This is a genomic window from Niallia sp. HCP3S3_B10 (genome assembly GCF_052064465.1).
GTDB lineage: Bacteria > Bacillota > Bacilli > Bacillales > Cytobacillaceae > Niallia > Niallia hominis.
Genome location: NZ_JBQHVO010000009.1, coordinates 57,672 through 99,088, shown reverse-complemented (window position 1 = coordinate 99,088; position 41,417 = coordinate 57,672). Strand labels below are relative to the sequence as shown.

Genomic DNA, 41,417 nt, shown 5'->3' with positions numbered 1-41,417 from the left:
TACTTTTTGCCCATTCCTTTTTTGTTACAAATTTTGAAATAGCTTCTCCAAAAGACATCGTACGAGCTTATCAAAAAAGAGGAACGATGGAGAACTATATCAAGGAATCAAAGAATGGCTTTTATTTGGATCACATGAATAGTCATTCTTTTCAAGTCAACACGGTAAAAATGATGCTAAGCCTGCTTGCTTATAATTTAACGAATTGGTTACGAACCATTTGCTTTCCACAAGGTCAAAAGATGATGCAAATTGATACCATACGTACAAGGCTTATTAAAGTTGCCAGTAAACTAGTGAAATCAGGTAGATCTTATTACTTTAAATTGTCATCAAGTTTTGTCTATCAGAAATTCTTTTGGAACGTATTGGGTCAAATACAAAAACTCCAGATTGAGTAGCTTAACTTGGTTTTACCAACTGAAAAAATTTTAAATTTCAGTTAAGGGGAGAAGTCTGCCTAAAAATAGGACATTTCCAATGGGAAATAAATTAATTAGATTTTAAAGGTTAGAAAATGTTCAATCTTATAAAAAGATAGAAAACTCTCACCTGCATTTTAGAAAAACGTGCATCTTTTAAAGTGCTATGAATATTTCAGGTATAGTTATCTGGGCGGAAATCTTCATTTCCAAAACTGTTAATAAACTCAAGTTGGTCGGTAATTTTATTAATCCCTATAGGAACTCCACCCATATACTTTCCGCTACCAGATATAAAAGGAGCAAAAGTAGATAAAGAGCGTCTATCTATATTTCTAAGAGCATCGTGAATTTGGTTCTTTCCAAATGGTAAAATACTTTTAAAGCCTTTTCGGATTCTTCCCCAGGTACTAGTTAGTCCAAAGAAACTACTACTTAATTCATCTTCTAAAGACTCACTAAAGTAGTTTAATTGCTTCTCGTTTTCTGCATATAACATCGCTAATGTTGCAACGTTAAACATATCATTTTCACCAAATTGTATTTCGGTCATTAATAAGTCTGTATCTCTTATTTTTGCCGTTAAATCGTTAACTTGATCAATATTCCCCCTTTTTGTTTGAAAAGAGAGGTTAGATTCCAACATTGTAATTTGCTTCTGAAGAGTTCGGATTGCGTCAGATTTACCAACTTTATGAATATCAAGAAAAACATCTACTTCCCCACTAGACTTCAATGAATTTATCCAGTTAGTTTGCATTTTCCTTGGATATCCATCTCTAGGAATATACATAGGTCTAAAGTATGTTTTCGTCCCTAGAGAAGTCTTAATAACACCATAGTCTTCCGATTCAATTTTTAGTCCTTCCGGAGAAATGATTTCCCACATTGTAGGTTTCGTATCAAGTTGAAAATCAATATCTTCCAATTCATTGCTCTTTATATTATTTTTTCTTCTTCCTTTTTTAGCTTGCTTTATTTTCTCTTTCTCTTTCTTCTTCATTATTTTCATACTCTTGAATTGTCTCCTTTACTAATTCAATATGAGAGTCTGTTTGATCTGCTGTTGCATATAACGCATTTTTTTCCTGATTAACCAGATCTTTAAAACGGTTTTTCACAGCTTTTCGACGATTAAATGTATAGTAAAGTAACTCATAAATTCCTTCTGTTGGTAAAAGGGAAATTTGAATTTCAGCTTTTCTTAATTGGTTTCTTGCAGAATTGACCCTTCTCATTAATTCAGCAAAAGCTTTGTCAACAATTTTCTCTTCTAACTCTTCCTCAGAATCCGCGGTAATAGAATTTAAATTAATTTTATGAGTGAAGATTAGATAAATTTTAGTTTCGAATCTTGGAGTGGATTTTTGCCATTCCACGATATCCGCTATCATTGCTTGTCCAAAAGATAGAGCTGCTTCATTTAAATCTTTTGATTCTTCCATTACTTTATTCATCGCTTCAATAGGTTCAGAAACATCAACAAAACGATTTTGAAGGTAAACACCTACCGGATAATTAAGTGTTGCTGTCCAACTCTCAAATGTAACATCAATAGCCTCTTGTTCAAATTGGCTCTTAAGAAAGTAGTTAACTGGATCTACTTCCGCGATTATTGAAAAGGAGTAATCATTATAGTGAATAAGGTGATTAGAAATGTCTTTTACTTCCGAAAATAGCTCCTCGAAAATTTCTGGATTTTCTTCTGCATTAAGAGGATTATTCTTCCCTTTTCCATTTTCTTTCTTGTTAAGCTTTATTGGTGTTGCTTTCTTTTCTCTACCAGGAATAATCGGTTCCTTTAACATGATTTTCATAAAGACATATGCCCCCACCGCAAACAGCAGCATAATTAAGAGAGTACTCATTAACGATTCACCATCCATTTCTTTGGATATGTGCCCTTTCGCCAAATCCCATTTTGTTTTTTCATATTCATCTTTATTAAAAAGTATTGATCAAAATTTAAATGGAGGTTTTTCTTTTTAAAAAATCCAAATACTATCACAAAAATAGCTGTTGGAAATACACTGAAAACACATGCTATCAATGCGACGATAACACCTGCAGCCGAGAAAATTTTGTAAACCATAGGGATATAGGCATAAACTACTGCTCCAGCTGATAACAGATAAATCAGCTGTCTACTTGAAATAAAACCCAAAATAGTTTTTTGCTCAGAAGCCATGTCTATTGGAACTTCAGCTCGTCGGCTCATTGCATACCTTCCTTTCTTAGAAATGAACCCCTCTATAAATAAAAATTCAAGAGGGGTTTTCATCATATTTTTAAATACCAAATCCAGCAAAGTAACCGGCAATTGTTTTAGCTTGAACAATTACAAAAACTCCAACACCCGCCATTGCAAGACCAACAAACCCCTGTGTTCTTGATTGTGGATTTCCTTGAGAACCAGAAAGTTTCATTCCTGCGAATACAATACAAGCAAGTGCCCATATTGCTCCAATACCAGTGATAAGATATACGACGTTGTTTAATTGAGTGTAAATTTTACTGTTTTCCACATTTCCTTGGCTTGTGATACCAGCCTTTTTCCATGCTGCTAATGCAGAATCTGGAATAATTAAGTACAGATAAGTAAGTAAAAGTGCTCCTAGATAAAAAGGAATATCCATCAGCCCGTTTACTCTTTTGAATGCCTCTGTCTTCATTCTTTAAATCCCTCCTTTTAAATCAAGGAAAAAAACAATAAAAAAAATCCCCGAAAAGACTATGGAAGATTGTACAATGTACAATGCCATAGAATTCTCGGGGACTTCCCGTTGTTTTTTCACTTGTAACCTTATCATAATAAAAAGTTTAACTATGGTCAAGACATTTTTAACCATAAGTAATGGTGTGCTTGGAAATAAAAGATTAAGTAATAGCCATAAAGTAGTTTGTAACAGTATGAAAAATCATACTGTTAGCTTTCATTTTTTTGGTTTATTTTCATTTACTCCTTTTGGCAACCTTCTATTTTGAAGGCTGCCGAAGAATGGATTAGAAGTAAACCTATTCCTGATAAATTTAGTAGAATTTTAAAGGGAGTTTTAATAAGCTTATTTATCGAGCTAATGTATTTATTTTACATAATATAAGAGAACTTCTTTAGAATATTAATTAATATTTAGTATATAAAGAAATCCATTGATAAAAAAAGGGTTGATTTACAATTTTAATAATCGAGTTATAGCCATAATAATCTTTATGTTTTAGCTAAAGTCAGTGCTATATATGGACTTGTATCAGTAACAAATTATTCAACATTGTGCATCTTTTCTCTGCGAAATATAAAAGTCGATTGTATGCTATTCCCTAATTAAACAACCATCTTTATAAGAAAAAAAATATTGAAACTCTAATTTACATTTTAATTTCTTGAGATATAAAAGTGATGTAGAAGCGAGGTAACGAAATAATTACCTTATTTTTATTAAGACTTTCTTTCTACATGGTACAAAAAATTATAAAGGAGGTTTGTGAGAGGTATAGTTGTTTGAAGTAATATTTAATTATAATAAATTTATAAAAGAAAGAAGGCAAAATTGATGTCAGATGCTATGGTATTAGCAACACAAAATTGGTTGAACGAAAACTATTCAAATGTTAATGGATTCGATCCAGTACCTACTAATGGAAAAACTGGATGGTCTACTGTTTATGGCTTAACTAAAGCTTTGCAACATGAATTAGGAATTACAACTTTAGTAGATAGTTTTGGTCCTTCTACAGCACAAAAATACAAAGAATTTGGTGAGCTATCACCGGGTTTTATTGGTCAATCAAGAAAGGAAATCGCAATCATAACTATTTTACAAGGTGCTATGTACTGTAAAGGTTATGATCCAGGAGCTTTTCGAGACGGAGTCTTTTCCAATTATATGGGACAAAGTGTGGCTAAATTACAAAATGATGCGGGACTTTCAGTTCAAGATGGCAAAGTTTACGACTATATATTTAAAGCTTTTCTTACAATGGATGCGTATAAATTAACTTTAAATGGGGATCCGGGTACTAGAACTATTCAGCAGGAATTAAATAGAAAATATTATAAAACATCAGGAGTCCAACCTTGTGATGGTCACTATCAAAGGGGAACGAATAGAGCATTAATTTATGGGATTCAGACTGAAATAGGGATCGCTCCTTCCAGTCAAACGGGTGCGATAGGTCCTGCTACCAAAGCTGGATTACCAACTTTGAAAGTGGGACAAACAAGTCCTTTCGTAAAACTATTCCAATTTGCACTTCACTTTAACGGATTTAAGAATACTAGTTTTACAGATTATTTTAATAGTGCCTTACAAAGTAAAACAGAAGAATTTCAACGTTTCTCCATGTTAACTATAAATGGACAAGCGGATAAACAAACATGGTTATCATCTTTAGTAAGTACAGGTGATGCTGATCGAAGAGGGACAGCATGCGATTGTGTTACTATGATTACTCCTAAAAAAGCCCAAGCTCTTAAATTGGCAGGATATGAAACAGTAGGGAGATATCTTACAAATGCTTCTGCTTCTGGGTTAAATAAAAAAATACAACCGGGAGAATTAAAAAATATATTTGAGGCAGGCCTCACTGTTTTTCCTATATATCAAACTCTAGGGAGTTCGTTATCTTATTTTAATTATGAACAAGGAAAAAAAGATGCAGGAGCCGCTTATTCAGCAGCAAAAGAATATGGATTCAAAAAAGGAACGACTATATATTTCTCAGTTGATTTTGATGCATTAGGAGAAGATATTGTTGGATCTATCATTCCACATTTCCAAGCAATTAAAGAAGTGTTTGATTCGCAGGGAATCTATAATGTAGGAGTATATGGAGCAAGAAATGTTTGTATTCAGGTTTCAGAAGCAGGGTATGCCAAATATAGTTTTGTTAGTGGCATGTCCGCTGGATTTAGTGGAAACTTAGGATTTCCCCTTCCATCCAATTGGGCATTCGACCAAATATCAACTATTAGTGTCGGTTCAGGTGAAGGGTATATTCAGATTGATAATAATATTAAATCTGGAAGAGATCATGGACAAAATTCAGTAGATATTATTGTAACAGCAAATCAGCTAGAACAAATTGGTTGGTATAGTGAATATCTAACACCTTCTATGTTAAAAAGTTTGAATGATACCTTACAAACATATGATATTACATCTAAATTAAGAGTTTGTCATTTTATTAGCCAAGCATCTGTCGAGTCTTTATATGGATATTATACAGAAGAGGAAGATCCTGGGGTTCGCTATGAAGGGAGAGAAGATTTGGGGAATATTTATCCTGGTGATGGGCCAAAATATAAGGGTGCGGGCTATATACAAATGACTGGACGCTATAACTATACAAAACTAGCCGAGGAAGTAAATGACCCTAAAGTTCTAAGTGAAGGATCTTCTTATGTTGCTGAAAATTATCCATGGATTGCATCTGGATTTTGGTGGGAGTTAAATAACATGAATGATTTATGTGATACAAATCCAACAGTTCGAACAGTTTCAATAAGGGTTAATGGTACCATTACAGAAGAGACTCATTTACCAGAACGCGAAAGCGCTTATGCAATAGCTATTCAAGTGTTTTAAGAATTTTTAAATTAAGTAAGAAGCTTTCCATTTTATGAGAAGCTTCTTACTTTCACTTAACGATTAATATTCTAAAAAAGAAAAAAATGCCTATTTATTAATTGAAAAAATCTGGATTAGCGGTAACATCCACTAACTCCCCGCTATGTAGATTTACTGCGTATCTTCCATTTGTAGAAGTGTGACCTGATACTAAAGTTGAATATCTTACGATGATATAGCTATTTATCTCACCATCATAACCAACAAAGTTATTTTCGTCCTCAATTAATGCACCTTTATCACGCAAATAGTCTTTAACTAAAGAAATGGCTTTTTCTTGATCTTTTTTATCCGTGTTTGTTTTAATTCGAGTATTCTGTTTTTCGTTTTGACCTTTTGGATTATCTATATTATTCTGAGAGTCATTTTTATCAATATCGGATTTTTCATTAAAAGTATCTTTATCCGCTCCATTTTGAGTGCCCTTTTTATTGGCATCATCTTTATCCTCAGAGCTATTATTCTCATCTGGTGTATTTTCTGATGAAGGATTTTTATAATCGTCCGATTTTGTAGCAGGTTTGGATTCTGATGTTGAGCTATTCTTTAAATTTTCTGTTGGTGATTTCTTGTTTATATCATCTGCACATCCAGCGAGTAATAAGAGTAGTAATAACAGGGGGACGTATCTATAAAAAATCTTTGATATTTTCTTAATTTGAATCATTCCTTTCTATTAAACACACACCTGTTGACTTTTTCTATTTCTAGTTAACTAATATTTACGTGGTTTTACCATTATTATGTAAATAGTGGAAATTACACAATAATATTATTATAAACCATCCTAATCAACTTGTAAAATAATGAATTTTAGAATCTATTGTATTTATTGTAAGAAATATACATTAAAATATTGGGAAATATTAATACAGACAAAAAATCTTCGACATATTCGACTAGTGGTTATAAAGGGAAATGAAGATATTCAAGAAAAATACACCTACAGAAATGTGCAAAAAAAGGAAAGGGGTTTTAGATAATATCCAAAAAGAACTTACTACCTTGCTAAACAAGATGGAGGGAAATAGAAAAGAAGTCTTAGAAAGACTAGATAACATGCATAGAGAACTTAATTCCGTACCAGATTAAGAAGTATTCAGAAACAGGTACAACTGATTCATACAGAAACTAGAGCGATTGTTTATTTGAAAAACGATTCTAGTCCCATTATGAGATGAAAAACAGATTAAAAGGTTCACTTTCTATAATCTCATTCATATGGTCAAAGTGGATTTGCAAATCTTTTTATCGGATGAAGTAAGGAGAGTGAGCTTTCTTCTAAACTGATTTTGATATAAAGAGCATCCGAATATAAACCTTCAAACTTGTTCTCTTTATATTGGCTTTTTACAATGGTATTCCTTTCTTCTGTTAGCTTCAGTAAGGAAGTTTTCTAATTGGTTTTTTCTAAGCGAGTTAGACATCGACTTTTCCCCCTTTTTAATATAATTGGTGTTATAAGTAACTGGATTACTTAATAGCTTCATTGAAGATATCTACTTTTAATTTATAACCAATAGATGTTCGAGTAATGACTACTTTCTTTACAATTATGTACTTGCAGAATAAACAACATTTAGGACAAAATAATAGAAAATACTTACTATGTGGAAAGAATTTTTACTTACAAAGCTTGTAGTGGAATGAAAAAGAAGTGTATACAAAGAATGAGAATGCTAACCATTTTCTATAATAAAAAATGTCTAGATTATATCGGTTTGAATATTCAGTTATCTACATTGAGGTGTACCATACACTTTTATGAGAGGGTTTTGAACCGTATGATATATGGAAATGAAAAATTGAGTTTGCAAATTTAAAAGCTTTTGATAGAGGTGTCAAGACAAAAGATATACCCACCCTTTTTCCTGTTTCCTTAGATCCGGTAAAACGTTTAAGCCGATACAATTCAATAAAAAAAATCTTATGGATATCTACCACTTATCTAACAATTAAAGTTCACATGCTTGGATTAAAAGCTCTATATTTGTACCCTCTGTGTAAAAATAATGATTGGGAGGGCCTTATAGGAGTATTAACTTGTGTTGACCCAAAAACAACACGGAAGAAACTCCCGCTATTAAAAAGCATTAGAAGAAAAAAGAGAATGGTTTTTATCTTTTAATTTGGAAATTAGTACAAGACTGGCACAACTGGAGAATGGCTATTAATGTTTTTCTGTAACAAAAAGCCGAACCTTATCATCTTTAAATAAAGTAAATGCTTGTTTAAATAGAAACAGACAACCAATAAAAAATAATTTAAGTTGGTTGTCTAATTAAAATAAAATAATTATTATATAGAGCTTTCTAAGAGATTTCTATTTTCCCTACTATATTAGTCGTCATAATCAATTCCAAAAATACATTTATTGTATAAAAAATGGATAATGTGATTATAATCGTTTGTCTCGTAAAATTTAGAAAGTCTTTCATTAAATTCTCCTAAATTTTTCTCTTCAATCGTTACAATACCTTTACCATGTTCTAATAAAATCTTATTAGCGGAAATGATACTTGTACATTTATTACCATCCCAGAATAATTGACTTCTCATAGCCCACAACATATAAGTCAATGCTCTTTCTGTCACACTAGAAATGTTTAAGATTCTTTCCATTTCAGTTATAACTTCATTTTCAACTGGAATAGTTGGTCGGTATTCTCCCCCTGAAATTCCAACATTTCCTTTTCTTAAAACTCCCCATTCTAAACTTTCGTTATAGGCAACAAATTCATTTATTTTCTTTGCATAATCTAAATTAAAAGGTTTGTCTATATTATTTATGGTATATCTCAAGCATTCCTTAGATTTAAAATTTTTTGTACGTCATCAATATCTAAGTTGCTAACGGATACTCCATCTAGAATGGTTTTGGTTTGTGGAAACGTTACATTAAGTCCCTCTATTTTTGCAGTGTAATAGATATTTGCTATCAAATATTTCTTTGCTAAAAATAAATTTTCGCGCTTTGATGAATTAACTTTATCATTCATTATTAATCACCGCTCGCATGAGATTACTTGCTCTTATCTTATCATATAATCACTCTTATTAAGTATATCTACTCCGTATAAAACAATGAACTCATGTCTAAATTTGTTTATTTATACGGATTTTGCATCTTAATATAGTTAGGAAAGTAAAAAGTAGTTAACTCAATATGCGCTAATGCAACATCAAACGTAGCTCTCCAAACTCCTTTATTTAGGGAATAACTCAGGTTTATTTTGGTAGTATTCCGGGGAATTATGGCAAATCCCATTAATGTTTTTTTCATAATTAACCGGATTCTAACCTTTCTATAACAACTATTTTTTTATTGTTTTTTCATAATTAACCAAAAAAATTAAATTTTTTATGCTCTTTAAACTATAAGTTAATTGCTAATAAATACATTAAATATAGGGTATTCTTTTAACCACAAATGTTCCTTTTTTAATTATAATAAGGAAGTTTTTCTAAGGTATAGTGATTGGTAATAGTTCGACCATAATTATTACTATAATCTACTAGTGATTTAAGAGTCCTTATTAAAGATTCTACATTAAAGTTATAATAGTTACATTCAAAAGAGTGTAAAGACTGCCCGTTAGCGAATGCTGGTCTTTGTCAGAGAGTATAGTAAAAATCACAACCAATCTTAGAAGATACACCGCACCAGCTCGTGGGTCAAAAACTTGGAAAACCATCTTTAAATGACGTACTGCGGTAGAGTAGAAATGCCTATCTTAAAGGTTATTTCCAGCTTAATAATGTTCGTTATCGTGCTGGAAAAAGAGCGAATGTCCATTTTGATCTCGTGACGCTTGTTTACAATGCTTCCAAGTTAGGCGGAGATAGAATTAACCGTCATTTAAGTAAGCAACAAGCAACTTGAAAATTTTACAGGAGATAAAATTCTATAAGTCTGTGTTTCTTTAAAAGCTGGAATTATGAAATTAACTCAGTTAGTTCATATAAAAAATAGTTATTGTCAAACAATCAAAAATATTGTAAAATACAGTAAGGACTTTAGATCTATTCATTTTATTAAGAATGATAGGTTTTTAGTCTTTTAGTTACAATTAAAGAACAATATTGTTTCATTTAAAATAAATTATTAATATAGTTAGTAATAAAAGAAGTTTTATTACTTTAAATTTCATTAATAAATGGTTCTAAATATTCAACTTTACCACAATGCGTGCAAAAATTTAATGAATTGCTAACACAGTTACAAAATTCACATTTTGCTTTCCCTATTCGCTGATCATCAATTATTTGCTCCACATATTCCTCAGGTATTCGTATTCCCTTCTTGGTAACCCCAAAAATTTCTTTTGTATTAAATTCAGATTTAAAAAGTTGTTCTGTATCTACTTCAAGTGTTTTTCCAGCTATTTTTTCTATTATCACTTCCCAGTAATCATCTCCGATAAAGTGCCCGTGATAATCTGTATTTTGTCTAATATATAATTCTAGAGCGTCCTTTCGAATAATTATTTTCATAATCCCCCTCCCTTCAAAGTATTGCTATTATAATTATAATAAAGGCTATACCAAAAAGATATAAAAACAAAAAATCTTATTACATATTGAAGACTACGAGAGCCTAATTGATTTTTAAAAGGAGGAAAAAGTATAAAAAGATTGTTTCAATTAATAGAGAAGAGGGTTTATTTAATAATGGGATTAACAGTATAAAAAATTACTGACATTTATTGAAATGATAATTTCGCAACTATGTACTATAAGAATTTTATACTACATTATGAAATCCCTAAGTACTCATTAGCAATAATTTTTTGCAACTTTTTTTTAAACTTTATTACTCTTTGATTTGCCGCTTGACGTGTTATACCATGCTTTTTTGCATAACTATTAACAGTGAACGTTTGTTTGTCTAGAAGAATGGAGAGAAGTTCTTTTTCATGATCTGATGTATTCTGTATAATAAGGTAGGACAGTTCGTTAGTTTCTAAATTATTCATAGATGCATCATTATCAGCAAGTATATCTTCCAGCTTAAAATCTTCTTTATTTATAGAAGTATTCATTGACACAATAATCCCTTGATTTTTTAATGAGTATTTATGGTATGTTGCATTTCGAACACCTTTTTGAAGTTTATAAAATAAATATGTAGAAAAACAAGTCCCATTTTCAGAAGAATATTGTTCATAAGCTCTCCACAATTCAATTTCTAAAATTTGTTGAAAATCATCCTCTTCTATAGCGTTAAAGATAAATCTTTGATTTGCTATTTTCATAGTTTTTACGAGCATTGGTAAAAATCTATTTCTTACTTCCTCAAATGTCATAGTAATCGCTGGTTTTTTAGAAAATAAGATTGTTTTTTTCATTTTTTACCCTCCAAAGCAATTTTGATTATTATATCTTATCTATTGAAAACGTAAACCAAAAAAAGAACGTACGTTCTGTTAGAAGCCAAAAAAAAACAAAAAATGTAAATCTTTTTTTAATCATAATCGGAGATTTAGAAGCATCCTACGCTTTTGTACCAATAACTTACAATATAACATATATCTCCTAAAAAGAACATTTGTTCTTTATTTTCTATTTTTTCAAATAAACCAATTTCATCCCAAACTAAAAACTCTTCCTCATCCTTTATCCAAGAATAATAGACTTTATATAGGTCTCCCACGTACTCCATCTGATAAAATACTATTCAGAAAAGGGCTTCTGAGAATTTTAGGCTTCTATCATACTGTCATCATTTAAGTCTTCAAAGGATATAACAAGTATCTTAGGAAATTTAGACGATTGTTTTTAGATCATTATCTTAAGATAATCGAATTATACAAAAGTAGGTCTAATTATAAGAATATAATGGCAATTATTCTATTTGAAAATCAATCAATTATTTCTTGAAAATCTAGCCTTATCCGTCTATTACTTACTTTTTTGATTTGCTGATGTTTAAATATTAGAAAAAATATAAAAAATTGATTCCTTTTATGCATTTTTAGTCAAAGACACCCTACAAACTATTTAATATATTTAAGATAAAAAATTACATAAACAAGTCAAAATAAATTATCTGATTCATGATTATTGTTACAATACTCTAAAAGCTTCCTCCTTTCTATTAAAAAATTTAGCTTCAAAATTAATCTCCGAAGTACCAGGAGTAATTTGTAGAAGAAATATTAACTATTAGGATTTAAAAACAAACTAAAAAATGGGTAATTATTAAGAAAAAAGATATGATTCTCATTAAAATTTTTAAATCAGAAACTGGAAGTTTACTTCATCTACATACATATTGAATATTTAGCAATCGCTTATACACAAAAATTTTAATAATTCATGAATTTCCATATATATAGTTTTATGCATTTTACATTTATAAATCCTTAGATATAAAGGAATAAGAGTCTTTGGATAAGGAGGTGAAGTTATGAATTATTTACAAGAATTTGGAACTTGGATTGTAGCAGGAGTAGGTTCCACCTATGCATTTGTAACTGGTCATACTGATCAAGCATTTCAAATTTTATTAGCTATGATGGCTCTTGATATTTCAAGTGGAATTATGAAGGGAATTCAAAGGAAAAAACTAAAATCTTCAATTATGGGTTTAGGGATCATAAAAAAAGGTGCAATTTTATTATCAATATTTTTTGCTTATCTTTTAGATATTCTTGTTAATGCTGAACCTGTATTTGTAACAATGATGACTTGGTTAGCTATTGGTAATGAAGGACTATCTATTATAGAAAATTTAACAGCAATAGGAATTAAAATTCCTACTATCATAAAAGACACATTACAAGAATTTATTAAGCATGCACAATCACATCAAGCTGATAAAGACAAAATAAAGACCGAAAAAAAAGATAGTAAATTATAAGAAAATAAATGAACTTAAATCAAGCTTACTGACTGTAAATAATACAGTCTGAGGGACCGCCTAATTGGGCAGTCTCTTTCTTGGTGTAACAAATTTTCCAAAACCTTGAATAGCTCTTTCATAATATATTTCGCATTGTGGCAAATGAGTTGTTTCTCTAATTGCACCATTAACCCTTATTGTTACTACTCTCACAGTTGGATTATTATCACATAGGAATGTTATAGTTATAGCCATAAATTAATTATAACCACTCTTTCTAAGAATAGTTTTTTGGGCTAATCTATTTACTGACAACTCCCTTTTTATTCTAATCTTCATAAGAATTATATTTATATTAATCAGTAATTAGTTATAAAAGTATAATAACGTATGGATTGCCAGGACAAAGAATTTGATTGATACACAACAGAAAAACTATTAATATGGTCAATTTCTCCTATAAATGCTCGAATACTTAGAAGCTTTGATAGTATTAATATAATATTAATACTTAGTTAAGGACTATCTTATTAAAGCAAACGTAGATTCTTACCTAAATATTTACATAGGAACAGTGTTATTAAATTCCTAATTTTTAATGTAGTATTTTATCTCTCTAGATACTTAATTCTTCCCTTGATATTTTCTTCTTTTAGATTCTTAATCATCTTTAAATAAAGTAAATGCTTGTTTAAATAGAAAATCGAGTAGGAGGGAGTCATTAACTCCCGACCTCTCAGTCAAGTAGCCAATGGGAGTTTCACCCAAGGGCTCTCACAGAACCGTACGTGAACCTCTCGATTCAACGGCTTTTATATCATTCAGTCATTAAGGAATCATTCCAAGAGCCCAATGTGAAAACATTTTGGGCTCTTTTCTTGCGAGTTCTTTGAGCCATGCTTCAGCACGCTTCCGATGACCTCTAAACCTCTTGTATTTGCTCATTGCCCACTTTACTAATCTTCGATTTACGCAATCAATGGAATATTTCACTGCTGATGGATTATATCTTGTGAAATAATTCAACCAGCCTCTAACGGTTGGATTAATAACCTCAGCTATAATTTCAATTTTACTTCCAGTGAATCTATGAATCCTCATCGCTTTTATTTTGTCTCGAAAACCTTTAGTAGACTTCTTACTTACTGATGGTAGAAAATTGAATTGAAGTCTTCCTAAGCTGTCTTTAATGAAAATTCTTCGGAAAGTGTATCCCAAGAAGTCAAACTCCGTAATAGGGTATTCCTTCGTCCTATCCTTATCTTTACAATAGATGATCTTGGTTTTCTTTGGATGTAGTTCAAGCTTACACTCTTTCATTCTCTGATTCAGCTTGCCTAATATTGCATAGGCTTCAGATTCCGTTTTACAGTGAATTATGACATCATCAGAATATCGTTCAAATGGTGAATCAGGATTTGTTCGTGCCATCCAAGTATCAAACGCATAGTGCATAAATAAGTTCGCAAGAACAGGACTAATCACGCCACCTTGCGATGTTCCGCTATTTCGGTATATCTTGTAACTTTCCGAGTTGATAAATGGTGTTTTGAGTCATCTTTCAATATACATCATAATCCACGGCTCTCTTGTGTGCTTTTTAACAGCTCTCATTAGTAGTTCGTGGTCAATATTGTCGAACAATCCTTTAATATCGAATTCAATGACATAATCATATTTCCAACACATTATCCTTGCTTGTCCAATTGCATCCAGTGCAGATTTATTTGATCTATAACCATAGGAGTTTTCATGAAATATAGACTCTACTTCAGGTTCAAAATACATCTTGACTACCATCTGTGCTACTCTGTCTCCAACAGTAGGAATTCCTAGTCCCCATATTCCACCGGTTTTCTTAGGTATTTCAACAAGCTTTACCGGAGGTGGAAAATAGCTTCCAGAACTCATTCTGTTCCATATTATGTCCTGTCCATCAATTCCCGAGCTTCCTCTGTTCGCTTTAACTCTTTTGAAAGCGGACATCACAATATGTTTAGAAATCTTATATGACTTACTCTCCTTCATCAAATCCTCCTGTTTTCTCCACAGTTGTTCTAAGTATTCGAGTTGAATGATGGTGCCCCTTCGCTCCGTTACCATTACAGTAACTTCGTTACTACTACGAGCACCTCCGCCCCTACATTTCGCATTGCTATTTCTACCTCACCTTTCTGTGGCTTGGTCTTTTCGCTTATCATCGATTTGTAGAGGTTTCCTTTGAGGTCATCCTCAAATTCTTTAATGCAGGTTCCTGTGTTTCACACCAAAGCCTGACATGCACTCATGCCGCCTTAATACCGTTTGCCAAGTAGTCAGCTTTCCAGGTTATCTTCTCCTCTTGTCCCTATCTAGCGGTGAACGATAGGTTTTGGCAAAGTTTTACGTTATCGATACTTCTTCAGCGGTTCACTTTCGTTCATCTTTGTATATCCTACATAATTGTTTTACTACAACCTTTTCCCTAGACGCTTACTACCGTAACTCTTTATTACAGCAGCTTAGGTTTGTTTGATGGATTTACCTGAATCAATCTCCATCGAGGGGCCTTCCCTCATCTCTGATGTGCCTTTCACAGCACACCACCACCATACGTACTTTACTTTAATTAAGATGAACACTGCAAAGTTTCGTAACGAACTTGCAGACTCTTCAGCTCTTGGCTAACCTCTACTTCTGTCTTCGGGGTTCGGGACTTGCACCCTATAGGTTTTGTGCATGCCGGGCGCACTAGAAAAAGACACCCAATTAAAAATAATTTAAATTGGGTGTCTTATTAAAATAAAATAATTACTATTTAGAGCTTTTTAAGAGATCTCTATTTTTACTACTATATTAGTTGTCACTCTATCCAAAGCCGGAAAAACACTTTATAAATTCAGAAAAGGAAACTTCGCAGATTTAATAGAACTGCATGGGCTTCGCTACTGCTGGTTACGCGGTATACAAAAGGTAGCTGAACAAGTATTAATGAAAGCCGCCTGCCAAAATGTAAAGACTCTCGTGCATCTATCCATGAATGGATAGATGCACGAGAGTCTTCTTTAAATGAAATGGAAAAATAAAAGATGCAATTTAGTCCATTAAAGTCTATTTAAATAAAAAATATTATTATCAATTTTAATCTATATATGACATACTATTTCCCTTAATATCTTGGAAGAAAAGTTATATCTTCTTGTCCATCTAAATCTAACGTTCTTTACTACTAAAATTTCCAGTTACCAAACAACCTTATACTCAACAGTATCTCCATATCCCTACTAAAGTGCTACCCTTGTAAGCAACTTTACCTATTTTTTCTATCATTTTTAAAAGGTTATCTAAATAATAACTAATCTGCTCTCTAAATTAATAGGTGTGAGCTAGTTACCCCTTACCTCTCCTAGAGATTAACGAAAAGCTAAAATAGTTGAACATTTTAGCTTTTAATCTGTCATATACTCTGTAACAAATTCATACCATCTTTCTTTGGTTGACCCATAAACCGATATATAATAAGCAAACCATTCATGCGTTTTTTCAGTATATTTTTTTCTCTCATTCTCTGCCTTTACTTCTTTCTGTTCAATCAATTTAATTTGTTCCGTTTTATATCCTTCATTGTCTCAAGAGGTGAGGTTACTCTTTTTTTAGTAAATCATAAATTTTATTTAATGCAATGTCATACTTTTTATCTGGTAAGGAATCAAGTTCTCTTTGGATGTCATCTAATCTTTCTAAAAACTCTTTTCTACTTCCTTCTATCTCGGTTGGAAAGGCATTAAGTTTTTTTTGATATTATCAAAAACTTCGTCCCATTCTTCAGGATTTTTTTATTTACGTCAACAATCATTTTTTCTGAAGATTCTTTGGATATCACTATTGAACTTATAGTATCTCATCCATATTCTTTTCACTTATATTACATATTCCCCCTATAATTTCTTGTATTATTTATCTACTAACAGTTGATCAACCATAACATCCAGTTTATTCAGTAATATTGTTCTCTTTTCATTTTCTTTTTCTTTCTCAATTTGATTAGATATTTCTGCGATTTTCTCTAACTGTTCTTTGACAGAAGCTCTTTCATCTAACGCTGCAAAATGCTTAGCATATGCTTTAGTATACCGACCTAAATCCATTTCGTAATCTTCACGTTCACGAAATGGTTCATATGAATCTGTATGAATATCTTTTTTTAAACTATTTAACCAACTATCTAAGTTGTTATATTCAGACTTTTCTATAATATTATTTCTTTCATCTATAATTCCATTAGATTCTGCAATCACTATCAATTGGTTAACTACTCTTTCTAGTTCAAAAATATTGTCCAATCTTTTTTCATCATTATCTTCCTTTTGTTGTAGATTTTTACCTAGTGAACCTATTTCCATCAATTTATCTGAAATCTTTTCCTCTTTCAGTTTTGATGTAAATTCAGCTGAAATATATTCAGCAAATTCTCCCACTTCCATTGCAGTATCCTCTCCAACCGGATAATTACTAGACGCATCACCTAGCTTAAGGTTAAGTTCATATAAAAAACTTGCTAAATTCGAAGAAGTTATACTGTTTTGTTCTTCATCTTTACTAGTTGTTTTGCCTTCATATTCCTCTTGATTGTTAATCAAACCCAGTTCATTTTGCTGATTTTCTGTATTTTCTATTTGCTTATATACAAAACTACCAATTAATAGAGTAAAACAAGCAATAGCAGCAATTGATAATACAGGTGCAAAAGAAAAATGTTTGTTTGAGCCTTTATGATTAATAACAGTTTGATACAGTTTATCCTTTTCAGCAATACTCATTTTCCCATGCTTTAGAACAGTACTATTCAAACTCTTTCTTAAAAACTTCAAATCTTCACGCATTCCCATTACCCCTTTCTACATTTTTTTGAAGCAATTGTTTTCCTCGTCTTAACCTAGTTTTAATAGTATCAACATTCAAATTTGTTAAAGTTTGTATTTCTTTCATTTTTAACTCTTCATAATAAAACATTATAATGATTTCTCGATACTTAGTCGGCAGAGCTAATACCTTTTTTGATAATTCTATGTCTTCAAACTTACTTATTACTTGTTCTTCCATAGAAAGTTCTTCCGTTTTTTCAAACTTTTCTCTCATAAAATCTGTAGGGATAAACGATCGATACCATTTACTTTTCAAATAATCTATACATTTATTTCTAGTAATCTTATAAAGCCATGTTTTATATGTACTATCCCCTCTGAAATCTTCCATTTTTTCATAACACTTTATAAAAACATCTTGTGTAATATCCTCTGCAGTTGACCAGTTTTGCACATATGTAAATGCTAACATTTTAATACTTTCTGCATAGAGATCAATAAGTTCTCTTAATATATCTTCGCGTTGCTTGGAATGGAATTCCTCTTTGCTTAATATCATGATGCAATAAAGCACCTCCTTCCGGTTGGTTTATCTATTGACGGCTCAAAATAAGAAAATGTTTCATTTTCTTCAAAAATAAAACACAAATTAAATTAGACACCTTTTTTCTTCTTTGTCTGATATCATTATACTTTTTAATTGAGAAAAATAATTACAAACCATCCTGAAAAATCCAATAATAGTTCCCCTTTTAAATAATTTAATTACCTTCCTGTTTAAACAAATGAATTTTTTAATTAACTGAATCAATTTCATAAATTTAACACTTAGAGCCTCAAGGTCTCAGATACACAAAAAAAGGAGTACCTCCCCAAAATGTCGAATTTAGTAAGCACCACACAAACTAATAAGACTGGAGAAAGACTTCCTATGACTATCATACGATAAGGAATCCTATTTGATCTACAAGAATTATATCATTTAGAACCTACCCAACGGTTTGAAACTGTTTTTTCTACCATTGACATGGAACCGATCTTCTCTGTGGTAACGAAAAAATCGCGTTTTGTAAGGCTGGTTGAGTGAAACAGTTTCAACATGACATGTCTCGACTGTGGGTTTTTAGTTTCAGACTCTATCCCCTCTGAAGTAGCTTATTCTAAAATGATTTATTATTCTTTGTGAATTCCGATGTTCTGAAATTGTGCAAGGAATACTGCGCCATCAAGCCATTTCAGAAGGCTTTGTGGAGGATGACACGGTTTCCATTGATGCCACTCATGTACTAGCCAAAGATGCAGCACCTCCAAAGGAAGAACAGCTAAAAGCGGAACAGGAAGACAACCTTCCACTTTATGACAATAAAATAGAAGAAAATGTTTTTTGGTATGGCTATAAAGCTTATTTAGCTGTAGGGAAAAGGAGCCAGTATATCTTTCACTCTCTTCTATCCTCCGCTAATTTAAATGATGGAAAAGCTACAATCCCTTTATTAAAAGGACTTCACGAACACGTTTAGTTTCCTTCCATACGTTATCAAATAATGGATGCAGGCTATGATTTTGAAGCGATTTATACCCAAATTAATCGAATGGGGCAGCAATCTGTGATTGCTTATAATAAGCGGAATGATGAACCCGAACCTATTGGATTTGATAAGCACTTCGCCCCTACATGTGTCCGAGAGTATATAAAGTAAAAATTACAACCAATCTTAGAAGATACACCGCACCAGCTCGTGGGTAAAAACTTGGAAAACCATCTTTAAACGACGTACAGCGGTAGAGTAGAAATACCTATCTTAAAGGTTATTTCCAGCTCAATAATGTTGGTTATCGTACTGGGAAAAGAGCGAATGTCCATTTTGATCTCGTGACGCTTGGTTACAATGCTTCCAAGCTAGGCGGGAGATAGAATTAACGTCAGTTAAGTAAGAAAAAAGCAGCTAAAAAATTTTACAGGAGATAAAATTCTGTAAGTCTGTGTTTCTTTAAAAGCTGGAATTATGAAATTATCTCAACTATATAAAAAGACATAATGAAAAGGCATGAGTCCAGTTTAATGTCGAACCCATGCCACAGTAATTAACAATTATTACAAATAGTTTATATTAAAAATTGTATTTTCGGTAAAAATTTAAATACATTATACCCATAGACCATCAATAGTAACAGTGTTGTACATTGTTTTACCAATTTCAAGGTCTGTATCGCACCAACCATTTGTTACTGGTACAAACTTCGAAGAATTTGCATGAATATATCCCTTAATACTTAATCTGTAGAATTTTTTTTCTCCACCACTAGACTCTCCATCTGTTACAATGTAACCTCCTGGTTGTACGGCTGCAACTACGTTTTCTCCTGAGAAAATGCGAGATTGGCGATGTAAAACTTTAAATTTATACCCTTGAGAAATCTTTCCATATGCGTATGATGAAGCGTAAGCTTTCACCATTGAATTGGAAGGCATAACATATTCCTCATCAGTATAACCATTTTTCCAACCATTTGGGGTATATAAAGAGATAGGTCTAGAGCCACCTCCAGTTTGTCCAGTCTCTACATATAATTCATTGGGCATAATTGTTCCAATCTGTTTTGATTTAACAAATGCCTCTTGGTAAATTGGAATAGATTTTCCTGATCTATTAATAAAAATTTTGATTGTTGTGAGTGCCATACTAATTTTCCTCCTAATATTAGGACTTAGAATCCTATTAAGTTTGTTTTAATGTACTTTTTTATAAAAGATGTAAATCCTTTCTAATAACAACTCTCTGAAAAACTTTTAAAAAAATTCAAGTTATACATTTCTACTTTCTGTCCTTTTAAAGGAAACAGTAATAAATCTTAGAAAACTTTAATAATGATTAGGAAATACAATTCTATTATTCTAATTAATCATCTCCTTATTTACGTATTTAATCTTCATGAGGACTATATATATATAATAACTCAGGGGAAAGTTTTAAAAGTATTCATTAAGTAAGCTAAAAGTTTCAAAAATATTTATTTCTATTGTGAGTTTTACCTGTACAGGAGAGCCTATTAAAACCACATTCTGTTGCTGCTTAATGAAATCAAGGCTCATAAGAGCTTCTTTATCTATTTGTGCAGGAAATCTAATCCTCTCATTCCACTCATAACTACTTAGACTTTTAGAATCAAGAAATTTGGCATTTTTTAATTAGTCGCTGTACTTTAGCTTTTTCCCGTAAACTAAATTCCTCATTAAATATAGCCTCCAAAAATTGAGATGGTGATTCAAAAGGTATTGTTTTATAGATCTCAGCTACATAAGCAAGTCTTAAAGATTTACACATACTACGGATTGGATCACTCATGAATCATCCCTCCCATTTGAGGGTGCTAAGGAATCGTAAAGCGACCAATCAATCCCAAAGGGATTTTCATTCTAACCAGATATCAAATCATAAAATTCTTCATTTATTCTTTTCATATCATGAGTAACTAGTAAACTTACTAACTCTGTTAAGCGAGCTTTTCGAACGATTAAATCATCAACCATTAAATAATCGTTAATTCTTCCTGGTAAGTAGTTTTGATATCTTGAATAAGGGACAACTCTTGGTTTTCTAATCCAATCTTTAAAAACAGATAACCAAGGAATAGCCCATTTTTTATTCATGTACGGTCTAAAATCTTCTAATAGAATTTCACCATCAGGAGAAACAGCTTTGAATTTATCCCAAGACAAAATAAAATATATACTAGAGTAATTTGAAGCCTTTGGAATATGGATTAACACATTATCTAACTTGGACTCATTAAATTTATTTACCTTAGCTTCAATCTCTTTGAAGATAAGATAATCTTCTACTGGCAATGCTAGTAAATGTTTCATTTCCTCATTCCAAAGATCTTCAATCATTACTTCCTTTTCGTAGTGAAGCCTTTGTCTATCTTTTTCAAACTTAACACGAAGTGTTTCGGTCAACTCCTCATAAATAACTGGAGAGGTAGGGAAGAAATTATATCTAACATAACCAACTTTATTTTCTACGTTTCCTTTCTTGTGTCCACTACGCGGATTACTAACTTGGACTTCAAATCCATAATGATTTTGAAATTGAATGAATGCATCGGTCAATTTCACTTCTTCAAACTTTGACCTTACTTTCTTACGGCAAGCGTTAAATTATCAATTCTTATTTTCCTAGGAATACCTTTTGCTTGGTGAAACAGCAATTTAAGCCCTTGAAGAAAACACTCTTGGTGTTCTAAACGATCATGGCCTTTATCTTGGTGATCATTATGGCTATTTTCCCAATCAGATACAAAATAACAAACAGTTCTGTTATGAACCTTGAAATCCATGACTTTGAAGTTCTTCAAAAATTGCTTTCTTCATACGACGTGACTTTTTCTTTAACTTACTGTCCTCAAAGAGCCAATCGGAAACCATCTCGCCTAGTTACCTTCAGTCATCATTCCTTTCTTATGCTTTATTTTAGATTGGCAATTGTTCACCATCCCCATACTTCTTAGCTGTTCTCCAGTTAATACCAGGTGTTTTTTGGATCTTAGATATAGATAAACCCTTGTTGTTTCTCAAGTTTTTGATACAATGAATATCAGACATTGCTAGCATCCTTTCATATTCCTCCACTCTGTAAATGATTCGACACCATTACAGTAGAGGGACTTGGGGTGACTGGCAAGTCTTTTTTTATGCACTTATAAAATAAAGTGCAGGACCCTGCAATTTAACCTTTGCAAAGCTCTGCACTTTTATTTTGCAATAAACACCATGACTGATCTAGTAAATTGAAGCACGATGAATAGAAGAGTTTCAATTTACTTTTATCGGTATTAAAAAGTTTAAAATTAAGTTTTGTAGAAAAGTATAACTAATACAATGAGAGAGAGTTATAGGAAACAGTTTTCTGCTGTAAAGATACTTCTCTTACTTTACAGAGTCTCACCTATAGTGCATTTCTTAAAGCAAAGTAAAAACCACAAGCAATCTATCGCTTGCAGTTTCCTTGCTGAATTTAGTTCATTAATTAATATAAATAATACCTCCAAATCTAATTAATAATTTATCCATTATTTGATTACGAATAGGAAATATTGCTTTATCACTGTAACCTATTTCTAATGCACATTTATCAACGGACCATTTCTTAAAATATCTACATTCTACAAAACGTCTCTCAATATCTGATAATCCCTGTAACGCCTGTTCTATGGTATTAGTTAGTGTTTTCATTAAATTCAAATCTGAATGTAGTATATGTTTAGAAGGGATATCTTTAAAATAATTGGATGTTGAGGTTGGACTTACCATTGTTAATTGGCTTTCAAGGTTTTTAATTGCAACTAGATAGCTTTGATAAGCTTTTAGATGTTTTTCAATATTTTTTATATATTTTGTTCGTTCCTGTTTACTAATAGTAGACGCAATCACATGTTTTCTCCTCTTTCTCATTTTTTTTAAAGATACAAGGAAGAATATTTTTAAAACAGTCTATTGCTCCCTTTTTTCTTTCTCTCTCTCCTTTTTTTATCTAAAGAATTGGAAATGTAAAGTGATATGAGAAGATTTCTTTTTAATATAATTTTGTTGAATTCTTGGTTGAAGCATAGATAAAGAGGAATGTTATAGATAATTCCCACTAATTCTTACTGTTTTGATTCGGTCAGAAAATATTAGGGATAGTATCCTACTTATAGGAGCTTGGCACTCTACACGTAAACTTAGAACTATTACAGCTGAATTAATAAAGCTTATCTGCAAAAGATAATATTACAACAGATGCGAAAAAGGATTATTAAAATTACCTAATTTAATCACAGCTTTATGATGGAGAACGACATTTTAAATCCCGCTGCACTGATCAATGGGGCAAATAGTAGTATCGAATGGTTTTACAACGCAAATGGGGCTAAACGATACCTATTAAAATGTTAATCGTTTCGATTTAGTGCCAACAACCAGGAAAACTGGCTGGTCAACTGTTTATGGATTAATGAAAGCTACGGAAACTGGATTGCCAGCCTTAAATCATCCACAATAAAGTTATTTTACTTATAAGTTTAAAAAATCGATGGAACAAAAGTGGAAGCAAACGATAATAAATTCACATTTATATGGAAGAAAGCCGTAGAAAAAATATCATGAAAACGTGGTAGGAAAGTCTAACCATTTATACAAGGAACTACTTGAAAATCAAATTATCCCTGAAATAAAAAGAGAAAATGAAGAGCAGCTATCCATGGAGGAATTAACACAAATCGTTGAAAATTTAGAGGAAGTAGTTGATGAGTATACGCAAAAGGTTGACAACTCGAACGATGTTAACGAGCGAAACAACTTCGGAGTGAAAGAAAATCACCGAAACAAATGGTAAACAAATATATATGTGGATTACGGGTAAACAGAAGTATGAAAAGGATTTTAGATTATCGATGCACGCAATAGTTATTCAAAAACGGATCAAGAAACAACCTTTATGCGAATGAAAAATGGACAACTAAAAGCCGGATATAATGTTCAAATAGCGACAGAGGGTCAATTTGCACTAGTTTAGGGAGTTTTCCCTAACCCAACGGATACGAAAACACTTATCCCATTCCTAGATTAGATTGAATAAAAGTTTTTTTAACCTAAATATTTATTCGCAGATGTTGGTTATGGAAGTGAACAAAATTACGATGATATTTTAACCAACAGGGAAAGTACTTCCCTCATCACCTATAATCATTACTTAAACGAACAAAAGAAAAAGTTCAAAGCAGACTCTTTGGGTATATGATGAAGGAAGAGAAACGTGATATGCTCCCCTTTAGGTAGACAGATTAAAAAATAAAAATCTGGTTACTTGTAGGGGAGTATTTTTATGCCTAGAAAATCTTATTCTGTAGAAGAGAAATATCAAATAGTGAAAGCTTTAGGGGAAGTAAATTCGTCACTCCAAGTTTCATCGATTTATAAGGTGCACTTTTCTACCGTTTTGGAATGGAAATATAAATTTGATACATTCGGTTTAGAAGGACTAAAAGAGACTTCTTCCTGGAAAAAGTATTCTAAAGAACTAAAGTTATCCGCTATTCAAGATTATACCTCTGGAAATTACTCGATTCGTGAAATTACGAGAATGTATGAAATATCAGATCCATCTGTCCTTAGAGGGTGGATTAAGAAGTATAATAGTCATAGTGAAATAAAAGATACGTCACAAAGAAGGACGAGCTCTATGACTAAGGGAAGAAAAACGACTTGGGAAGAACGAATACAAATTGTGCTAGATTGTTTAGGAAACAAAAAAGACTATCAAGAAGCAGCTAATACTCATCAGGTTTCTTATCAACAAATCTATCAATGGGTTAAGAAGTATGAAGATGGCGGAGTAGATGCATTGAAAGATAGGCGTGGTTCTACGAAAGAGGAATCCGAGCTAACTCCAGAGGAGAAAATGACTCTTCAAATGAAAAAGTTAGAAAGAGAAAATGAGCGATTACGTGCAGAAAACTTATTTTTAAAAAAGTTAGAGGAGATCGAAAGGAGGCAAAAATAAGTCAAATCCAATCGGAGGATAAGTATATCGCTATTCAAGAGATCCATCAGGAAGAGAATATAAGCATTCGTTTACTGAGTGAAATAGCGGGAATTGCACGATCCGCCTATTATAAGTGGCTTCATCGCGTTCCTTCTTCTCAAGAGCTATTGAATGAGAAAATCATGAAAGAGATGAAAATTCTCCATGAAAAAGTGGAGGGCATCTTCGGTTACCGCCAAATGACCCTTCACATGAATAGACAGTTTAAAGAAAGATTGAATCATAAAAGAATTTATCGACTAATGAAAGTGGTTGGCTTACGCTCGGTCATTCGTATCAAGAAAAAACGTTATAAACGCTCCGTTCCCCAACAAGTGGCAGAGAATATCTTAAATCGGGAATTTACCGCAACAAAACCAAATGAAAAGTGGGTGACGGATGTGACAGAATTTAAGTATGGTTCATCAAAGAAGGCATATTTAAGTGCCATTCGGGATCTTTATGATGGATCCATTGTTAGCTATGTTTTAGGACATTCGAATAATAATGAACTTGTATTCCAAACGCTTGATCAAGCAACCGTACTTTTATTGGAGGAAGAACATCCAATGATCCATAGTGATCGAGGGTATCAGTATACTTCAAAAGGTTTTAAGCTTAAAGTAGACGAGGCAGAGATAACACACAGTATGTCACGAGTTGGAAAGTGTATTGATAATGGTCCAATGGAGTCTTTTTGGGGGACACTGAAATGCGAAAAGTATTATTTACACAAATATAAGACCTTTGAGGAACTTTCTCTTGCGATAGATGACTATATCCAATTTTATAATAACAATAGATATCAAAAACGATTAAACGGCCTTAGCCCTATGGAATATAGAGTTAAAGCCGCTTAGATCTTTTTTATTATTTCCACTGTCTACTTGACAGGGGGCAGTTCAACGTTCCTTTGTCCGAATGGGAAAGAGCTTACGTACCAATAGCATTCAACCCGTAAGGATAGATTAGGATTCAAACTTCAATTCAAAATTTATGAATGGGAAGACTGTACCCTTGCCCACTTCGTTCTTTATGTACCAAAGAGAAAGAAGGTACGAATCTCAAGCTCATGGTCAATAAGAAATGGGAAAAACAAAAAGAATACATAAAAACGAAGCTTTCGGAAGAAGAACCGCTAAAATTTACTGTCAACGTAAGATTGATGTGGAGACATTTTTTGGATTCTTAAAGTCTAATTTAGGTTTCACCTATTTTCTGTTTGTGGGAAATCTAAAGTCGAAAACGAAATTGGCCTCGCATTAATAATTGTCGTAAATATACGAGAATATGCGGCAGGGGGGTGAAACCATGCCTACATATCTCTAAAATAATTGAAAAAAGGTGAAGTCACCGATGCGACTTCACCTTTTTTCAATTATAGAGACCTTTTGTCCAAGCCTCATTCCGAATAATTAAGAAAAATTACTTAATTATTATTATTCATTGTTTTTTGGAATCATATATATTAAAATTCCTTTATAATCTATATTTTTTCCAACTTACTCGGAAAAAACATTTCACAGAATTTACTTTAAATCTTAATACATCAACATTTTATAACATTCATACAACTCTATTTACGATCAATTCCGAAAATATTTCGGGGAATTATGAGTTATCACATTAATAGATCCTTTTAATGTTAGGGATTTTATCTTTCAGCATTAAATCATCAATACCCTTACCATCCGATTCTTTCCAGACAATTAAATTTGCATGGAAGTTTTGTTTTTTTAATTCTTTTGCACATTCTAATAAGTGTTTTTTTACATAGACATTTTCAATAGCATCTGCATCGAAACATATATTTACGGTCTGTACCCCCATCTCTTTTAGTACTGGGATTGCTAACCTCCATGCTCCTGCACCAGGAAGATTAATGAAAGTATCTCCAAGTTGATCTATCTCTAATGAATCATATAGATTTGCCATTAGATCAACTGCTATATCTCCTTTTAAAGCTCCTTCACCAAGCCATACAGTTTTAGCTTTATAAAGAGTACCAGGAACCCAATTTTTTAACTTTTTACTAGGAATTGATACGTGAATAGGTGCTGGGTTTCCAGAACCTGTCCCATTAGGTTTATTGGCAGAACTTAACCAGTAATATCTATTCCCTTTTTTAACTCTAATCCATCCCAATATCTCATTATTGTCTGTAATAGTACTCCAATCCTTTTGTAAAGGAACTTTACCTTGAAAAATTATATTCCCCTTATATTTTACTTCTACAACATTTGGCTGCTTGATTACTTTAGCTTGAAATTCTTTCCCATTAAGTTTAACTTCCACTATATTCGGTGGGTTATCAATTCTATATTGAAAACCTTCGATTTGATTATATTGGTTTCTGTAAGGAATAAGAATTCCTTTCATTCCAGCTATACTCCAATAACCATTTTGAAAATAGAATCCTGGTATTCCTTGAAAATCATTTATCCCTATATCATTGCTAATGGCTTTAACAATAGTCCAAGGCTTATCAGGGAATGATTTATAATTTCTGATAGTAATTTGTTCATCACTCAATTTCCGTTCATTCGAAGTTAAATGATTATAATGAAAATCATCTAAAACTAGATTATCCAAAAGCGTATGATAGATGGTATCTAATGTGATACTGTCCTTTTTAGGAAATCCTTTTACTTCTTCAGCCATTTCCTTTACATTCACTTTATTTCTATTATCTTCTTTTAATACATGCAAGTAACTAATTAACGCAGAGTTTTTTGAAAACTGAATATCGCTTTCAACTCGAATGCATACTACTTTGCTATTATCTTCATTGGTCATGCATGCTCCTGTTTTACCACAAATTGGACAAGGAGTACGATAATATTCATAAAAACCTTTAACTTTAGTTTTTCTATATAATGAATTCATAATTAGCCTCCTCTTTCGCTCTTATTAAATACAATATCTAAATCTACTTCTATCAATTGGTGGCATGGTTGTAACAATCTTAAACTGTTGATTTGAAACTTTTGCAATTACTACAACCACTGGATTATCGTCAGTATCTCTTCCAAGTACTGCAACTTTTGAAATGGATTGCCTTTCGACTATTTCTCCATTTAATATTGCGGTTACTATATCTCCTTTGGTATAACCTCTTTGCTCTAATCGCTGCATAGTATGAATGCTAATAATTATTCTTCCTTTTCGACTAAATAGTACTTTTTTTACTTCTTGTAATTTCATCTCCTTCACCTCCAAAAAAAAAGACTTTGGTATGTAGTTAAAGGACAGAAATACTCCTCAAAACTACGAACCAAAGTCCGCTAATATTAATTATTAAACCGCTTATCAAAAAGAAAGCAACAAAATACTAAAATATATACAATTTATGTATTTATCATAGCACTTTATTTAAGATCTATTCAACCTCTTCATTAGAAAAGTTTTTTGATAAGAGTTTTGAGAGGGAATTTTTTGGAATTTGAAATGGAATCCAATTGAAATCCAGCCTTAATAAGATGTTCATAATTCTCTTTTACTTTTTCCCTTACTTCATCAAATGAGATAAGAGGCTTCTTTTTATATTGTAATCGAATATATTCTTCTGTTAGATCAGGAATAGTCCCCATCAACGGGAGTTCAAGACTTGTCACCAATGAGTTAATCTTACTAAATGGAAAACTACGGTTATAGATTAACCTCATTGATATCCCGTGTTCTTCTCTTAATTGGTGAATATATTTTTTCCACATTAAAATATCTACAATTGAATTGTCTACCATTACCCAAAGTTCATCTATATTTTGAAGTACTTTTTCTGTTTCTTCTGTCATCTTCCCACTTGGCAAATCTGTTAAAATTACATCATGATATCGAAAAAATTGAAAATACACTTCTAAAAAGTCCTCATTCCAATTATAAATATAATCTTTTTCTCCAATAGGCAGCCATAATACACCTTTATATTGCCAATTTGTTTTATGATAATCTAATTCCATGAGTTCATGTTCTTCTAAATGAAATACTTCAATAAAAGAGCGGAAATTAACAGGCATAGGTTCATATCTGGACAAAACACTGGACAATTTTGGAGGTTGCATTGCTTCTATGACTGCAGTTTGTATTTTTTGTTCTTGAAGGTATATTGCAAAGTTTAAGATAAAACTCGATACGCCCATACGATGAAGTGGAGACCATACTGCAATAGTCTTGTTATGTGGGTACTGTTTCCCTTTATATACATATTGCTTTCTCATAGCTTCAATTTTGTTTGTACTAAAATGACTAATATTAATAGGGTATTCCGTTGATGGGAAATCATCGTCAATACTCACCGGTGGCGCGTTATTACAATCAACGGATTCAATGGAGTCTGTTATTTTATTTTCTTTACCCTCACCTCTAATTGTATGTAAAGTTTCCTGGTTCACTTGAACCGTCATATTGATTATATTCTCTGAAGCACTTTTATCTTTATCCAGATTAGTATTCGCTTTCCTAGGCCAAATGAATAGAGCCTTTCTGAGCGTATCTTCATTCTCAAAGAAATACTCGTTTTTGCCTTTTGATTTATTTTCATTTCTGTTACCCAAAATATAGATATCATCTACTTTAAGGGTCGAAAGGAACTGATTATGAAATTCATCCGAAGTAATAATTAACAAATTAAATAATTGGTTTTCTTCTGCATGGTTATCGAAGTTTGGATCATATAATACAATTTCTACATCATTTGATTGTATTGCTCCGATAATCTGTTCATCACTTATAGAGGTTAGAACCTTTTTCATAGATTAGTTGCTCCTGTTTTAAGTATTCATCAACTTTTTTTCGGAAATTAATTGGAATGGGAATTCTTCTACTTTCTACTTTTCTTAAATAGCTACTACTTACGCCAATTTCTTTTGCGAACTGAAACTGATTTAACCTTAAACGTTTCCTTAAAATTATTAGTCTCTCAACGTCATCTTCCAGACAAATTTGCTTTAAACTAGTCGGCATTTTTTCCCTTCTCTCCTAAAAAATAAAAAAACCGCTAATGTCCCCTTTTATAAGAGGATATTAGCGGTTATCGCTTTAACGTTTAGTATTAATATAAATAAAGTATAACATAGTGTTTAAAAAATATATAGAAATAGTTGTTACAGTTGTAGACAAAATGTATAATTTAAATATAACTTTTTTATAGTTTTTAATTTTTTTGCAATCCTTAAGGATTAGCGGTCGAATAAATAAACATACAGCCTTTGGGTTGATAGATTTAAAGAATAGCATTTTGCTATTCTTTCCCTATCTCTCCAAAGGCTTTTTTATGTTTATAGATGTAAAAGAGTTATAAATAATTAGCTAAGAAAGGGAGAGAAAAATGACGATGCAATCTACAGAAGAAGTAATTAACAAATTAAGACAACCATTCTCACAAAATGATATAGAATGGAAAGTTCAAACAAGTAACAAAGGTAACAACGGAGATTATGCTTTTGTAGTAGCCTATGTAAATAACAGAGCTATTCAGAATAGGCTAGATGAAGTATTTGGTATTGGTGGTTGGAAAAACTCATACGTAGAATTTTCTGGTGGAATAATTTGTGAACTTAGTTGTTATATTAATGGCCAATGGATTACCAAATCGGATGGTTCTGAACCTTCAAATATCGAAGCCTTTAAGGGTAGTTTATCGAATGCGATGAAGAGAGCTGCTGTACAGTTTGGTATTGGGCGCTATTTATACAAATTAGAGCCAATATATGTTCAAGTTTCAGAAACTAAAAGTAATAATTCTATCTACTTGAATGATAAAAAAAATAAAGTAGTGGGATATTTTGAACCACCACGTTTACCTGATTGGGCTTTACCTCCTAATGAGCAAAAACAAGAAAAAAACAAAGAAACAAATAGTACTAGTGATAATAACAATAAAAAAAGAGAAATTGATAAGAAGACTGGTAATAACAATTTCAATAGGAATTCTTATTTTATTTCTATTACAGAATTTATAAATAAAATCAAGCTTAAACCAAGAGCAGCAATGGAGTTATTTCACCATATAAATTCTGATACTAAATCTGATTGTGTTGAGATAAAAGATATTAAGGAAAAGGCTACTGACAAAGAGTTAATTAAATTCTACGATACCTTAAAACCCGTAAGTGACTTAGTTAAAATGAGTATTCATTATAAAATACCTATTGAAAATGTATTAAATTATGTGAGAATTTTAAAACCACAAGAGAAAATTGATAATCTTCATTCTTGTTTAATACGTTTGAACAGAGACGACATTAAAGAAATCAATGGATTTATTGAAGGTGATATAAAAAATAATATGTTTGAACATCAAACAGCGTAAACAAACACAAATATATTTTTGTGTTATTTTTTTAACCTTTTTTAGGAGGAATTTACATGGAATTTATTATTAATAAAGAGAGTTTATTAGAGGTGCTTTCAAAAGTAGAGAAATTAGTAAAAACTAAAACAACAAATCCAATACTACAAGGTTTTTATTTAGAAGTTAAGTCAGATAAGATAATCGTTATTGGATCTGATTTAAACACTACTATTCGTTATGAATTACCAGTTTTATTCGAAGATGAGTCAATACTTATTAATAAAGAAGGTAAGGTAGTTGTTCCCTATCAGTTATATGAAATTGCTAAGAAAGTTAAAACCGAATTAAGCATTTCGTTAGTTGATACGCAATTAGTAATAAAACATGGAAAGAAAAAAAAGAGTGAATTTAAACTATCAGTTTTTAAGGCAGAAGAATATCCTAAATTACCTAGATTTGATGGTATAGAGCCAACTCTGTCTATTAAAGGGACCGAATTTAATTCATTTATCAAAAAAACAGGGTATGCAGCTTCAAGTTCTGATGCTAGACCAGTTCTACAAGGAATTTGTTTCGAAACAACAGAAGAAAAGCTACGCATTGTCTGTACGGATTCTCACCGTTTAGGCGTAATTGACGTCACAGAATCTCATAAGGAATCCAAGAAGATTATTATCCCAGCAAAATCAATAATGGAAAGTTTGAAATCATTTGATTTAAGTGAGAAAGTTACAGTGTTTTGTGAAAATGATCGAATGCTTATTTTACAAAATAATAATCTCACTTTTTATTGCCGTCTATTAGAAGGAACTTATCCAGATGTAAGCCGCTTAATTCCAAAAGAGCATCTTGCTGAAATGAAAATAAGCAGAAAAGAATTTTTGGAAGGCTTTGAAATGATTAGTGGTTTGACTAATGCAGCAGATAATGAGACTAAAGGAATCGTTAAACTCCATGTAAATGGAGTTGCGACTTTATCAACATATCAAGCGCAAACTGGAAGCGGAAAAATTGAAATCGATTATGAAAGTTTAGAAGGTGAAGATAATTTTGATATTGCCTTTAATAATAATTATATGATCGATACATTAAAAGCAATGGAATCAGAGTATGTGACCTTTAAATACCAAGGTTCTTTGCGTCCATTTTTATTAACACCATGTGATTCTTCTAATGAAGAAATACAATTGATTCTTCCGGTGAGAAATAAATAACAAAATGTAAGAAGAAGAAAGGCTCTCCTTTCTTCTTTTTTCTATGGAGGATTTATGAAAATAAATATGAGGAAACTCTCACAGGAAATTAAAAATAAAAATACTATTGTTAAACCAAATTCATCGGAAGCTGGGATAGCCTACTTTATGGATATAGTAATTAGCCAATCTGAAACAAATAGTATTAATTTTAATTCGTTTACTTTAAATGAAGCAATTCTTGCCTTTAATGAATTTTATTTTTTACCGTCGGATGATTATATGGATGATTTTTCTGAAGAAGACCATGACAATATAAAAAATAATATGTGGTCCTCTTATTTGCAAACCCAAGAATTTTTTGTCCGTTGGAGTCAAGAAAGCAAAAAAATGTATTGTTATGAGGATGATTTTATTTAGAGAGGTGTAAAAAAATGACATCAATTTTGATGGATGCAGAGTCAAAGGCAAGTTATGAATATTCAATTTCTAACTTATTAATGTTAAAGATTCTACATGACGCTAATGTGGATGTAAGTGGATACGGCAATTATCGAGTAGAGGTAGGTTTTATGTCTAATCCTGGATACGATTTTTTAATGCGAGGTATGAATGATTTGGGTTTCGTTACAAAACACGCAACAATTTATACGGATGATCCAGAAGAAATCTCACTTGCTAAACAAATCGAGAGTGTAATTAACCCAAAAGCAGAATGGTATATAGTGTTGAATAGCTTTAAAGTGGAAAAAATACTACGTTCTAGTAGTCAAAAAGATGAGTATATAGCCTTTGTTAAGTCAACTTTGAATCACATTGATTTAGAATGTGAAGCATTTGTAGAGGAGTCTTTGGGTATTATAATTGGGTTCATTTTTGATGGATTTTATCATGAATTATTATCAGCTCTAATAGAGGTGGCTGATGAGACTAATAATATTTACGAAAAACTGGAGGAACAGCAAAATGGACATTATCTTTCGGCTTAGTGATGAACCACAGCACTTAAATGCACAAGTCGAAGTGTTACAAATCACTTCTGATTTCAATAATACTTTAGAGTCATTGGATCAAATGATTAAGTTAAATGGAAGAATGGTAGAGGGATTATATAACATTACCCTCCCTAATCTTTTTAGTATTCTTCAAGAAAGTATAGAGGATAACATAATTGATTCTCAAACTCCAATTCTTCCAAAAAATTGCGTGAAACATGTTTGGATTAATGAATTAGCAAAGCATCAACTAGTATATATAGAGGTACCAAAACAACAACTTGATATGCGGTATGGAAAAACTCTATTTAAACAGGTTGGACTTCCAAGACTAATCTTCTTATATGAAGTAATGGAGAAAAAAGTAACATTGAAAAACATTGTTGCTGTTAAAGGCTCCAAATTTTTGACAAAAGATACGGAAGTATTTCTTTTCCCCTTTTCACATGTATCTTTAGGCGGTCATGTCTGCATGGGAGGAAATACTTTTCCTGAAATAGATGACATCTATCAACTAAACAGTTTGCATTTATTATTTTTACAGGCACCTTTTGGAGAAGATTATGGAGCAAAAACAACTACTAATTTAAGTGTGGCAGCATTATTTGAAAAATATGAAAATAAACAATTTGATGATGAAATCTTATTACCACATTCGAAAATTCAAATTTTAGAGAATCTATAATAAAAATACAATATGGAGGAATTCAAAATGACAATAAAACAGGATGATATCTTTTCACTATTTGATATTGAAGTGGAGACTAAAAAAGTGGACCTTAATAAAATGAATGATATAAAGGAAAATAAACCAAAGCTAAAGACTGATACTAATGATAGTTCTACAAAGAGTTCAACAAATAAGAAAGATAGCTTTAAATTAACAAGTAAAACCATTATTCGTTTTGGGATGAATGAATATCCAGTTACTAATTATTTTTCCAAGGACGAAATTGAAAGAGGACTTCCATCTAAAAAAACTTCTGAGGATGGAGAAATTGAATATAAACCTATTAGTGAGGAACAACTTAGAAAGAAATTAGAAAAAGACTTTCCAATCTTAGTACCTAAATATACCACCTTGGTATATGTAGAAAAACAAGATGTGGTTATTCCTATTATGCAAGCAAAGAAAAATGGCAGCATGGATAATAAAGAGTTCTCTTTCGAGGGCTCTTCTTTAAAACAACAAAAAAAGAAGATTCCATTTCAAATCTTATTAGATTTTATCCATATTGCTAAGCACTTTTCAGATAATCACGGTACTGAAGTATTCGCTAATATTTACTTTGATCATGAAACCGAGGAATTTTTTATGGATATTCCTTCCCAAAGAGTTAGCAGATATTTAGTCACTATTACAGAAGAGGCACAAGAGACCGCTCTTAAGCTCATAGAGAGAAGATATTCAAAGGTAATGGAAATACATTCACATCATATTTTAAGCACCACACCGTCAAAAATAGACGATGACAACCAGCGTGCTCCTATTTTATATGCCATTATTGGTAATATTAATGGATTATTCCCTGATGTGTTAGTTCGTACATTCAATAAAGAATTAAATGAACATATTATTATTGATAGTAGCAAAGTATTTGAATTTACTTTGACATCTAAACAAAAGGTAAATGGCTATGACCTTACTGTAGTGGAGGTTGAATAGATGCAACCTCTTTCTATAGATTTAAGCCGTTCTTATCAAAGTGAAGTATATTATCAGATTCTAGTTATAGGTGCAGGAGGTACTGGAGGAATTGTTATTCAGCAATTGTGCCAAATGTTAAGTATGTTTGAGATATCGGCAAAGCTAATAATTGCTGAACCAGATATTTATGAAGAAAAAAATAGAAATAACCAACTATGCTTAGCAAAAGATGTAGGTAAAAATAAAGCAGATGTCTTAGCAAAAAGGTATCGTGCTGCTTATCAACTAGACATATCCACTTTCACTGGAGGTTATGTAGAAGACACTAAAACAATAGACACATTGTTCCAACTCAATTATGAAAGAATTCCATATAACTATAGAATAGTCCCTATTCTTATTTCTTGTGTTGATAATAACTGTGTGACCCGTTCTTAACCGAAAGAATACAAGGTTAGGCACATATTCTATTAAAATAACTGAATATGGAGAACTGTAATACCAAGAAGTGGAATGATGGAGTAACGACCTGAAACGCTTCCTCTGATACTCCGACGTGCAATTACTAGTCACAGTGATTCGCACTCTATGTACGAAGCTCGGTGAAGTCGGCAGAGAGTAGCCCTACCAAGACCTTAATTAAGGAACAGGAAAGTTGTCTGGAGGCAGATAATGCTACCTATATGCCGGGAGTCCACAAAATACTCATGGTGAGAATGTGTAAACCCAAAAGGTTTAGACTGACGAAATCCCGAATGTACGCATCTAAATATCGATATGGTAGAAATGCCATACCTACCTAAGTTGTAGGGCTTGTGAGGTAAAGTAAGATTAGTTGTTATGAAATACCTTAATTCGTTACAGGCGAATTCAAGCAAGCAGGTGTAAAGGGAAGCCTAAAAGTATATGTACGGATAGGTATTACGGAACGGGGAAAGCTGGATGCGGGGAGATGTGACTGTCAATGAAGCGTACATTATGGAAAAGCAAAACGCTATAACATAATGGTATCCAGTGAGAGCGGTGGCACGAACCAATGATGTTTCCCGCGAAAAAGAAGGAAACTAGGAATAGCCACTAGTCAAACTTACTATTAGAATATGAAAAATCCGAATACAAACACCTGTCTAATGTTTTAATCGAGGTTCGAGTAAGACTAAGAGAGGTGAAAATAGATCATGAGTAACCGACTTGATAATAAACAAAAGACGATAACAAATCATGAAACCATTAAGAAAAAGCAAAAACTTAGAAACAATGAATATTACAATACTCAGGATATATTCGACGAATTATACAGACAGAGTAGTAAAGGTAGAATTTTTAAAAACCTTTACAATCTAATAGTTTCAAAGGAAAACATTAAACTTGCCTATCGTAATGTCAAGAAAAATAAGGGCAGCAATACCAAAGGAACAAATGACACTACAATAAAGGAATTAGCGGATAGAAACATAATTGAATTTGTTGAACTTATACAAAATTCACTAGCAAACTATCAACCCCAACCAGTAAGACGGGTAATGATTCCAAAAAGCAATGGCAAAGATCGACCTTTAGGTATACCAACGTTAGAAGATAGGATAATTCAACAATGTATTAAGCAAATACTTGAACCTATATGTGAAGCGAAATTTCACCCTTTTAGTTATGGATTTAGACCCAATAGGAATGCCAAACATGCCATTGTACGTGCAATGTCTATTATGAATCTACAGAAAATGCACTACGTTGTAGATATTGACATCAAAAGCTTCTTTGATAATGTTAATCACTCTAAACTATTAAAACAACTCTGGACAATTGGCATTAGAGATAAGAAAGTAATATCCATTATCTCTAAAATCCTTAAAAGTGAAATAGAAGGTACTGGGGTTCAAACAAAAGGTACACCTCAAGGTGGAATACTTTCTCCCCTACTCTCTAACATTGTAATGAACGAATTTGACCAGTGGATCAGTTCACAGTGGCAAAACTTTCCCACAAGGAAGGATTACACAAAAATCGATACACGAAACAATACGGTCATAAATTCCGATAAATACAAGTCTCTAAGAACCACAACAAAACTTAAAGAGATCGCATATGTTAGATATGCTGATGACTTTAAAATATTTTGCAAAGACTATAAAACTGCTATCAAGATGTTTATAGCAAGCAAAAAGTGGTTGAAAGAAAGACTAAATCTAGACATTAGTAATGAAAAATCCAAGATAACCAATGTAAGAAAGAATTATACTGAATTTCTTGGGTTTAAATTCAAAATGGTAGAAAAGAGAGCTAAGAAAACAAACCTAGTAGTCAAATCACATATAAGCGATAAAGCCAAGAAGAAAATTCTTACTAATTATAAAACGGGTATAGCGAGAGTTGTCAAAAGTCCTAATGCTAAAGAAGTTAATAAATTGAATGCTCAAATAATGGGATATCATAATTACTATGACATAGCCACTAGGGTTAATCTTGATTTCGCTGAAATACACTATAAAACTTTGAAGTTCATGTATAATCGCCTTCATAGAATAGCAAACAAGAAAGCTAGAGTGAATCAAAAGAAGAAAATCGAAAGACCAAAGGATTATCTTCTTAGATATAGGGATTATAATTTCAAAGAATACGCCATTATGGGAAAGCCTATCTACCCTATCGCTGGAGTTAAACATCGCTCTTACAAAGCGTTTAACTCAAAAATAAACAACTATACAGATGAAGGTAGAAAGCTTATCCATAAAAGGCAACAAGCTGTAAGTCAAGAAATAGTAATATATCTTATGAAAAACCCATTAATAAATGCGTCAGTGGAATTAAATGATAATCGTATATCCCTATATATTGCACAAAAAGGCTCATGCGGTATAAGTAAGAAAGCATTGAGTCCTAATGATATGGAAGTTCATCATATACTACCAAAGGAATTTGGGGGAACTGATGAATATAGTAACCTTATTATAGTTACAAAAGCAATCCATAAACTAATTCACGCAACCAAAAAGGACACGATTAATCACTATCTAAGCATAATAGGAAAACTCAGCAAATCTCAAATAAACAAGTTAAACAAACTAAGAACTAAGGCAAAGAACCAACCTATTGATATAGAAATCAATGTATATCTTTAAGTTGTAAACAATGGTGAATGTATTCAATCTAATAGTAAACGTTTGATGGCACGCCGTATGAGCTGAAAGGTTCACGTACGGTGTAGACCGGGGGAAAAGGTCAGTTTGAAATAACTGTTTGCGGAGGAAATTAGCAATAACTATCCAAAGACTTACCTATCGGTATATTCAAGAAAGATATTCCATGAGTATTTTAACGCCGCTCAGACCCTACTATATTTTGATGTAGGCAATGAAAATGTTATCTTACCAAAGGATCACAGAAATAGACCAATTGAGTCCTGGACGAAAGAGGAACTGGAAGAATATAAAGATTCAGGTTTCACTGGACAAATGGTTTGTGGCTTCAAGTCTGATTGGAAAATACTTTCAGAACCAATAGGTACGTTATATCCAGATATTTTAGAGGACAATGATGAAATAGCTCCTTCTCAATTAAGTTGTCAGGAACTAGCTGCATCCAATCCTCAGAGATTAATAACTAATCGTTATAGTGCTATATCTGTAATTACTGTACTGAATGAAATATTTGAAACTAAAAGTCTATCAACTCACAGGATTCTATATCATGCAAAAAGAGGTTATATGAAAAGTGAACCAATTTTAGGGTAAAAAAAGTAGCACAGACATAGATTATGTTTGTGCTACTTTTTTATTTTAAAGTTGCTATGTTTTGAAATAAGATTGATTAACCTATAATGTTTTTGTGAATATAGTTAGGTAATCTTCTAATCCATAACTATTCATAAAACTTTTTGCAATTTGCTTATATTGTTCTCCACATTGATGAAGTTAGGTTTCATATTCATCAAACAATTCTTTGATTTCGGGAAATATTAAAGAATCTTTATGTTGACATAAACCTACTCCTGCAATAGTAGTCTTACTAAATAGGGAAGCTACTTTATGATCTATCTCTGAATTTCTTTTATTTAGGATTCGAATGAATTCATTTAATTTTTCATAACCTCGATTACTAAGCCATCCGTCTATCCCATTATTCATTACTTGATAATCCATATTTTTTTACTTCTATTTCTTTTTCATTTAGCATATTTTTTCCCCTTTACACAGAAGAAAATCATTAAATGGTTTTTATAAAACAATAATTAAAGATTTAATTTTTACTATTATCCAACTTTGCTTTTCCAGCACCTACTAATATATCTATTTTGTCGCCTTCTTTGTATCTATTAAATTCACTTTCTGTAACCAATATATCATAAGGTTTTTCATTAACGAATATTTTAAAGTATAGCTTAATTTCTTCTTTTGATGTTGTTATCGGTACACCAGCTGCAGTCATTACAGGGTCAATTTCCATTGTTGTTTCTTTATTAGCAAATTTACTCGCTAACTCGACTTGATATTTTACACTAGTTGATTCGAATATATATCCTTCATAAAAATAAAAAAATATAGTTATTAGAGAGAGTATCCCTATCACTCAGAAAAACGGAGTTAAGAAGTTTCTAGTATCCGTCATTCATTCCCTCCTTTCAATAATATATAAGAGTATTTTTTGAAGAAAGTTTAGACTACTAAAGATTTTCATGCAGTAATTCCTTTATTAGTCTTCCGAATTTATCGATTCATCAAAATTTTCTTCTCTTATTTCAAAGAACTCTTCTACCACGGCCATAGTCTTAATCAATTTACCTGTTTTATAGTTTTCTTTAAGTAAACCTTCAATTTGATTAAAAATCATGTTTCTTTGAACAAGAGATAATGAATTTTTCATTATCACATTTAAATAGAGATCACCAACTGAATTTTTGGCCACGAATATATCGCCTATCTTGTCGAAAGCATTCCAAAAAGATTGGGTAATTGTCCATACCTCTACATTGTTATTTACAATTGAAATATTCATAAAGACATCAGGAAAAAGGAAGTGTGTATCTTCTATATTAGCTAATATTCCCCCCTCTTTATTTTGATTCGGTAAATTTATCTCTCTTTTATTCCGTTCATCTTGAAAGGCAAGCTGTACACCTAAAACTGTTGTATAAAAAGCATAGTTCATTAATGTTGGAAGAATATTTTCATATTCTGTTACTAGCTTAGCAGTTAATTTTTTATGAGGTTCTGTAATTAACACATCCTCGATATTTCCCCCTAAGACATGACGAAGCATATCAAAAGTTTGTTGTTTAAGGTTAGCATTGCTTTGTTCAAATATTTCATTATCTTTAAATATCTCTTCAAGGTTGTTTAATATTTCCATACCTATAAAATAACCATTGAATAAAAGAGATTTTGATACAGTATAAAGTTGTTCCTCATATTCCTTAATCTTCTCAGTTTCTATAAACTGTTCAAGGTGTATACGAACATATTGGTTCAGAAGGAAAAAGTCTTTGTTAAATTCTCCATTTGTTTGATAGTGATACATTAACATTTCCTCTGTTTTCCCCTGAATTTCTTCTAATGTTATCATTCTTCTTCTCCTCCTTGGGTTTCTTCAAAAAAAGGGTCTGACGGTTCATCAGTAACGTATTTCCAAGCACCATCTTCTTTGAAAATGGAAGTAATAAAATAGTTTATACCTTCAGTACTAAGTACTTTTCGATAAAAATATCCCTGTCTTTTAAATCTATCTAAATTGATTACTGTAATATCATAAGACTCTCCTTTCACATTCGCTTGTATATAAGAATCTTGTATTGTTTTGAAAATATTAATGGCATCTTGTTTTTGTGGTAATTCTTCAACCGTCTGAATACTTCCATAGTTTAAAATAAAGTTGTAAAAGTCTTCAGGTGATATTTGAAGAGATTGGAATTTGTATAATATATCTGCCGCATACCTTGCAAACTCCTCTGGATCTTCATAAGCAGCTTTTACTTCCACTTCTTTTTTATCTAG

41 protein-coding genes and 6 pseudogenes (1 of these 47 only partly in view) are annotated in these 41,417 nt (G+C 31.8%); 18 read left to right on the top strand and 29 right to left on the bottom strand.

The annotated features are described in order from the left end of the window. Window positions 1-401: transposase (locus tag ACTNDN_RS07070; RefSeq protein WP_441130996.1), on the top strand; the 401-nt coding region annotated here is incomplete at its 5' end. Between the two features lie 196 nt (window positions 402-597). Here ACTNDN_RS07070 and ACTNDN_RS07065 read toward each other — a convergent pair. From ACTNDN_RS07065 to ACTNDN_RS07050, 4 genes are read right to left on the bottom strand one after another with little or no spacing between them, the layout of a single operon-like run. Continuing rightward, entirely contained in the window at window positions 598-1,425 is an 828-nt protein-coding gene (locus ACTNDN_RS07065) for a hypothetical protein (RefSeq protein ID WP_441130995.1), read from the bottom strand. Continuing rightward, window positions 1,388-2,290, bottom strand: a complete 903-nt coding sequence (locus ACTNDN_RS07060) for a hypothetical protein (protein ID WP_441130994.1) — start codon at window positions 2,288-2,290, stop codon at window positions 1,388-1,390. The genes ACTNDN_RS07065 and ACTNDN_RS07060 overlap by 38 nt, the downstream gene beginning before the upstream one ends. Beyond that, entirely contained in the window at window positions 2,290-2,760 is a 471-nt protein-coding gene (locus tag ACTNDN_RS07055) for a PrgI family mobile element protein (protein ID WP_441130993.1), read from the bottom strand. Before ACTNDN_RS07055 ends, ACTNDN_RS07060 begins: the two co-directional genes overlap by 1 nt. Next, window positions 2,711-3,094: a pilin gene (locus ACTNDN_RS07050; RefSeq protein ID WP_441130992.1), complete on the bottom strand. Its 384-nt coding sequence runs from the start codon at window positions 3,092-3,094 to the stop codon at window positions 2,711-2,713. Before ACTNDN_RS07050 ends, ACTNDN_RS07055 begins: the two co-directional genes overlap by 50 nt. An 879-nt stretch (window positions 3,095-3,973) precedes the next feature. On the opposite strand from ACTNDN_RS07050, the gene ACTNDN_RS07045 reads away from it, so the two are divergent. After that, a complete protein-coding gene (locus ACTNDN_RS07045; protein WP_441130991.1) occupies window positions 3,974-6,007 on the top strand; it encodes a glycoside hydrolase domain-containing protein in 2,034 nt (677 codons plus the stop codon). A 97-nt stretch (window positions 6,008-6,104) separates the two neighbouring features. Here ACTNDN_RS07045 and ACTNDN_RS07040 read toward each other — a convergent pair whose 3' ends face one another. The 3 genes from ACTNDN_RS07040 to ACTNDN_RS07030 all read right to left on the bottom strand — a co-directional run bounded on the left by ACTNDN_RS07040 (window position 6,105) and on the right by ACTNDN_RS07030 (window position 9,048). Next, on the bottom strand, window positions 6,105-6,716 hold the full coding sequence (locus ACTNDN_RS07040) for a hypothetical protein (RefSeq protein WP_441130990.1): 612 nt from the start codon (window positions 6,714-6,716) through the stop codon (window positions 6,105-6,107). Between the two features lie 1,673 nt (window positions 6,717-8,389). Further along, on the bottom strand, window positions 8,390-8,851 hold the full coding sequence (locus tag ACTNDN_RS07035; RefSeq protein WP_441130989.1) for a hypothetical protein: 462 nt from the start codon (window positions 8,849-8,851) through the stop codon (window positions 8,390-8,392). Then, a complete protein-coding gene (locus ACTNDN_RS07030; protein ID WP_441130988.1) occupies window positions 8,848-9,048 on the bottom strand; it encodes a hypothetical protein in 201 nt (66 codons plus the stop codon). The genes ACTNDN_RS07035 and ACTNDN_RS07030 overlap by 4 nt, the downstream gene beginning before the upstream one ends. A 575-nt stretch (window positions 9,049-9,623) precedes the next feature. On the opposite strand from ACTNDN_RS07030, the pseudogene ACTNDN_RS07025 reads away from it, so the two are divergent. Next, window positions 9,624-9,932: pseudogene (locus ACTNDN_RS07025) on the top strand (transposase); the annotation flags it as partial. A gap of 257 nt (window positions 9,933-10,189) precedes the next feature. Here the strand turns inward: ACTNDN_RS07025 and ACTNDN_RS07020 are convergent. Together ACTNDN_RS07020 and ACTNDN_RS07015 are read right to left on the bottom strand one after the other, a co-directional pair. Next, window positions 10,190-10,543, bottom strand: coding sequence for a hypothetical protein (locus ACTNDN_RS07020; RefSeq protein WP_441130987.1), 354 nt, complete (start codon window positions 10,541-10,543; stop codon window positions 10,190-10,192). Window positions 10,544-10,803: 260 nt separating this feature from the next. Then, entirely contained in the window at window positions 10,804-11,397 is a 594-nt protein-coding gene (locus ACTNDN_RS07015; RefSeq protein ID WP_441130986.1) for a sigma-70 family RNA polymerase sigma factor, read from the bottom strand. A gap of 1,061 nt (window positions 11,398-12,458) precedes the next feature. Here ACTNDN_RS07015 and ACTNDN_RS07010 point away from each other — a divergent pair. After that, window positions 12,459-12,911 (top strand): phage holin family protein, encoded by a 453-nt coding sequence (locus ACTNDN_RS07010; RefSeq protein ID WP_441130985.1) that lies wholly within the window; start codon window positions 12,459-12,461, stop codon window positions 12,909-12,911. A gap of 810 nt (window positions 12,912-13,721) precedes the next feature. Here ACTNDN_RS07010 and ACTNDN_RS07005 read toward each other — a convergent pair. Both ACTNDN_RS07005 and ACTNDN_RS07000 read right to left on the bottom strand, forming a co-directional pair. Beyond that, window positions 13,722-14,111 (bottom strand): group II intron maturase-specific domain-containing protein, encoded by a 390-nt coding sequence (locus ACTNDN_RS07005; RefSeq protein ID WP_441130998.1) that lies wholly within the window; start codon window positions 14,109-14,111, stop codon window positions 13,722-13,724. Further along, window positions 14,109-14,804: pseudogene (locus ACTNDN_RS07000) on the bottom strand (reverse transcriptase domain-containing protein); the annotation flags it as partial. The pseudogene ACTNDN_RS07000 and the gene ACTNDN_RS07005, both read right to left, overlap by 3 nt. A gap of 936 nt (window positions 14,805-15,740) precedes the next feature. On the opposite strand from ACTNDN_RS07000, the pseudogene ACTNDN_RS06995 reads away from it, so the two are divergent. After that, a pseudogene (locus ACTNDN_RS06995) lies at window positions 15,741-15,920 on the top strand (transposase); the annotation flags it as partial. Window positions 15,921-16,321: 401 nt separating this feature from the next. Here ACTNDN_RS06995 and ACTNDN_RS06990 read toward each other — a convergent pair. From ACTNDN_RS06990 to ACTNDN_RS06980, 3 genes are all read right to left on the bottom strand, one after another. After that, window positions 16,322-16,468, bottom strand: a complete 147-nt coding sequence (locus ACTNDN_RS06990; RefSeq protein ID WP_441130984.1) for a hypothetical protein — start codon at window positions 16,466-16,468, stop codon at window positions 16,322-16,324. A gap of 357 nt (window positions 16,469-16,825) precedes the next feature. Further along, a complete protein-coding gene (locus ACTNDN_RS06985) occupies window positions 16,826-17,755 on the bottom strand; it encodes a hypothetical protein (protein ID WP_441130983.1) in 930 nt (309 codons plus the stop codon). Then, entirely contained in the window at window positions 17,748-18,296 is a 549-nt protein-coding gene (locus ACTNDN_RS06980) for a sigma-70 family RNA polymerase sigma factor (RefSeq protein ID WP_441130982.1), read from the bottom strand. Before ACTNDN_RS06980 ends, ACTNDN_RS06985 begins: the two co-directional genes overlap by 8 nt. Before the next feature lie 393 nt (window positions 18,297-18,689). Here ACTNDN_RS06980 and ACTNDN_RS06975 point away from each other — a divergent pair. Continuing rightward, window positions 18,690-19,668, top strand: a pseudogene (locus tag ACTNDN_RS06975) (transposase). Between the two features lie 215 nt (window positions 19,669-19,883). On the opposite strand, the gene ACTNDN_RS06970 reads toward ACTNDN_RS06975, so the two are convergent. From ACTNDN_RS06970 to ACTNDN_RS06940, 7 genes are all read right to left on the bottom strand, one after another. Further along, on the bottom strand, window positions 19,884-20,420 hold the full coding sequence (locus tag ACTNDN_RS06970) for a hypothetical protein (RefSeq protein ID WP_441130981.1): 537 nt from the start codon (window positions 20,418-20,420) through the stop codon (window positions 19,884-19,886). A gap of 288 nt (window positions 20,421-20,708) precedes the next feature. After that, entirely contained in the window at window positions 20,709-20,867 is a 159-nt protein-coding gene (locus ACTNDN_RS06965; RefSeq protein WP_441130997.1) for a hypothetical protein, read from the bottom strand. A 37-nt stretch (window positions 20,868-20,904) separates the two neighbouring features. Then, the gene (locus ACTNDN_RS06960) at window positions 20,905-21,084 is read right to left on the bottom strand and encodes a hypothetical protein (protein WP_441130980.1); all 180 of its coding nucleotides are present in this window, start codon (window positions 21,082-21,084) and stop codon (window positions 20,905-20,907) included. A 71-nt stretch (window positions 21,085-21,155) separates the two neighbouring features. Further along, window positions 21,156-21,851 (bottom strand): hypothetical protein, encoded by a 696-nt coding sequence (locus ACTNDN_RS06955; protein ID WP_441130979.1) that lies wholly within the window; start codon window positions 21,849-21,851, stop codon window positions 21,156-21,158. A gap of 23 nt (window positions 21,852-21,874) precedes the next feature. Continuing rightward, a complete protein-coding gene (locus ACTNDN_RS06950; protein ID WP_441130978.1) occupies window positions 21,875-22,096 on the bottom strand; it encodes a hypothetical protein in 222 nt (73 codons plus the stop codon). A gap of 115 nt (window positions 22,097-22,211) precedes the next feature. Continuing rightward, window positions 22,212-22,352: a hypothetical protein gene (locus ACTNDN_RS06945; RefSeq protein ID WP_441130977.1), complete on the bottom strand. Its 141-nt coding sequence runs from the start codon at window positions 22,350-22,352 to the stop codon at window positions 22,212-22,214. Window positions 22,353-22,763: 411 nt separating this feature from the next. Beyond that, window positions 22,764-23,171 carry a transcriptional regulator gene (locus ACTNDN_RS06940; RefSeq protein WP_441130976.1) on the bottom strand — a complete coding sequence of 136 codons (408 nt, stop codon included), beginning with the start codon at window positions 23,169-23,171 and terminating at the stop codon, window positions 22,764-22,766. 636 nt (window positions 23,172-23,807) lie between these two features. Here ACTNDN_RS06940 and ACTNDN_RS06935 point away from each other — a divergent pair. The 3 genes and pseudogenes from ACTNDN_RS06935 to ACTNDN_RS06925 form a co-directional block, all read left to right on the top strand. Next, window positions 23,808-24,498, top strand: a pseudogene (locus tag ACTNDN_RS06935) (transposase); the annotation flags it as partial. Window positions 24,499-24,603: 105 nt separating this feature from the next. Then, a protein-coding gene (locus ACTNDN_RS06930; protein WP_441130975.1) for an IS3 family transposase occupies window positions 24,604-26,162 on the top strand; the annotation gives its coding sequence in 2 pieces (ribosomal slippage) (window positions 24,604-25,243 and window positions 25,243-26,162; 1,560 coding nt in all). A 39-nt stretch (window positions 26,163-26,201) separates the two neighbouring features. Then, window positions 26,202-26,609, top strand: a pseudogene (locus ACTNDN_RS06925) (transposase); the annotation flags it as partial. 319 nt (window positions 26,610-26,928) lie between these two features. On the opposite strand, the gene ACTNDN_RS06920 reads toward ACTNDN_RS06925, so the two are convergent. The 4 genes from ACTNDN_RS06920 to ACTNDN_RS06905 form a co-directional block, all read right to left on the bottom strand. Then, window positions 26,929-28,188 carry a DUF3854 domain-containing protein gene (locus ACTNDN_RS06920; protein ID WP_441130974.1) on the bottom strand — a complete coding sequence of 420 codons (1,260 nt, stop codon included), beginning with the start codon at window positions 28,186-28,188 and terminating at the stop codon, window positions 26,929-26,931. A gap of 24 nt (window positions 28,189-28,212) precedes the next feature. Then, on the bottom strand, window positions 28,213-28,506 hold the full coding sequence (locus tag ACTNDN_RS06915) for a DUF4258 domain-containing protein (RefSeq protein WP_441130973.1): 294 nt from the start codon (window positions 28,504-28,506) through the stop codon (window positions 28,213-28,215). 191 nt (window positions 28,507-28,697) lie between these two features. Beyond that, on the bottom strand, window positions 28,698-30,053 hold the full coding sequence (locus tag ACTNDN_RS06910; RefSeq protein WP_441130972.1) for a hypothetical protein: 1,356 nt from the start codon (window positions 30,051-30,053) through the stop codon (window positions 28,698-28,700). Next, complete coding sequence (locus tag ACTNDN_RS06905; protein ID WP_441130971.1) at window positions 30,025-30,264, bottom strand: helix-turn-helix domain-containing protein; 240 nt, start codon at window positions 30,262-30,264, stop codon at window positions 30,025-30,027. Before ACTNDN_RS06905 ends, ACTNDN_RS06910 begins: the two co-directional genes overlap by 29 nt. Window positions 30,265-30,628: 364 nt before the next feature. On the opposite strand from ACTNDN_RS06905, the gene ACTNDN_RS06900 reads away from it, so the two are divergent. The 9 genes from ACTNDN_RS06900 to ACTNDN_RS06860 all read left to right on the top strand — a co-directional run bounded on the left by ACTNDN_RS06900 (window position 30,629) and on the right by ACTNDN_RS06860 (window position 39,161). After that, a complete protein-coding gene (locus tag ACTNDN_RS06900; protein ID WP_441130970.1) occupies window positions 30,629-31,612 on the top strand; it encodes a Rad52/Rad22 family DNA repair protein in 984 nt (327 codons plus the stop codon). 56 nt (window positions 31,613-31,668) lie between these two features. After that, window positions 31,669-32,808: a DNA polymerase III subunit beta gene (gene dnaN / locus ACTNDN_RS06895; RefSeq protein WP_441130969.1), complete on the top strand. Its 1,140-nt coding sequence runs from the start codon at window positions 31,669-31,671 to the stop codon at window positions 32,806-32,808. A gap of 54 nt (window positions 32,809-32,862) precedes the next feature. Then, window positions 32,863-33,207 (top strand): hypothetical protein, encoded by a 345-nt coding sequence (locus ACTNDN_RS06890; RefSeq protein WP_441130968.1) that lies wholly within the window; start codon window positions 32,863-32,865, stop codon window positions 33,205-33,207. 14 nt (window positions 33,208-33,221) lie between these two features. Further along, a complete protein-coding gene (locus tag ACTNDN_RS06885; RefSeq protein ID WP_441130967.1) occupies window positions 33,222-33,776 on the top strand; it encodes a hypothetical protein in 555 nt (184 codons plus the stop codon). Continuing rightward, window positions 33,754-34,467, top strand: coding sequence for a hypothetical protein (locus ACTNDN_RS06880; RefSeq protein ID WP_441130966.1), 714 nt, complete (start codon window positions 33,754-33,756; stop codon window positions 34,465-34,467). Before ACTNDN_RS06885 ends, ACTNDN_RS06880 begins: the two co-directional genes overlap by 23 nt. Window positions 34,468-34,494: 27 nt before the next feature. Next, window positions 34,495-35,448: a hypothetical protein gene (locus ACTNDN_RS06875; protein ID WP_441130965.1), complete on the top strand. Its 954-nt coding sequence runs from the start codon at window positions 34,495-34,497 to the stop codon at window positions 35,446-35,448. Then, window positions 35,449-35,868, top strand: coding sequence for a ThiF family adenylyltransferase (locus ACTNDN_RS06870; protein WP_441130964.1), 420 nt, complete (start codon window positions 35,449-35,451; stop codon window positions 35,866-35,868). A 740-nt stretch (window positions 35,869-36,608) separates the two neighbouring features. Next, complete coding sequence (gene ltrA / locus ACTNDN_RS06865) at window positions 36,609-38,549, top strand: group II intron reverse transcriptase/maturase (RefSeq protein WP_441130963.1); 1,941 nt, start codon at window positions 36,609-36,611, stop codon at window positions 38,547-38,549. 333 nt (window positions 38,550-38,882) lie between these two features. Further along, the gene (locus tag ACTNDN_RS06860; RefSeq protein WP_251627555.1) at window positions 38,883-39,161 is read left to right on the top strand and encodes a hypothetical protein; all 279 of its coding nucleotides are present in this window, start codon (window positions 38,883-38,885) and stop codon (window positions 39,159-39,161) included. A gap of 180 nt (window positions 39,162-39,341) precedes the next feature. Here ACTNDN_RS06860 and ACTNDN_RS06855 read toward each other — a convergent pair whose 3' ends face one another. From ACTNDN_RS06855 to ACTNDN_RS06840, 4 genes are all read right to left on the bottom strand, one after another. Continuing rightward, window positions 39,342-39,569 (bottom strand): hypothetical protein, encoded by a 228-nt coding sequence (locus ACTNDN_RS06855; protein WP_441130962.1) that lies wholly within the window; start codon window positions 39,567-39,569, stop codon window positions 39,342-39,344. A 97-nt stretch (window positions 39,570-39,666) separates the two neighbouring features. Next, window positions 39,667-39,873 carry a hypothetical protein gene (locus tag ACTNDN_RS06850; RefSeq protein ID WP_441130961.1) on the bottom strand — a complete coding sequence of 69 codons (207 nt, stop codon included), beginning with the start codon at window positions 39,871-39,873 and terminating at the stop codon, window positions 39,667-39,669. A gap of 246 nt (window positions 39,874-40,119) precedes the next feature. Further along, complete coding sequence (locus ACTNDN_RS06845) at window positions 40,120-40,989, bottom strand: hypothetical protein (RefSeq protein WP_441130960.1); 870 nt, start codon at window positions 40,987-40,989, stop codon at window positions 40,120-40,122. Next, window positions 40,986-41,417: the 3' portion of a hypothetical protein gene (locus ACTNDN_RS06840; RefSeq protein WP_441130959.1), read on the bottom strand. It continues 228 nt past the right edge of the window; 432 of the gene's 660 nt are visible here — the last part of the coding sequence; its start codon lies off the right edge, out of view — the gene reads right to left on this strand; its stop codon occupies window positions 40,986-40,988. The genes ACTNDN_RS06845 and ACTNDN_RS06840 overlap by 4 nt, the downstream gene beginning before the upstream one ends.

What these genes read in the sequence shown, in the direction of transcription:
- ACTNDN_RS07065 (WP_441130995.1), bottom strand. Translation starts at nt 1,425, where the DNA reads ATGAAGAAGAAAGAGAAAGAGAAAATAAAGCAAGCTAAAAAAGGAAGA.
- ACTNDN_RS07060 (WP_441130994.1), bottom strand. Translation starts at nt 2,290, where the DNA reads ATGAGTACTCTCTTAATTATGCTGCTGTTTGCGGTGGGGGCATATGTC.
- ACTNDN_RS07050 (WP_441130992.1), bottom strand. Translation starts at nt 3,094, where the DNA reads ATGAAGACAGAGGCATTCAAAAGAGTAAACGGGCTGATGGATATTCCT.
- ACTNDN_RS07045 (WP_441130991.1), top strand. Translation starts at nt 3,974, where the DNA reads ATGTCAGATGCTATGGTATTAGCAACACAAAATTGGTTGAACGAAAAC.
- ACTNDN_RS07040 (WP_441130990.1), bottom strand. Translation starts at nt 6,716, where the DNA reads ATGATTCAAATTAAGAAAATATCAAAGATTTTTTATAGATACGTCCCC.
- ACTNDN_RS07030 (WP_441130988.1), bottom strand. Translation starts at nt 9,048, where the DNA reads ATGAATGATAAAGTTAATTCATCAAAGCGCGAAAATTTATTTTTAGCA.
- ACTNDN_RS07020 (WP_441130987.1), bottom strand. Translation starts at nt 10,543, where the DNA reads ATGAAAATAATTATTCGAAAGGACGCTCTAGAATTATATATTAGACAA.
- ACTNDN_RS07015 (WP_441130986.1), bottom strand. Translation starts at nt 11,397, where the DNA reads ATGAAAAAAACAATCTTATTTTCTAAAAAACCAGCGATTACTATGACA.
- ACTNDN_RS07010 (WP_441130985.1), top strand. Translation starts at nt 12,459, where the DNA reads ATGAATTATTTACAAGAATTTGGAACTTGGATTGTAGCAGGAGTAGGT.
- ACTNDN_RS06985 (WP_441130983.1), bottom strand. Translation starts at nt 17,755, where the DNA reads ATGCGTGAAGATTTGAAGTTTTTAAGAAAGAGTTTGAATAGTACTGTT.
- ACTNDN_RS06980 (WP_441130982.1), bottom strand. Translation starts at nt 18,296, where the DNA reads ATGATATTAAGCAAAGAGGAATTCCATTCCAAGCAACGCGAAGATATA.
- ACTNDN_RS06970 (WP_441130981.1), bottom strand. Translation starts at nt 20,420, where the DNA reads ATGGCACTCACAACAATCAAAATTTTTATTAATAGATCAGGAAAATCT.
- ACTNDN_RS06960 (WP_441130980.1), bottom strand. Translation starts at nt 21,084, where the DNA reads ATGAGTGATCCAATCCGTAGTATGTGTAAATCTTTAAGACTTGCTTAT.
- ACTNDN_RS06945 (WP_441130977.1), bottom strand. Translation starts at nt 22,352, where the DNA reads ATGCTAGCAATGTCTGATATTCATTGTATCAAAAACTTGAGAAACAAC.
- ACTNDN_RS06920 (WP_441130974.1), bottom strand. Translation starts at nt 28,188, where the DNA reads ATGAATTCATTATATAGAAAAACTAAAGTTAAAGGTTTTTATGAATAT.
- ACTNDN_RS06915 (WP_441130973.1), bottom strand. Translation starts at nt 28,506, where the DNA reads ATGAAATTACAAGAAGTAAAAAAAGTACTATTTAGTCGAAAAGGAAGA.
- ACTNDN_RS06910 (WP_441130972.1), bottom strand. Translation starts at nt 30,053, where the DNA reads ATGAAAAAGGTTCTAACCTCTATAAGTGATGAACAGATTATCGGAGCA.
- ACTNDN_RS06905 (WP_441130971.1), bottom strand. Translation starts at nt 30,264, where the DNA reads ATGCCGACTAGTTTAAAGCAAATTTGTCTGGAAGATGACGTTGAGAGA.
- ACTNDN_RS06900 (WP_441130970.1), top strand. Translation starts at nt 30,629, where the DNA reads ATGACGATGCAATCTACAGAAGAAGTAATTAACAAATTAAGACAACCA.
- dnaN (WP_441130969.1), top strand. Translation starts at nt 31,669, where the DNA reads ATGGAATTTATTATTAATAAAGAGAGTTTATTAGAGGTGCTTTCAAAA.
- ACTNDN_RS06890 (WP_441130968.1), top strand. Translation starts at nt 32,863, where the DNA reads ATGAAAATAAATATGAGGAAACTCTCACAGGAAATTAAAAATAAAAAT.
- ACTNDN_RS06885 (WP_441130967.1), top strand. Translation starts at nt 33,222, where the DNA reads ATGACATCAATTTTGATGGATGCAGAGTCAAAGGCAAGTTATGAATAT.
- ACTNDN_RS06880 (WP_441130966.1), top strand. Translation starts at nt 33,754, where the DNA reads ATGGACATTATCTTTCGGCTTAGTGATGAACCACAGCACTTAAATGCA.
- ACTNDN_RS06875 (WP_441130965.1), top strand. Translation starts at nt 34,495, where the DNA reads ATGACAATAAAACAGGATGATATCTTTTCACTATTTGATATTGAAGTG.
- ACTNDN_RS06870 (WP_441130964.1), top strand. Translation starts at nt 35,449, where the DNA reads ATGCAACCTCTTTCTATAGATTTAAGCCGTTCTTATCAAAGTGAAGTA.
- ltrA (WP_441130963.1), top strand. Translation starts at nt 36,609, where the DNA reads ATGAGTAACCGACTTGATAATAAACAAAAGACGATAACAAATCATGAA.
- ACTNDN_RS06860 (WP_251627555.1), top strand. Translation starts at nt 38,883, where the DNA reads ATGGTTTGTGGCTTCAAGTCTGATTGGAAAATACTTTCAGAACCAATA.
- ACTNDN_RS06855 (WP_441130962.1), bottom strand. Translation starts at nt 39,569, where the DNA reads ATGGATTATCAAGTAATGAATAATGGGATAGACGGATGGCTTAGTAAT.
- ACTNDN_RS06850 (WP_441130961.1), bottom strand. Translation starts at nt 39,873, where the DNA reads ATGGAAATTGACCCTGTAATGACTGCAGCTGGTGTACCGATAACAACA.
- ACTNDN_RS06845 (WP_441130960.1), bottom strand. Translation starts at nt 40,989, where the DNA reads ATGATAACATTAGAAGAAATTCAGGGGAAAACAGAGGAAATGTTAATG.